This window comes from Oligoflexus tunisiensis, assembly GCF_001748245.1.
In the GTDB taxonomy this organism is placed as follows: domain Bacteria; phylum Bdellovibrionota_B; class Oligoflexia; order Oligoflexales; family Oligoflexaceae; genus Oligoflexus; species Oligoflexus tunisiensis.
This window is the reverse complement of record NZ_BDFO01000001.1, coordinates 1,487,730-1,545,400: the sequence shown is the minus strand read 5'-3', so window position 1 is coordinate 1,545,400 and position 57,671 is coordinate 1,487,730. Positions and strand designations below refer to the sequence as shown.

General features: G+C 55.4%; 47 protein-coding genes (2 of these 47 cut by a window edge). 26 read left to right on the top strand and 21 right to left on the bottom strand.

The window, feature by feature from the left end; translation table 11 throughout:
• The 5 genes from OLTU_RS06735 to OLTU_RS06715 all read left to right on the top strand — a co-directional run.
• Positions 1–575, top strand: the final stretch of a protein-coding gene (locus OLTU_RS06735) for an MATE family efflux transporter (protein WP_141731987.1). The gene continues 775 nt to the left of window position 1, outside the view; 575 of the gene's 1,350 nt are visible here — the last part of the coding sequence; its start codon lies off the left edge, out of view; its stop codon occupies positions 573–575.
• Positions 576–616: 41 nt separating this feature from the next.
• Positions 617–4,786 (top strand): transglutaminase family protein, encoded by a 4,170-nt coding sequence (locus OLTU_RS06730; RefSeq protein ID WP_141731986.1) that lies wholly within the window; start codon positions 617–619, stop codon positions 4,784–4,786.
• Between the two features lie 92 nt (positions 4,787–4,878).
• The gene (locus OLTU_RS06725) at positions 4,879–5,973 is read left to right on the top strand and encodes a DNA topoisomerase IB (RefSeq protein ID WP_176736394.1); all 1,095 of its coding nucleotides are present in this window, start codon (positions 4,879–4,881) and stop codon (positions 5,971–5,973) included.
• A 19-nt stretch (positions 5,974–5,992) separates the two neighbouring features.
• A complete protein-coding gene (locus OLTU_RS06720) occupies positions 5,993–6,550 on the top strand; it encodes a sugar O-acetyltransferase (protein WP_141731984.1) in 558 nt (185 codons plus the stop codon).
• Between the two features lie 175 nt (positions 6,551–6,725).
• The gene (locus OLTU_RS06715) at positions 6,726–7,127 is read left to right on the top strand and encodes a hypothetical protein (protein WP_141731983.1); all 402 of its coding nucleotides are present in this window, start codon (positions 6,726–6,728) and stop codon (positions 7,125–7,127) included.
• Positions 7,128–7,216: 89 nt separating this feature from the next.
• On the opposite strand, the gene OLTU_RS06710 is transcribed toward OLTU_RS06715, so the two are convergent.
• Both OLTU_RS06710 and OLTU_RS06705 read right to left on the bottom strand, forming a co-directional pair.
• Positions 7,217–7,780 (bottom strand): hypothetical protein, encoded by a 564-nt coding sequence (locus tag OLTU_RS06710; protein WP_141731982.1) that lies wholly within the window; start codon positions 7,778–7,780, stop codon positions 7,217–7,219.
• A gap of 162 nt (positions 7,781–7,942) precedes the next feature.
• Positions 7,943–9,040 (bottom strand): hypothetical protein, encoded by a 1,098-nt coding sequence (locus OLTU_RS06705; protein WP_141731981.1) that lies wholly within the window; start codon positions 9,038–9,040, stop codon positions 7,943–7,945.
• A gap of 476 nt (positions 9,041–9,516) precedes the next feature.
• On the opposite strand from OLTU_RS06705, the gene OLTU_RS06700 reads away from it, so the two are divergent.
• Both OLTU_RS06700 and OLTU_RS06695 read left to right on the top strand, forming a co-directional pair.
• On the top strand, positions 9,517–10,224 hold the full coding sequence (locus OLTU_RS06700) for an ATP-binding cassette domain-containing protein (protein WP_176736393.1): 708 nt from the start codon (positions 9,517–9,519) through the stop codon (positions 10,222–10,224).
• Positions 10,221–12,818, top strand: a complete 2,598-nt coding sequence (locus OLTU_RS06695) for a Gldg family protein (RefSeq protein WP_141731979.1) — start codon at positions 10,221–10,223, stop codon at positions 12,816–12,818. The genes OLTU_RS06700 and OLTU_RS06695 overlap by 4 nt, the downstream gene beginning before the upstream one ends.
• Positions 12,819–12,825: 7 nt before the next feature.
• On the opposite strand, the gene OLTU_RS06690 is transcribed toward OLTU_RS06695, so the two are convergent.
• Together OLTU_RS06690 and OLTU_RS06685 are read right to left on the bottom strand one after the other, a co-directional pair.
• Positions 12,826–13,413, bottom strand: coding sequence for a YqgE/AlgH family protein (locus tag OLTU_RS06690; protein WP_176736392.1), 588 nt, complete (start codon positions 13,411–13,413; stop codon positions 12,826–12,828).
• A gap of 95 nt (positions 13,414–13,508) precedes the next feature.
• Positions 13,509–14,408, bottom strand: a complete 900-nt coding sequence (locus tag OLTU_RS06685) for a hypothetical protein (protein WP_141731977.1) — start codon at positions 14,406–14,408, stop codon at positions 13,509–13,511.
• A 292-nt stretch (positions 14,409–14,700) separates the two neighbouring features.
• Between OLTU_RS06685 and OLTU_RS06680 the strand changes: the two genes are divergently transcribed.
• The 5 genes from OLTU_RS06680 to OLTU_RS06665 all read left to right on the top strand — a co-directional run bounded on the left by OLTU_RS06680 (position 14,701) and on the right by OLTU_RS06665 (position 20,247).
• Positions 14,701–16,809 carry a V-type H(+)-translocating pyrophosphatase gene (locus OLTU_RS06680; RefSeq protein WP_218109886.1) on the top strand — a complete coding sequence of 703 codons (2,109 nt, stop codon included), beginning with the start codon at positions 14,701–14,703 and terminating at the stop codon, positions 16,807–16,809.
• A gap of 160 nt (positions 16,810–16,969) precedes the next feature.
• The gene (locus tag OLTU_RS06675) at positions 16,970–17,794 is read left to right on the top strand and encodes a GNAT family N-acetyltransferase (RefSeq protein ID WP_141731976.1); all 825 of its coding nucleotides are present in this window, start codon (positions 16,970–16,972) and stop codon (positions 17,792–17,794) included.
• A gap of 116 nt (positions 17,795–17,910) precedes the next feature.
• Positions 17,911–18,738 (top strand): peptidylprolyl isomerase, encoded by an 828-nt coding sequence (locus tag OLTU_RS33345; RefSeq protein WP_141731975.1) that lies wholly within the window; start codon positions 17,911–17,913, stop codon positions 18,736–18,738.
• A 92-nt stretch (positions 18,739–18,830) separates the two neighbouring features.
• Positions 18,831–19,025: a hypothetical protein gene (locus OLTU_RS31795; protein WP_176736391.1), complete on the top strand. Its 195-nt coding sequence runs from the start codon at positions 18,831–18,833 to the stop codon at positions 19,023–19,025.
• A 49-nt stretch (positions 19,026–19,074) separates the two neighbouring features.
• Positions 19,075–20,247, top strand: coding sequence for a tetratricopeptide repeat protein (locus OLTU_RS06665; protein ID WP_176736390.1), 1,173 nt, complete (start codon positions 19,075–19,077; stop codon positions 20,245–20,247).
• On the opposite strand, the gene OLTU_RS06660 is transcribed toward OLTU_RS06665, so the two are convergent.
• Genes OLTU_RS06660 through OLTU_RS06640 form a run of 5 tightly spaced genes read right to left on the bottom strand, consistent with a single transcriptional unit; the run spans position 20,239 to position 24,719 of the window.
• The gene (locus tag OLTU_RS06660) at positions 20,239–20,961 is read right to left on the bottom strand and encodes a hypothetical protein (protein WP_141731973.1); all 723 of its coding nucleotides are present in this window, start codon (positions 20,959–20,961) and stop codon (positions 20,239–20,241) included. The two genes, OLTU_RS06665 and OLTU_RS06660, sit on opposite strands and share 9 nt — an antisense overlap.
• Before the next feature lie 12 nt (positions 20,962–20,973).
• Positions 20,974–22,257 (bottom strand): lipoprotein N-acyltransferase Lnb domain-containing protein, encoded by a 1,284-nt coding sequence (locus OLTU_RS06655; protein ID WP_141731972.1) that lies wholly within the window; start codon positions 22,255–22,257, stop codon positions 20,974–20,976.
• Positions 22,254–22,778, bottom strand: a complete 525-nt coding sequence (locus OLTU_RS06650) for an acyl-CoA thioesterase (protein ID WP_218109885.1) — start codon at positions 22,776–22,778, stop codon at positions 22,254–22,256. Before OLTU_RS06650 ends, OLTU_RS06655 begins: the two co-directional genes overlap by 4 nt.
• On the bottom strand, positions 22,763–23,863 hold the full coding sequence (locus OLTU_RS06645; RefSeq protein WP_141731971.1) for a GGDEF domain-containing protein: 1,101 nt from the start codon (positions 23,861–23,863) through the stop codon (positions 22,763–22,765). The genes OLTU_RS06650 and OLTU_RS06645 overlap by 16 nt, the downstream gene beginning before the upstream one ends.
• 13 nt (positions 23,864–23,876) lie before the next feature.
• Positions 23,877–24,719, bottom strand: a complete 843-nt coding sequence (locus OLTU_RS06640; RefSeq protein WP_176736389.1) for a prepilin peptidase — start codon at positions 24,717–24,719, stop codon at positions 23,877–23,879.
• Between the two features lie 451 nt (positions 24,720–25,170).
• Here OLTU_RS06640 and OLTU_RS06635 point away from each other — a divergent pair, with 451 nt between their 5' ends.
• Together OLTU_RS06635 and OLTU_RS06630 are read left to right on the top strand one after the other, a co-directional pair.
• Complete coding sequence (locus OLTU_RS06635) at positions 25,171–27,609, top strand: endonuclease MutS2 (protein WP_141731969.1); 2,439 nt, start codon at positions 25,171–25,173, stop codon at positions 27,607–27,609.
• A 93-nt stretch (positions 27,610–27,702) separates the two neighbouring features.
• Complete coding sequence (locus tag OLTU_RS06630) at positions 27,703–30,135, top strand: alpha-ketoacid dehydrogenase subunit alpha/beta (protein WP_141731968.1); 2,433 nt, start codon at positions 27,703–27,705, stop codon at positions 30,133–30,135.
• 60 nt (positions 30,136–30,195) lie between these two features.
• Here OLTU_RS06630 and OLTU_RS06625 read toward each other — a convergent pair whose 3' ends face one another.
• Positions 30,196–30,483 (bottom strand): DUF6496 domain-containing protein, encoded by a 288-nt coding sequence (locus tag OLTU_RS06625; RefSeq protein ID WP_141731967.1) that lies wholly within the window; start codon positions 30,481–30,483, stop codon positions 30,196–30,198.
• A gap of 231 nt (positions 30,484–30,714) precedes the next feature.
• Here OLTU_RS06625 and OLTU_RS06620 point away from each other — a divergent pair, with 231 nt between their 5' ends.
• A complete protein-coding gene (locus OLTU_RS06620) occupies positions 30,715–31,830 on the top strand; it encodes a DUF3419 family protein (RefSeq protein WP_141731966.1) in 1,116 nt (371 codons plus the stop codon).
• Between the two features lie 20 nt (positions 31,831–31,850).
• Here the strand turns inward: OLTU_RS06620 and OLTU_RS06615 are convergent, their stop codons facing one another.
• Together OLTU_RS06615 and OLTU_RS06610 are read right to left on the bottom strand one after the other, a co-directional pair.
• Entirely contained in the window at positions 31,851–34,619 is a 2,769-nt protein-coding gene (locus OLTU_RS06615) for a hydroxymethylglutaryl-coenzyme A reductase family protein (protein WP_141731965.1), read from the bottom strand.
• Positions 34,620–34,639: 20 nt separating this feature from the next.
• On the bottom strand, positions 34,640–35,659 hold the full coding sequence (locus OLTU_RS06610; protein ID WP_141731964.1) for a GNAT family N-acetyltransferase: 1,020 nt from the start codon (positions 35,657–35,659) through the stop codon (positions 34,640–34,642).
• A 131-nt stretch (positions 35,660–35,790) separates the two neighbouring features.
• Between OLTU_RS06610 and OLTU_RS06605 the strand changes: the two genes are divergently transcribed.
• Entirely contained in the window at positions 35,791–36,465 is a 675-nt protein-coding gene (locus tag OLTU_RS06605; RefSeq protein WP_141731963.1) for a PulJ/GspJ family protein, read from the top strand.
• A 17-nt stretch (positions 36,466–36,482) separates the two neighbouring features.
• Positions 36,483–37,400, top strand: a complete 918-nt coding sequence (locus OLTU_RS06600) for a hypothetical protein (protein WP_141731962.1) — start codon at positions 36,483–36,485, stop codon at positions 37,398–37,400.
• Here OLTU_RS06600 and OLTU_RS06595 read toward each other — a convergent pair.
• Together OLTU_RS06595 and OLTU_RS06590 are read right to left on the bottom strand one after the other, a co-directional pair.
• On the bottom strand, positions 37,397–38,077 hold the full coding sequence (locus OLTU_RS06595) for a hypothetical protein (protein ID WP_141731961.1): 681 nt from the start codon (positions 38,075–38,077) through the stop codon (positions 37,397–37,399). The two genes, OLTU_RS06600 and OLTU_RS06595, sit on opposite strands and share 4 nt — an antisense overlap.
• A gap of 101 nt (positions 38,078–38,178) precedes the next feature.
• On the bottom strand, positions 38,179–39,894 hold the full coding sequence (locus tag OLTU_RS06590) for an EAL domain-containing protein (protein ID WP_218109884.1): 1,716 nt from the start codon (positions 39,892–39,894) through the stop codon (positions 38,179–38,181).
• A 291-nt stretch (positions 39,895–40,185) separates the two neighbouring features.
• Between OLTU_RS06590 and OLTU_RS06585 the strand changes: the two genes are divergently transcribed.
• The 6 genes from OLTU_RS06585 to OLTU_RS06560 all read left to right on the top strand — a co-directional run bounded on the left by OLTU_RS06585 (position 40,186) and on the right by OLTU_RS06560 (position 45,483).
• A complete protein-coding gene (locus OLTU_RS06585; protein ID WP_141731959.1) occupies positions 40,186–41,217 on the top strand; it encodes a phosphate acyltransferase in 1,032 nt (343 codons plus the stop codon).
• A gap of 93 nt (positions 41,218–41,310) precedes the next feature.
• Positions 41,311–41,925 (top strand): hypothetical protein, encoded by a 615-nt coding sequence (locus tag OLTU_RS06580; protein WP_141731958.1) that lies wholly within the window; start codon positions 41,311–41,313, stop codon positions 41,923–41,925.
• A 73-nt stretch (positions 41,926–41,998) separates the two neighbouring features.
• Positions 41,999–43,195: a hypothetical protein gene (locus tag OLTU_RS06575; RefSeq protein ID WP_141731957.1), complete on the top strand. Its 1,197-nt coding sequence runs from the start codon at positions 41,999–42,001 to the stop codon at positions 43,193–43,195.
• 659 nt (positions 43,196–43,854) lie between these two features.
• Positions 43,855–44,631, top strand: coding sequence for a hypothetical protein (locus OLTU_RS06570; RefSeq protein WP_141731956.1), 777 nt, complete (start codon positions 43,855–43,857; stop codon positions 44,629–44,631).
• Positions 44,628–44,999, top strand: a complete 372-nt coding sequence (locus OLTU_RS06565) for a hypothetical protein (RefSeq protein ID WP_141731955.1) — start codon at positions 44,628–44,630, stop codon at positions 44,997–44,999. The genes OLTU_RS06570 and OLTU_RS06565 overlap by 4 nt, the downstream gene beginning before the upstream one ends.
• Positions 44,965–45,483 carry a low molecular weight protein-tyrosine-phosphatase gene (locus OLTU_RS06560; protein WP_218109883.1) on the top strand — a complete coding sequence of 173 codons (519 nt, stop codon included), beginning with the start codon at positions 44,965–44,967 and terminating at the stop codon, positions 45,481–45,483. Before OLTU_RS06565 ends, OLTU_RS06560 begins: the two co-directional genes overlap by 35 nt.
• On the opposite strand, the gene OLTU_RS06555 is transcribed toward OLTU_RS06560, so the two are convergent.
• Both OLTU_RS06555 and OLTU_RS06550 read right to left on the bottom strand, forming a co-directional pair.
• The gene (locus OLTU_RS06555; RefSeq protein WP_141731953.1) at positions 45,476–45,856 is read right to left on the bottom strand and encodes a hypothetical protein; all 381 of its coding nucleotides are present in this window, start codon (positions 45,854–45,856) and stop codon (positions 45,476–45,478) included. The genes OLTU_RS06560 and OLTU_RS06555 overlap by 8 nt on opposite strands.
• A gap of 87 nt (positions 45,857–45,943) precedes the next feature.
• Positions 45,944–47,014 (bottom strand): matrixin family metalloprotease, encoded by a 1,071-nt coding sequence (locus OLTU_RS06550; RefSeq protein WP_141731952.1) that lies wholly within the window; start codon positions 47,012–47,014, stop codon positions 45,944–45,946.
• A gap of 153 nt (positions 47,015–47,167) precedes the next feature.
• On the opposite strand from OLTU_RS06550, the gene OLTU_RS06545 reads away from it, so the two are divergent.
• Both OLTU_RS06545 and OLTU_RS06540 read left to right on the top strand, forming a co-directional pair.
• Positions 47,168–48,310 (top strand): mechanosensitive ion channel family protein, encoded by a 1,143-nt coding sequence (locus OLTU_RS06545; RefSeq protein WP_141731951.1) that lies wholly within the window; start codon positions 47,168–47,170, stop codon positions 48,308–48,310.
• A gap of 611 nt (positions 48,311–48,921) precedes the next feature.
• Positions 48,922–51,153 carry an RCC1 domain-containing protein gene (locus OLTU_RS06540; RefSeq protein ID WP_218109882.1) on the top strand — a complete coding sequence of 744 codons (2,232 nt, stop codon included), beginning with the start codon at positions 48,922–48,924 and terminating at the stop codon, positions 51,151–51,153.
• On the opposite strand, the gene OLTU_RS06535 is transcribed toward OLTU_RS06540, so the two are convergent.
• The 3 genes from OLTU_RS06535 to OLTU_RS06525 form a co-directional block, all read right to left on the bottom strand.
• Positions 51,154–52,386 (bottom strand): hypothetical protein, encoded by a 1,233-nt coding sequence (locus tag OLTU_RS06535; protein WP_141731949.1) that lies wholly within the window; start codon positions 52,384–52,386, stop codon positions 51,154–51,156. It lies immediately after the preceding gene.
• Positions 52,387–52,409: 23 nt separating this feature from the next.
• Positions 52,410–53,705, bottom strand: coding sequence for a sensor histidine kinase (locus tag OLTU_RS06530; protein WP_141731948.1), 1,296 nt, complete (start codon positions 53,703–53,705; stop codon positions 52,410–52,412).
• A 97-nt stretch (positions 53,706–53,802) separates the two neighbouring features.
• Positions 53,803–55,296 (bottom strand): flavin-containing monooxygenase, encoded by a 1,494-nt coding sequence (locus OLTU_RS06525; protein ID WP_141731947.1) that lies wholly within the window; start codon positions 55,294–55,296, stop codon positions 53,803–53,805.
• Here OLTU_RS06525 and OLTU_RS06520 point away from each other — a divergent pair.
• The gene (locus OLTU_RS06520; RefSeq protein WP_218109881.1) at positions 55,295–56,374 is read left to right on the top strand and encodes a hypothetical protein; all 1,080 of its coding nucleotides are present in this window, start codon (positions 55,295–55,297) and stop codon (positions 56,372–56,374) included. The two genes, OLTU_RS06525 and OLTU_RS06520, sit on opposite strands and share 2 nt — an antisense overlap.
• On the opposite strand, the gene OLTU_RS06515 is transcribed toward OLTU_RS06520, so the two are convergent.
• Together OLTU_RS06515 and OLTU_RS06510 are read right to left on the bottom strand one after the other, a co-directional pair.
• Positions 56,371–57,021 carry an RraA family protein gene (locus OLTU_RS06515; RefSeq protein WP_141731945.1) on the bottom strand — a complete coding sequence of 217 codons (651 nt, stop codon included), beginning with the start codon at positions 57,019–57,021 and terminating at the stop codon, positions 56,371–56,373. The two genes, OLTU_RS06520 and OLTU_RS06515, sit on opposite strands and share 4 nt — an antisense overlap.
• Positions 57,022–57,102: 81 nt before the next feature.
• Positions 57,103–57,671, bottom strand: the 3' portion of a protein-coding gene (locus OLTU_RS06510; RefSeq protein WP_141731944.1) for a hypothetical protein. It continues 226 nt past the right edge of the window; the window shows 569 of its 795 coding nt (coding positions 227–795); its start codon lies beyond the right edge, outside the window — the gene reads right to left on this strand; it ends in the stop codon at positions 57,103–57,105.

Sequence of the window (57,671 nt, the reverse complement as noted above, 5' to 3'; positions counted from 1 at the left end):
AGGTCTGCGCCTTCTCCTTAACGACGCTTCTTATCGCAAGGCTCGGGGCTCAGATGCTCGCCACGCATCAAATCGTTTTGAACATTGCCTCCTTTGCTTTTATGTTTCCACTTGGTCTCTCCGCAGCGACAGCCACACGCGTTGGCTATCATATGGGGCGCAAGGATGGACCTCAGGCCTTGCGCACGAGCTGGCTCGGCATCGTCATCGGCACCCTGATGATGGCCAGCTCCGCGCTGATTTTATATGCCATACCGAATCAGTTGCTCCGTCTTTTTACCCAGGACCCGGCTGTGATTCAGCTGGGCGTTTCCATCATCTTCCTCTGCTCGCTCTTTCAAATCTTTGATGGTGTCCAGGTCGTGTCCGCCGGCGCCTTGCGCGGTTTGGGTGATACGAAGACCGCGCTTTACGCCAACCTTTTGGCTCACTGGGGCCTCGGTCTGCCAACCGGATTCGCTCTTTGTTTCTGGCTCGATAAAGGTCTTTGGGGCCTTTGGGTCGGGTTGGCTTTGGGTCTCTTTTTCACCGCAGTTTTTAATACTTATGCTATTCTCAGAAAACGCCTGACATAACGGGACTTCAGGCGGGAACTGATAGCAAGGAGAACTGCAGCGTGGGCCTTCGATTCCCTTTTCTTGTTGTGCTACTGACGTTTTCCACTCTCGGTCTGGCTCAGGTTTCCGGCAGAGCGCCATGGACCGAAACTCCGGAACGCTTGCAGGATTGGGCCGAGGACGCTCAAGACCGCGATAAAGATACCAGCCATATTCTTCTGCATGAAGTGAACATTGAACTCGATGAAGCCGGTCGCTTTCATCGGCGAACTCATCGTATCATCACCATCCGCAATGATCATGATGTCCAGCGCTGGAGCAATCTCAGCGTGCCCTGGCGCAAGGATTATGAATCGCGTCCTGAAATTCAGGCGCGCGTGATCAGCCCTGACGGCAAAGTGCAGACACTGGATCAGGCCACGGTGGTCGAGGCTCCGGCCGGTGAATCCGAGACGGGAGAATATTCGCTCGGGGTTATTTTGAAAGTGCTGCCGCCTGGGCTGGTCCCTGGCAGCATTCTGGAAGTTGTGGTCGTCGAGCACGAACACAAGGCCCGCTTCCAGGCGGGACGCTATGATCAGGTGCCTCTGCGTTCGGTCCAGCCGATGGAGCGTCTGCAGATGACCATCGCCTGGCATCCCTCACAGAATCTGCGCTATCGCTGGGACGAGGCGATGGATTTGGAAAAATCCGAAGGCAAAACCGCTGCCGGCTGGCCCCAGATAACCTTGAAGGGGGAACGCATCGCAGCCGAGCCCATGCCTGAGCCACTGGCCCTGCCTGATGAGGCGACCAGCAGCCATCTTGAATTATCCAGCGCAGAAAGCTGGGCCCAGGCCGCGTCCGAGTATCAGACCATTGTGGAACAGCAGGCCCGCCAGAGCAAAAAAATTCCGGCCCTGGTGAAAAAACTAAAAAAGGGTCGGAAGACACCAGCTGATGTGCTGGCGGCGATCACCTTTCACGTCCAGAATGAAATTCGTTACAGCAGCCTCGCCTTTGGCGAGACTTCGATCGTACCGCAAACGCCGGATGAAACCCTGGAACGCGGCTATGGAGATGGGAAGGACAAGGCAACGCTGGCTCAGGCCATGCTGAAGGAAGCAGGATTCAACTCCCGACTGGTTCTTCTGAACGCGGCACCGCATCCACGGCAAAGCGATGATATGCCCGGCCTGGATCGGTTCAATCATGTGATCCTCGCGGTCCAGCAGAATAAGAATTGGACCTGGGTGGACCTCACGGCCGACTTTTTTCGACCCGGTCTTTTACCGCCGGCCGTGGCGGGACAGAAGGCGCTGCTGATCGGACCCGAGGGAAAGGAACTGCGAACGACTCCCGTCAACACAATGGAAGACAATCAACTTCGCATGACCAAATCATTCAAACTCTCCCGACTGGGTCCCGCCCGCATGGTGCGCACCGAGAACGCCCAAGGCATTTTTGATACCTTCTACCGCCGTTCCCTGGCCACAGGATCCGCCAGTGAGCTGATGAATGAAATCGAGCAGACGGTGGATCCAAATGCGGAGCTGGAAAGCGCAAAGGCGTCCGATCATAAGGATTTTACGAAACCGATGCGTTTGGAAGGACACTTTGCCAATGTCGGCACAGTCGATGTGTGGCCCGCCGGCGCCCAGGTCTTTGCCTTCCCCCATCAGCTGTTTTCGGGCATGCCTTCAGCACTCGATCCCCTCAATGAACGGGATGTGCGCGGGAAGATTGCCGAACTGAAAAAATATCTGGAGAATCGCCAGCACCCTGTCACGCTCTCCTTTCCCTTCCAGCGTGACTATGTATTTCAATTTCAACTGCCACCGCACCTGGACATCAGCGTCCGGCCTGAACCCACCCGCCTGGAACTGGGACCGGCCTCCTTCACATTGAAAACCCGATCCTGCGGGGCATCCTGCTTTGAACTGCATTATGCCTTTGCCACAGGTCCCGCCCTGGTATGGACAGCGGCCGAGGCGCGTGACTATGCGGATGGGCTGGGGCGCGTGCTGGATGACAAACTTTATACGGTGGCGATCAAACCCAAGGCCTTTATCCTGAGCGAGCAAGGCCAGCTGCGCGAAGCCGTGCAACTCGCTCGCAAGGTGGCTTCTGGCAAGGATGCCCAGCCGGTGGATCGTCTGACTCTGGCCCAGCTGATGAATCGCGTGGGTCTGCTCGAGGAAGCCCAGCAGCTGGCGCGGGATGCTGTGAAAGCCCAGCCCCAGGAAAAACGCATCATCCTGCATGCGGCGGAACTCTTCATCCGCGGCGAAAATCAAAAGGACTGCAGCAAGGGATCGGACTGCGCCGAAGCCCGAAGGCTCTATGAGCAGGCTCTGAAGCTCGATCCTGCGGATCGTTTTGCCCTGCGAACTCTGCCCTTGCTTCTGGTCTATAACAGCAAAGGCATCCGTTATGGTCGTGGCGCGGATATAGCGAAAGCGGATGCAGCCTTTGCCAAAGCCATGAAGGGTTCACTGGCCGAGGATCAGGAATTTTTTAACACGTATCTGCAGCATCTAACCTTTACCGGGCAGTGGATTGCCATGGACCAGGCGCTGCGCCGTCCACCGGAGACCATGCTGCCGGCTGTCGTGGATGCCTGGCGCGTGATCGCCCTGATTGGCAATCAGCATCCTGAAGAGGCTGAAAAGGAATTGGATAAGCTTCTGAGCCGCGAGGAAGGTCCGGCGAGCATGCAGGGCCTGATCAAGGAATTGATGCAGGATCGTCGCTATAAGGAGGCTTCGCAACTCTTTTCCCTGCTCGGGGATCGTCTGCCACAAACCAAGGGCGCTGCTGATGCCCTGGCTCTGATGAAGCCCTGCCCCGAGGAGCCCAAACCGGATGCGGACCTGAATACGTCCGTGCGATATTACATCTGCACGATGCTGTCGCCGGATAGCTCGCTGAAAGAAGGCCTGGAGTTTGTGCCTTCCTTCGTCCGGCAGCATGCGGACTATCAAAAATACTTTGAAGAGGTGGAATGGGAAAAACGGCTCGATAGTGCACACGCCGATCCCACGCTTCCGCCCTACTTCCTGATCGATTCCGCCAGCACAGCCTATGATGTGAATCCAGCGCAAAAACTGCAGGAAGGTCAGGTCCTGATCCTGCGAAATACCAAGGTCTTTGCCGCTTCACCCTTCGCCTCGGAGCAGCCGGAGGAAGGCTTTGAGCCCAGGCTTTTGGGTGTGAAAGAGCAGGGCGTATGGCGTTTTATTGGGCTCGATGCACCCAGCGTCCTGAGCGTGCTTTGGTTCCGTGCCCATGAAAGTGGAAACGACAAGACGGCTCAGGACTATGCGCAGCTTTTAGGTGATCTACTGGATCGGTCCATGAGCGTGAATACGGATGAATCGAAAATGAGTCCGGAAACTCGCCACTATCGCAGTATCGTCAGTAATTTCCGGCCGCTCCTGAAAGGCAAGGCCCACGAGCAGCAACTGGTGGCGGCGATTTATTCGCCGGATGTCCTGAATGAAAAGACCGTGGAGATTCTGAAACGCGAGCTGACCAAACCCGGACTGAAACCGGAGCAGGCGGAAATACTCGAGGTGCTGATCGCCGGCCGTCTCGTGAGCATGAAAAAACCCGAGGAGGCTTTCCAACGCCTGATGGCGCGCAGTGAAAAAGGCCCCATGACTTATGCCATGATGCAAACCTTTCTGGCCCTGGCCCGCACGGGCGATATCAAAGCGGAGCAGTTCAAACCGCTGCTGACCAAACTGGAGCAATCTGAGTTCGACGAGCGGCTGAGCCTGCTGGCTGAAATCAAAAGTCTGCTCGGTGATCAGAAAGGTGCGGAAAAGGTTTACCATCAATGGCTGGAGAAGCCCTCACCCAATGGCCTGACCGAAAACAACTTCGCCTGGTTTTACTTCACCACCGGCCGGTCCAATGACGAAGCTCTCAAGCTCGCGCAGCATGCAACCGAAGCGGCCAAGGAATCAGTAGCCAACCTGAATACACTCGCCTCCATTCAGGCTGAACTCGGCATGACCCATGAAGCCGTCACAACCCAGATGCAGTATCGAAGCCTGCTCGGAGATCGTGATCTGGGCGCTGCGGATGATCTGGTGACGGCCATCAATGCTGAAAAGCTGGGTCTGCAGGAAGCTGCCTTGAAGCGTCTGAAGAAGATCAGGATGGAACCTGAGACAGCGGATTTGAAATCGCTGCTTCATGCGAAGATTCAGCAGCTCGAAAAAGGGGAATCGAAAACCCGTTAGAACAGGCCGGGCGTCTCCTGCTGACACCCATCGCACCCTTGCTGGCAAAAGACTTGCAATCGTGGATCGGGTGTATGAAGCAGGAGACTTCCATGCCGACAAAAGCTGCAAGGTGTCTGAAAAAACTGAGTCCTGAAGATGAAGCAAATCTGGCTGGCCTTCGCTATCTCCCGCCTTCGGTTGCCGGTTATACCCGAAGAAAGATGGGTAAAAACTTTTGCTATGTGGACATGAAAGGTCGCCTGGTCAAGTGCCCGAAGCTCAAGAAACGCTTTCAGGCCCTGATGATTCCACCCGCGTGGAAGGACGTCTGGATTTCACCCGATGCCCGCAGCCATATTCAGGCCACCGGCTTCGATGAAAAGGGCCGCAAGCAGTATCGCTACCACCCCGGGTGGCGGGCTCAGCGTGATGGCAGCAAGTTTCACCGAATTCTGCAGTTTGCCGATATGCTGCCGGGCTTGCGCCGCAAAATTCAGGAGAATCTGCGCGCGCCCGCGCTCTCCAAACCCCAAATTGTCGCCACGATCGTACAGCTGCTGGAAACCACACTGATCCGTATTGGCAATGAATCCTACGCACAACAGAATAAATCCTATGGTCTGACCACGATACGCACGCAGCATGTGGAGATTTCGAACAGTCGCGTGACGTTCACCTTTAAAGGAAAAAGCGGTGTGCCCCATAACGTCGAGCTGCGGGATGCACGCATGGCCCGTATCATCGCGCGCTGCCATGATCTGCCAGGACAGATCCTCTTTCAATACCTCGACGAAAAAGGGCAGCCTCATCCCATTGGCTCCGCGGATGTGAATGCCTTTCTCCGCGAAACAACCGGTGGCGCCTTCACCGCCAAGGATTTTCGAACCTGGACGGCATCGGTCATGGCCGCCAGGGTTCTCCGTGATTACGATCCGCCCACCTCGCTGACGAGCAGCCGGCGCAATATTAAAGCGGCCATCAGTGAAGTGGCGCGAGCCCTGCGCAATACCGTGAGCATCTGCCGGAAATGTTATGTGCATCCGCAGGTGATCACCGCTTACATGGATGGCCAGCTCGACCGCAGCTGCGCCGATCGCTACGAGAGACTGGCCAGCAGCTTTGTGAAAAAAGGTTTCCGTGATGACGAGGCGTTTTTCCTGGCTCTCCTGCAAAGCTGTTCCAAACGCAAAGCCCAGGCGGCCTAGGTCACAGGAAAGGGAAGGCATGCGAACCGAACGCGAAAAAATGCTGGCCGGTGAGTTCTATCAACCTCTGGATCCTGAGCTCGTGGCCCTGCGCGAAGAGGCCCGGGATTTGACTCAGGCTTACAATGCCACCCGTGAAGTGGAGCAGGGTGATCGTCTGTCCCTGCTCAAACGTCTGCTCGGATCCATGGGCGCGGACGTCTGCATTCAGCCGCCTTTTTTCTGCGACTATGGTTTCAACATCCACCTGGGTGATCGGGTCTTCTTCAACTTCAACTGTGTGGTCCTCGATGTCTGCGAAGTCCGGATCGGTGACGTTTGCCTCTTCGGCCCGGCAGTTCAGATTTATGCAGCCACCCATCCTATGAACGCTGAGCTGCGCCGTCAGCAGGAGTTTGCCCGCCCTGTTACAATCGGCTCGGATGTGTGGGTCGGGGGCGGTTCCATCATTTGCCCGGGTGTGACCATCGGGTCCCGGACGGTGATCGGTGCCGGCAGTGTCGTCACACGCGACGTTCCGGGCGGAGTTTTCGCCGCTGGCAACCCCTGTCGGGTCATCCGCGAGCTCCAGGATTGACCCATTTCGGTGAAAATTTTGCACACGCCCTCTTTTCTGTCCAAACCTTGGACAGCTCGGTGAAACTTTTATCAACATCATGATTTCATTTGGTTTTAAATTAAAATTTAAGTTTTTCCCCTTTTCGACCGACATAAGAAACCATGGTTGGCAAATCGAATTTTAGGAGAATCCCATGAAATTTTTTGCACTGGTTTTAACAGCCTCGGTCGTAACGGCTTGTGGCGGCGGACTTTTCAGCTCCCGCCCTGTTTCCAAGAGCAATCTGGTCGGTGCTGAGCAAACTGCGGTTGATACAGCTTCGAGCCAATCCTCCGCAGACCAGGTGGATGGCAATGCCAGCGGTACAACCAGTACCTCAGCCAGCGTCGATGGAACCGAAAGCGCAACCCCGGCGGGTGATGCCCTGGCCAAAGCCCTGGACAAATGTCCTGGCGCGGATCCTGCAATTCTGGATGCCCTGATCAAATCAGGTCAGCCCTTTGAAGTGGAATGTGAAGTGGAAATCGAAGTCGGCGCTGAAGCCGAGGACGAGGCTGAAGGGGCCGAGGCCGCTGGCGCTGAGGCGGATGACTAAGAATTAACTTAACCAGTGCAGCGGAATCGTCCCGACCTCAATGGCCTGACGACTTCCGCCTTGGGAGGGCAGGAACCCTCCTGCCTGAACTAGACATGACTTTCCTGCCTGTGCCGGATCGTCGAAATGATCTGGCTTTTTTTCGCCGCCAGCACCGCACCCGCAATAAAGAGCACATTCACAAACGCGCTGACGTAGAAACCGGAAAGGCCATGGATCAGAAACGCGGAGATGATGCTACCCAGGGAAACACCAAACAATATATGACCAAACCAATGAGCCAGGGACAGGGGCAGCCAGTTCCGATTGTAGGACTCGCTCGGATGGCGTGATCCCAGGGCCGTGACGTAGAAGTTGATCATGACAAATCCCTGCACGAACCCCATGAAACCACCAATGCCGCTCGATATGGTCACGGAATCAAAATTGAGAAAACTCAAAGCCTTATAATAAAACCACGAAAGCAGCATGCCGGACACGAAGTACATTATCATTCCCATGGTAAAGAACTTCTTCGGATCCGTTGTCACATCCGTGCCCAGCAGCCGAATCATATCCCCATGGCGAAATCCATCCCAAACCAGCGTATACATCACAGCCGCCATCACCAGGGTGGCAATCACGGCTCCCGTAACAGTCACGAAGAAATCCATAAATACTCCTTGGTTTTTGTGCCTGCCAACGCCCTCAGTTCACCACAGCCCATAATAAAAGTACAGCTCGAGCGGATTCCCCAAATGAAACGAGGAGCCTGCTCCAATCCTGATATCAGGATTGAGAGAGACTCCCCCGGGGTTTAGGACTCTATAAATGAATTAATTTGGAGCAGGATTGTAATTCAGCGTGACCTGGGAACCATCCTTGACCAGATCCGTCTTGAGAATGGTGACAACATTTTGTGCAGCATCATAAGCCCAATCCGCTTGAGCCAGCTTCTTTCCATCGAGCGTCACGATCACAGCCTTGGGATTGCTGGGCTTCTGGCTCAAGCCAAAAGTCACACTGCGTTTGACGATATCGTTGGATAGACGCGTGATGAGGTTTGACCAATCCACGCTGCAGATATCCAGAGCCGAACCTTTGGTGCTTGTACTCAGCGTAATATATTCCATACCGACATTGGACAGTTCACAGTCATTGTTCTCCACCGAAGTCGGCAGACCCACGATCGCGTTGAAGGTGGCATTCAAGGTCTTCATGGGATCAAAATCCGCGGCAAGGTTCCCATTCCCCTCGCCGTTGTCATCGGAAATCACAACCACCTCCAGCTTTGCATCCTTGCGGAATGGCAAAGGCGTGGCGAGCGGTGCACCTTGAGCATCCCGATAGCTGCCGTCAAAGGTCCCGGCAAATAAAGCCGTGAGACGGCTGATGGCATCCTCCGAGCCCACTCCCTCGTCGATAAAGGCAATTTTACCCGGATCGACGCCCACCGGCAGAGTCAGCAGCTGATCCATCATCAGATGGATGCGCGAATCCAGGCGCCCCGAATTCAGAAGGCTGATCATGCGCCCAAGGTTGGCCTGGGTCGCGGCGATCTCATCATTCATACTCGCACTGGTATCAATGGCAAAGACAACGTCCACCTTGAGCGAAACCGTGTGTTTGTCCGTCAAAGCCCCCAGAGCATCGTTGTTGGACGTTCCATCTGCGGAAGCCCCACTGTCGACGTCGGTGGCAGGAGCCGTCGAGCCGATGGAATCGGCCGAATCAATCTGAGGCAGGGTAACGGTACCCGAGGCGCCTTCATCGACTGCCCCGTCATCGATAATAGTCCCTTCCTCCGCGACTTCCGCCACGACCTCCTGCGGAGCGTCCGGTTCAGGCACCCCGCTCTTGAACGCAGACTTATCACTACAGGCCCAAACGCTCAGACTGAGTGTGAAAGGCACCAAAGCTTGCATGAATTTCATAACCGACTCCCTGTGTGTCAGGTTCAAGGCCCATGATCAGGGGCTCGCTGTTGTTCCTGTGCTTATTCCATACTGTGCTTCTAGCAAGCCACATTCCAAAACCTGCGCCACGACTGAGAAATCGTTTAACAGACGACTTTTATTGTTTATTGATGTCAGCGTAAATGCAGGCGAATCTTACCGTATCCCCGATGCGGTAACATTTCCGGGCTGCCCGTGAGATTGGCTTTTCCGAAATCAGTTGCAATTTCAAGCAATTAAAGAAATAGTTGTGTTTTTCGAGTCAGGTTTGGCCCCCTGCTCGGGTTTGACAAGTCAGATTTTTCATCTGTTATATCAATGGATTGTATCAAATCACGCAAGCCCTTCGCAGGAGATTGAAATTCCCAGTGTCCAGGACTGCAATTCCTGCCCTCCCGACATTGGGGGCCCTCTTCTAAACTGTAAGAAGGCCTCACCACATCTTCGGAGCTGGCGTGATCGAGATTCAGAATCTTCGCAAGGATTTCGCTCATGATGAAATCATCAAGGAGCTCAATCTGGCCATCCATCCCGGCGAGACGCTGGGCCTATGGGGTCGTCCGAAAACCGGTCTGACCACACTTATGCATTTGATGGCTGGCATTCTCACGCCCACCACCGGACGCGTGCTCATTGATGATCGTCATGCCGTCGTGGATCGCCCCTATGTAACAAAGGTCCTTTCCTATGTTCCGGAAAAACTCGCCCTGCCGGCCGGCATGCGCGTGCGCGACATCCTGCATTTCGCAGCCAGCTTGCGCGGTCTGACCAATCCCCGTTCCGTGGCTCAAAACCTGAATGAAAAATTTCAGCTGCAGGACTGCTGGGACCTGCGTTTCGGTTATCTGCCGCCGAGTCTGCAGAAGCTGGTCTGCGTGGCTCAGGCTCTGATTCATGAACCGAAAATCCTCCTGCTCGATGAACCCTTGCAGCCGCGCGACAGCTGGCAAAAACAGCGACTCCTGCAGTGGCTGAAGGATCCGACACCTTACTCCATTCGGATCATCAGCAGCCATGTTCTGGAAGACCTCGCTCCCCTCTGCGGACGTATTTTGGTTCTGCATGAAGGGCGCCTCGTGCACAGTTACACCTCCGAACAATTGCAGACACCGCAGCAGATGCAGGCGGCGTTGCATATCGCAGCCGAAGGTGGAGGGATATGAAAACCTTTTTGACCCTCATTCTGCGGGAATGCCAGGCGATCTTCCGCATCCGTTTTGTGCCTCTCTGGGCGGCGCTGTGGCTGTTTTGTTTTGCTCTCTGGACCTTTTTTGGATCCCGTTTTTTTGAAACAGGCGAAGCCAGCCTGCGCGGACCTCTGCAGGTCCTGCCCTGGCTTTTCACCGCTTTGATGCCGCTGCTGGCCAGCCAGCTCTGGCATGCCGAGGCGCGTCCTGGCTATGAACAGTGGCTGCAATCCTCAGGTCTCGGCGGTCTCAAGCGTATCACCGCGCAATGCATCGCCGGCAGCCTTGTCAGTCTGGTGCTGATTCTCGGAACCGTGCCCATGGCCCTGACGGTTATGCTGATGGGTCCGCTCGATAAAGGCATGTGGCTGTCCTCGCTGCTCGGACTCTGGTGCTTCAGCGTATGGCAGCTCGCCCTCAGTGGACTCTTCATGCGCCTTTTCAAGCGCATCGGCACCGCATTGCTGGCCAGCATGATCGTCCTTTCCCTCGTGCAGGCGATGGGTTCTCCCGATCTTGTCGATCAAATCACCCGCATGTTTCCCTGGATTCACGGCCACGTTCTGAATGGCATCAGTCCCCTCTCGCATCTCGATACGATGAAGCGCGGCGTGGTGGACAATCGCAACCTCAGTTTTTTCTTCGGCGGCACGCTCTGGCTGCTCGCCGCTCAGATTCTTTTGCAAAGAAAGCAGCGCACCCTCTCCCTGCGTGGACAGTATGTTCCCCCCAGGGCCTTTTGGGTGCTGATGGATCTTTGGTTGATCGCGGGGCTGGTCTTTGTTGCACTCACGCAAAAACCATTCATGCGTTTTGATCTGAGTGACGAAAAGCTTTATTCCCTGTCCGATGGAAGCCGCTCCCTTTTGAATGCCATGAATGAATCCGTGTCCATCAAGCTCTATTTCTCCCGTTCGCATCCTTTGATGGACCCTCTGCAGCGCATCCACGGGCATCGCATCCAGGAGCTGCTCGAAGCGTACGTGGCCTATCTGCCGAAGAAAATGAAGCTCGAAGTTTTGGATCCGCGTCCTGATACGTCCCTCGAGGCGGAAGCCCGCTGGGAAGGCTTGAAGGGTCTGCGCACGGCAAAGGGCGACATTTATCTCGGCGCGGTCTTCACGCAGGGTCAGAAAACGCTGCGCATTCCCTACTTTGATCCGCGCAAGGAAACGCAGATCGAATACGAACTGTCCGAAGTCTTCGTCAAACTCAACCAGACCGTCAAGCCCATCCTCGGCGTGATCACATCCCTTCCCATGGTATCGGAACGCGATGATGAGGGGCCCCGCCTGCGTCCGGATTGGGCTGTGGTGGAAGCCCTGCGCGGTTTCTATCAGATCACCCGTCTGCCCGTTGACGTCAAGGAAATTCCGGAAAACATTTCCTCGCTGATGGTCATTCATCCCAAATCCATTTCCGAACTGACCGAATATGCCATCGATCAGTTTGTGCTGCGGGGTGGCCATCTCGTGCTCGCGGTGGATCCCTTCTGCGAAACCGAACTGTCCTATAACAATCCCGGCGGATCCAATCCCCTGAAAATGAGCAGCACGCTGCCGATCCTTTTCCCGGCCTGGGGCGTGGACTTTGATCCCACCCGCATGGTCGGTGACGCGGCGCGTTCGGGACGCCAGGTGACGCTGCAGAAAGTGGCGAATAATCCCTTTCATGTGAATCTGATCGACAAGGACCTCAACCGTCAGCATCAGATCACTCGCACCATTCACCAGCTGCTCTTTCCCGAACCAGGCTGGCTGGATATCAAGCCCCAGCCGAATCGCAAGTGGGAAATCCTGGTGCAAAGTTCCGACAAGAGCGGGCTTCTTTCCACCGAGGCCGCCGCTTACATGTCACCGCAGCAGCTGACCCAGCAGCTGAAACCCGACGGCACCATGCGCACCATCGCCGGCATCCTGTCAGGTCACTGGACCACGGCCTTCCCTGAAAAGCCGTTCGACAGCCCCATTGTGCAGCATCGGGAAAAAACCGAGCAGCCGACCAGCATCGTGCTCTTTGCGGATACTGATTTTCTTGCGGATCCCCATGCCGTGGAAAAACTGCAGGTCATGAGTCAAATGCTGATCCGCCCGCGAAATGACAATCTGAGTCTTCTGACTCACGCGGTGGAATTTTTGGGTGGCAATCGCGATCTCATCAGCATCCGCAGTGGCGGCAGTGTGCATCGGTCTCTGACGCGTCTGGAGGAATACGAGGAGCAGGTGCGACAGCCCTGGCTGGAAACCGAGGACAAACTCTCGGCCCGTATTGCTGATATCGAAAGACAGATCGGTGACCTGCAGGTGCAGGAGGAAAGCACGGCGAGCATCCTCTCCAAGGAGCAGGAAAGGCAGCTCAGGCGTCTGCGCGAAACCGAAGCCGGACTTTGGACCGAACGGCGCCTGGTCCGCGAAAAAGCCCGCTTTCAGCCCGATAACATCCGCCGTTTGATCGTGACGGCGCATCTCGGCTTTCTGCCCATTTTGATTGTCGCTTTGGGTTTTCGACGCAAGCTGCGCGAGGTTCGTGAAGTCCGTCGCGCCCAGCGTCACCTGAAGGAACAGACCTGAGCCCGATTCAGTTCATGTAGGATTGAATCGTCGGCGCAATATCCAAAGGATGCACACCCAGATCCGCGATCGCACGCGACCAGATCTCCTGCGAGGGCGTATTGAACAGAAGCTGGTCATCCAATGGCTTCTGATACCAGTGGCCTGATTTCAACTCCATATCCAGCTGCTTGGCGCCCCAACCGCAATAGCCAATGACGAAGCGATAAGGCAAAAGGGTTTCACCCTTTTTCAAGCCGTTCGCCTGCACATGCTCGATATGCTGAACGAGCCCTTCCACAGCCTCCTCCGATGAGGAAACCCGCAGGTCACCCGAAACGGTGGTGGCCGCACTGTCGCCGCCTTGATTATGAATCACAAGGCCTTGATTGCTGCCGATCGGTCCGCCCATCCAGACCGGCACATGGTTTGGAATTTGATAACGGTTTTGAAAGACGACATCGCGCAGGGACATGGGCATGGGGCGGTTGATGATGAAGCCCAGGGCCCCATCCGGATTATGCTGAATCAGAAGCACCACGGATTTTACAAAATGAGGATCCATCAGCCCAGGCAATGCGATCAAGAGCGAGGGCAGATTCAACTGCTGAGCCATCAAGGGCGCTCCTAAGGAAGAAAATGAAAGCATGAACCTCCAGGCTAAACGCTTTGAGGTTCGAGGTCAAAAGGAAAACCCATGAGGCAAAAAGCCTAAAAATAAAGGCGGACTGTGAGCATGCGGCCGCGTTCACGACTGTCCAGACGCTGGCCTTCCTTCTCCTCAGTCCAGGTATGATCGTATACGCCATAGATGAAGCGCACGTTGTAGATTTCCAGAAAGGCGCCGTAATCCAGGTGCGAGGCCTTGGCTTTCGCGTCCTCGCTGACCTGCGGCTTGAACGCAAGGTACTCACCTTCGGCCCCCAGGAAACTCAGGAAATAAAGCGCCATTTCTCCACCGTAATAGCTGCCACTCGTGCTGGCGAAGGGGGAATCCGTCAAGCCTGAGCTGCGATTGAACTTGCCTATTTTACCGACCAGAAACGAATCCTGCTCGTTGGCACCGAACAGCCGCAGGTTGACACCACTGTACTGGATTTTATCCGTGGCGGTGGTGAGGGCGGGAAGCGCGGCGGGTTCCAGCGTCTGCTGCTCCACCATGAAGCGATTGATGAAACCGGCTTCAAGACCCAGATCAATATCGAGCGTGCGCAGACCGGTGGTCGCGGAAACGAGGTTGGTAAACCAGAACTGCAAATGCCCCTGCTCTTTTTTGTGATCGGTTTCCCGACGCGCCCAGGTGCTGTCGCTGAAATCCGCGGCATCCCCGTAGGTGATCTGACTTGATCCGTGACTTTGGCCATACTGCAGACTGAGTTCCGGTGCGAACTTATCCTTCCTGGGGTCAGAGAACATGGCGAGCCAAACGTCCATCATCTTCATGCGCTCTTTGATGCGCAGCCATTCCGTCAAGGTCCAGCGGGTGGATCTCCGTTCCTCCTGGACATCCTCGATATATGTGACGACGCGTTTGCCCTGCGCCTGGAGTGAAGGGGTCCAGGCTGTCATCAGCAAAAGGGACAAGAGGTAAGATTTGCGAAGGTCCACCATTCCATTCCTCCAGGACGTACGTATCCGCACCAGCTGAATGATCGGCAGACTTTGGCAAGACTTCAAAAAATTCCATCTTAGCGCTGTTATTACGCGAAATTAACAAGGCAAAAACCTTCCAGAAGGCGCGCCTCGTGGCCGAGTTGTGACAAGACCCACAGAAAGCGCATGGTCCTTGGCAATTTCATCTTGCCTCTTGCGTCCAGGCTGGGCATAAAAGTCTCTCCTTGTCCCTCATAAATGTAAGAGTCCGCGCTAAGCCTTTTCTTTGTTGCAGCACAGGAGGTCGGTTTTGGTAGTTACTTTGATTTACGGGTCCGCGGTCCTGGCTATGTTAACCGCCGCATTTTACGCCCAGCGCGTACGTTCCGTTCCCATCGAAGGCGACAATGCGCAGCAGGTTGCCAAATTCAATGAAATCTCGGGTGCTATCGCCGAAGGGGCCATGGCGTTTCTTTCGCGCGAGTACCGCTATGTTGCGGGCTTTGTCGCTGCCTTCGCCGTTCTGATGGTTCTCCTTCTGAACAATGCCGAGACGGAAATCCATGAGGGCGTGTTCAGTGCCGTGGCCTTTCTGCTCGGCGCCTTGACCTCCAGCGTGTCGGCGTTTCTTGGAATGAAGATCGCGACCCTGGGCAACGTGCGCACGACGATCCGTGCCCGTAAAGGTCTGTCGGAAGCGTTTAAAGTCGCATTTGAATCCGGCTCTGTGATGGGCTTTGGTTTGGTTGGTCTCGCCCTTTTGGGTTTGATGTCGATCTGTCTGATCTTCGGGCAATTCATCGAAGAGCAGGAACTGTTGATGGAAATGGTCGCCGGCTTTGGCCTCGGTGGATCATGCGTCGCTCTTTTCGGCCGCGTCGGTGGCGGGATTTACACGAAAGCTGCGGATGTCGGCGCTGACCTCGTCGGCAAAGTCGAGCAGGGCATTCCTGAAGATGATCCACGCAACCCTGCCGTAATCGCTGACAACGTCGGTGATAACGTCGGTGACATCGCCGGTATGGGCGCTGACCTTTTCGGTTCCTGTGCCGAAGCCACCTGCGCGGCGCTCCTGATCGGTGCCACGTCCGCAGCGATCGTTGGCTCCGACAGCGCCCTCTACTATCCGATTATTATTTCCGCCGTGGGTATTCCTGTCTGTTTGTTCACCGCTCTGTTCGCCCGTTTGAAGTCGGACGCGACCTCGGCGGAACCGGCTTTGAAAAAGCAGCTGTGGATTTCCACCGTCCTGATGTCGATCGTCATGATCTTCGTGACCAAGGCCGCCATGGTGGATGTTTTCGAGATCCATGGCAAGATCATCACCAACACCGGTGTTCTGGTTTCGCTGCTGTCCGGTCTTTGGGCAGGACTTTTGATCGGAATCGTGACCGAGTTCTATACCTCGCACGCTTACAAGCCTGTGCGTGAAGTCGCGGATGCCTCGCAATCCGGTCCGGCCACCAACATTATCTACGGTCTGGCTCTCGGCTATAAGTCTTCGGTGATTCCGGTCATCGCGATCGCCGTCACGGTTTATGTCTCCTGGACCCTCGCCGGCATGTACGGTATCGCCATCGCCGCTCTGGGCATGATCTCGACCATCGCCACCGGTCTGACCATCGACGCCTATGGTCCGGTTTCCGATAACGCCGGTGGTATCGCGGAAATGTCGGAACTCGGTCCTGAAGTCCGCCGCCGCACCGACCTTCTCGATGCCGCTGGCAATACCACCGCTGCGATCGGCAAAGGCTTTGCGATCGGTTCCGCGGTTCTGACCGCACTGGCTCTCTTCTCCGCCTTCCTCGTGCGTTCCAACATGCATACGCTGGACATGCTGTCGCCGCTGGTGTTCGCCGGTCTTTTGATCGGCGGCGTGCTGCCCTTCCTTTTCACCGCTCAGACGATGAAGGGTGTGGGTATTGCCGCCTATTCCATGATCGATGAAGTCCGTCGTCAGTTCCGGGAAAAACCAGGAATCCTGACCGGCAAGGATCGTCCTGACTATAAAACCTGCGTGGCCATTTCCACGGAAGCGGCCATCAAGCAAATGATTGCTCCCGGTGTTCTGGTTCTCGCCACCCCGCTGGTTGTTGGTTACATCTTTGGCACCGAAGCCCTGGCGGGTGTTCTGGCCGGTTCACTGGTGTCGGGTCTGGTGATGGCTTTGTCGGCCTCCAACTCGGGCGGCGGCTGGGACAATGCGAAGAAATTCATCGAAACGGGCAAGCTCGGTGGCAAAGGCTCCGACGCCCACAAGGCGGCCGTGGTCGGTGATACCGTGGGTGACCCGTTCAAGGATACCTCCGGTCCTTCGATCAACATTCTGATGAAATTGATGGCAATTCTCAGCCTGGTCTTCGCTCCCTTCTTTGTGCAGCACGGTGGAGTGATCCTGAAGATGTTCGGCTTGAAATGAGATGACGGGCCGTAGCGGTGATCCTGAACGGCCGCAGGGATGATCCCGGCCCCCAACCGTCCGCCCAATTCTGATAAATCAGGACGAAAGCCCCCGCCCTCTTTTGGGTGGGGGCTTTCACTTGATAAGATAACGGCATGATGAACCAAAGACGAGTATCATGCACTGGCAGAACATACCACCGACGACCCTTCTTCGGGATTACGGCTCCTGGATCATGCCGCGCCTTCTCTGCAATAATCGCGTGATCGGCCTTTTAGGTCTGGCTGAAGACCCTTACCAGCCCGTTGCCGATGCCAATGCCTGGGTCCTTCGCCATACCGATGGCCACATCCTGCAGATCATGGTGCAGGCTCCCCGCGAGGTCGCCCTCGTCTATCATCCCGACTTTCAACTCGATGCCGCACAGGTGGCCGCTATCCACCGGCGCTTTCCAGGCTCCTGGGTGCTCACCTGTCATGAGGATCAGTGTGACAGCTGGGAAAGGTCCGCCCGCTCGCTCGGCGTTCGCGATGTGCCCCTGCTCACCACCTGGCTTTATCAGCTGGCTCCCCATCAGCTGCGGCAGAAGCCCTTGCCATCGGACGTGCGCTTTGAAGCCCTGCTGCGATTTAATAAACAGATCGGTCGGTATATTCAGGGTTTCATGCTGGATGCCCTGCAGCAGAAGGTGGATGAAGAGGAGGCTCGACATCGTTTTGGAAGGCAGGAATTCTTCGGCCTATTGCAGGGCGAGCAGCTCCTCTCCATCGCCGCCATCACCCGCCGCCTCTTTCATGGGCGCTGTCTCTCCTACGTGTACACACCGACCCGATTTCGTGGTCATGATTATGCCGGACTCACCGTCGAATATCTCTGTCGCCACATTTTTCAGAATCCGTCCATGCAGCAGATCTTTCTTTATGCCGATCAAACCAATCCCTGCTCCAATCGCCTCTATCAAAAGCTGGGCTTTGAAATGGTCTGCATTTCCAAAACCTTTTAGAGCCTTCTTCAAGGTCGCTTGGGATAAGGTCGCGTCCGCCTCAATGGAAGACCAGCTAGGAGGGAGCACGATTTTATGGTACCATCCCCAGCTGGTATGATTGATTAGGAGCGTGTATGTCCCGTCGCCTCATTTCACTATGTGCATGGCTCACCTTATTTTTTACCCCGATGGCGCAGGCTCAGGAAACCAAACAGGACCTGAAAGCCAAAATCAAGACCTCGCAAGGTGACATCGAAATCAAACTCTTTGCCGACAAGGTTCCGCAGACCGTCTCGAACTTTTACAACCTTGCGAAGCAGGGCTTTTACAACGGCATTATCTTTCACCGGGTGATCCCAGGCTTCATGATCCAGACCGGCGACCCCAAAGGCGACGGCACCGGTGGCCCCGGCTATACCTTCCCTGATGAATTCCATAAAGATCTGAAACACGATAAAGCCGGAATCCTGTCCATGGCCAATTCCGGTCCGGATACCAACGGCAGCCAGTTCTTCATCACCGTGGCACCCACGCCGCATCTCGACAACAAGCACTCCATCTTCGGTGAAGTGACCGCGGGCATGGATGTGGTGAATGCCATTGTCGGCGTCAAAACCAATGGCTCCAAACCGCAGAAGGATATCAAGATCCTGGGCGTGGAGATCATCGGTAATTTCAAGCCGGTTGAAGTCAAAAAGATCAAGCAGATGACTGGTGACGATCTGAAAAAAATGACCAGCGATTATGCCACCAAACTGCTCAAGAAAATTGCCGAGGTCGAGGACTATGGCCGCTTCCAATCACTGAATCTGGTCGATTCCCGTTCGCGCGGAACGCAGGCGCAAATTTACTACAAGGCTGATTTCAGCAAGCAGAAAAACCTGCAGATCGTGCTCATCGGTAACGTGAAGAATAACAAATTTGCGATGGAACAGTTCCAGTTCGCGGAAGTCGCTCCGTAATTCCAAGACCCTGTAATTCCAGCTCTCTTTCTTCTTTTTTAAAGTATGTCCCCTAGGACTCCGATCGTGCTCTGCATTGAGAGGAGTTCACTATGCGCATTGGAACCGTCCTGAGCCTACCCAATGAATACAGCCGCTTCGCTCGCGTCCAGGACGCCGACGGCAGCAGCTACACCGCTGACCCCAGCGTCCTTCCGGAAGGCGTCAAGGAAGGCAGTGAATTGGCCTATAAGGTCGAGATTTGGGGAAATGACAGTGGTCTGGTCTACGACGCCTCGAAGAAATAGGCGAATCATGACACCAGAAGGTTCGACACTTGCAGAAGGGGAGTGGATTGTGGCTGCCAAGGAAAAATCCGTCAAAGTCGCCATTACATCCCGCACGAAGGATGAAGGCGACATGCTGAGTCACGTGGCACGTGCCTGTGGCTTTGAACAGATCCAGATCTTTAGCAGCCCCCGTGTGACCCTGGAAGTCGCCAAGCGCAATATGTTTGATCTGTTCATCACGCATCATGATTTTCCGGATCTGACCGGCCTCACGATGATCCAAACCCTGCGGTCCACCGGAAATTATGGGATTGAACCGCATCTCTTTCTGGTTGATGCGCTGACGCCTGACATCATGCTGGTTCTGAACGAAAACAATATCCATCATGTCCTGACCAAACCCTTTTCCACCGACCGCACCCATCAGAAACTGGCCCATCTGTGGCAGAGTGAAGTTCATATGACTCCATCCGAGCAGGAATACCGCGAGGCCCATGCCGCGATGAATTCCGGCCTTATGGAAATGGCACAGGAACTCGCCATCAAAAACCTGCGGACCCATGGTCCCACGGAAAAACTTCTGCTGCTCCTCGGGGACGTGGAAACCAGACTCCAGCATCCCGTGGAAGCCCGTCGCTACTATGATGCGGCGCAGAAGGTCAACCCCAAATCATCCGCGGCGGCCCAGCGGCTGGCCCAGACCTATATGCTGGAAAAGGATTTCACCAAGGCTGCAGAACTTATGAATGAGCTGACCCGGCTGAATCCTTTGAACATCGAACTCCTGGCCAATGCCGGTCTGTCCAACTTTGAGATTGGGAATCTGGAAGAGGCCAAGGATGCGATGACCCGTCTGCAAGGACTCGACAAGGAACGCAAGGACGCCAGCGAAGTCCTGGCCAAGGTTGCCATTCAGGAAGGCGATTACGATACCGCCATGCAGCAACTTCAGGGTACGCATGATCAAAAGGAACTCGTCCAGCTCCTCAACAATGAGGGCGTGCGACTGTCCCACGTCAACGATATCAACGCAGCCATCGCCATGTATCAGAAATGCATCCAGATCATCGGCGGCGAGCATCCCTATGTCTATGCTCTGTACTTTAATATGGGGCTTGCCTACCACAAGCTGCATGACAAACCGAACGCCATCACCGCGTTTCGCAAGGCTCTGGAGCTCAAACCTGACTTTGAAAAAGCTGCGAATGCCCTGAGCAAACTGGAAGCGAAATCAGCCTGATCCATCACCCAAAAACTGGCTGCGCAAAAGGCGCCAGAGCTGGGTGAAACCTACATACTCATGCAGAAGCCAGAAGAAAACGGCCACCATGGCAAAGGCCAGCACCATGGCCAGCTGCGCCCACCAGCGCGGGCGGGGCCGCAGTTGATTCATGATATGGCTGAGAGCCGTGGTCTGCGGCTCGGGGGTTTCGAGAAAACCATAACGGGGCAGCTCGGCCAGATCCTTGTAATCCAGACTGCCTTCCTTGCGAACCAGCTCATCCAGAATCTCCAGCTCCGCATGCACATCCACTTCCTCGCGATAGACGATAAAGGCCGTGGCCGGCAGGGAAAAACCATAGCGATAGCGCAGAAGCAGCAGCTGCGTCGCATGATGGCCGAATTCCAGCAGCTTGATTTCCCAGCGATAGGCCTTGGCCACGGTTTTGGGATCCTTGTGCTGGAAACGGTACCAGGTCTCCAGAAAATCACGGGCGATGGGCCGCATCGCCTCTTCGTTGAATTCATAGGCGAGCTGAAACAGACGGGCCCGGATCTGGGGCTCGTCCATCTGCGAGTGCAATTCATCCTTCATCTGCCGACACACTTCCCGAGCCATCACAGCCGCGCGGCTGCGATCGCCCGTCAGGCGAAAGATGAAGTCGACCAGATCCTCCTGCTGCTGCTCCACAAAGCGGGCACTGGGATCGATGATCAGGGGCTCATCCGTCATGGGCACATCCCGTTATGAGCTTTGGGTCAATTGAACTTTCACTTCCGTTCCCACCCGCCAGAGCAAAAAGAGGATCACCATATAAGGCGGCAGCACCCAGACAATCACCCGGTCCACATCCTGCTGGATCAAACCGAGCAGGCGCAGGACCGGCATCAAAAGGGTGCCGATCATATGCGCCAGCACATAGCGCCTCAGGAAAAGCGTGCCTTTGACCGGCAGCTGCCAGCCCCGGCCCTGCACCAGGATCGCACAGGCCCAGACCAGCAGAATCGCATCAAACGGCCAGAATAAGAGCATATTCGCATTGTGATGCAGATCCAGATGATCCGACACCACCCAGGTCACCGGCATCAGAAAACCGACCAGAGCCCCAAAGGCCAGAAGAGGCAGACTCACGAGGGCAAAGATGCGATAGATGAGCGGCAGGAAACGAATCAGCTTGTGACGCATGAAAAACGCAATACCGAGCAGGGAGAGAGGCACACCAAAACCCAGAAAGACCAGGATATAGCTCAGGCCCGGATAGGACTCCGGCCTTGTGAAATCCGCCAGAACCTTGGGTTCACTCAGCATCGGCTGGCCTTCATTCTCCGTCCCCAAGTAAACATCGCGCATATGCAGGGGATGGAACATCCGCTCCCAAATGGTCATCAGTCGATCGATATTGCTGTTCATCGCAATATCCAAAAAGAGGTCCATGCCCGGGGTATAGGAGTAACCTTCATTCACCATATCGCGAAAGGTTTGCGGGGCATATTTCAGCTCGGTTTCGGCCTTGATCGTGTTGCCCATCGCCTCATCCAGATAATCGCGGATGCGCGTCGAGCAGTTATCAAAGAAATAGTGATAGGAGTAGGTCCGGTTTTCCGGTTTGCTGTTCCAGATCAAGCGTTCCAGGAGCTTCTGCTTTTGTTCGCGGGTCAGATGGATCTTATCCTCCCACACCTTCCGCCTTTCCACCTCATAGGAATGCATGGCCGCTCGATAGGAATAAATGCCGAGCTGATAATTCAGAATCCCCTTGTAAAACTGCAGACCGAAGATGATGGGATTCTGAAAGGTAAAGATGCCCCAGTTGAAGACCAGATCCCGGCCGGACACCTTATCATGCACCCTGAGGGCAGTATGACCAAAGTTGTTATAGATCAGGTTGCCGACATCGACCGTATGCAGATAAATATCAACCTGATCCAGATCCGCCGGCATCTGGGAAAAATTGTTGGCCACGGCCCGGCCCTGCAGCGACGTCCAGAGCCCAAGGCAGAGAAGCAGTATCCGCGCGAGTCGATTCATTCCTGCTCCCCGCTCCGCTTTTGCCGTTCTTCATTCTGCTTTTTCAATTCCAGACGCGAGAACCGTCGGGCCTTGGCTTCCTCGTGGCGGCGCTTCTGTTCGTCGGTTTCGGGCAGGACGGGCGGCATCAGGGTCGGACGGCCGTTGCTGTCCAGAGCCACCATCGTCACATAAGCGGTGGCGGTATGAAAGGATTCCCCGGTCCGCGGATTTTCGGCGGTGACTTTCACCCCCACCTCGCAGCTGGTTTTCCATACGAAATTCACCGACGATTTGAGCGTCACGATCCAGCCGAGTTTGATGGGGGCCAGAAAACTCAAAGCATCCACGGAAGCTGTCACGACCTGCCGATGGCAGTGCCTTTCCGCACAGATTGCGGCGGCGATATCCACCCATGACATCACCACCCCGCCGAAGACAGTGCCGATGGCATTGGTATGTTGCGGCAGGACCATTTCGGTCATAATCGCTTCGCTTTCACGCGGCGAACGACCGGATTCCAGCTTCAATTTGTTTCCCATGAATCTTTTTCCTTCATCTCCCGCGGCGGCACCCCCAGGACCGGGTTGCCGACCAGAACCACCTGGTTCTTGCCATGCCGCTTACTCTCGTACATACATTCATCGGCCAGGGCCAGCAATCGATCTTTTTCCTGGGCATGTTCGGGAAATGCAGCGACGCCGATCGATGCCGTCACATGCGCCGTGGCCCCGCCCCCTACGGAAAAGCCGGTGTACTGGATGCGTTCGCGAATACGCTGGGCGGTTTTCAGGCCATTGCGGGCGTCGGATTCAATTAGCAGAATGACGAACTCGTCGCCACCGTAGCGGAAGACAAGGTCCACATCGCGCAGGGTGCTCTTCAGAATCTGGGCCACCTCACGCAGCACCTGACTTCCGGCCAGATGTCCGTATTTGTCATTAATGGGCTTGAAATCATCGAGGTCGATGAAGAGCAGGCAAAAGGCCGAATCATAGCGTTGCGCGCGTTTGATCTCACGCTCGATGGACTGCTCCAGATACCGGTGATTATAGAGGCCGGTGAGGTCATCCAGATGCAGAAGGGTCTGGGTTTCGGAAAACCGCGTGAGCCAGCGGCAGGTCGTCTGCAGCTGCTTGATCATGAAATCCAGGGCGAGGTCGGAGCTGTATTTTCTCTCCTGATTCGGCTCGCCGTCCAGCCGGGGTTCGCTCCAGATCAGGGCATACCATTCATTGGCGGAATCACCGAGCATGGCAAAGCAAAGGCTGAGCCCACCGGTTTCGAGGTGGTTGATGCCCGAGGCATAATCCGCTTCCTGCAGAGCGATCTGTTTGAATTGTTCCACGATCGCATCGAGCTGCGCCTTGGTCCACTCATGACTGGTCTTGAGGCGCAGGGGAACGCGTTCGCCCCACAAACCGTCGCCGTTTCCATGCAGTTTAAGCAAACTCAAATCCGAGATGCCGAAGTTATTCTGCAGGAGTTTCATGGTGCGCTTCACCATGCTTTCCAGGTGGGTCTCCCGCCAAAGGGCTTCACATCCCGCGACCATCTGCGTGAAAACCTCTTCCGAACTGCCGGGACTGACGGTAAAGCGTCGGATCGATTTGGGTTTGATCGCCACTCGAGATCTCCGATTAGAAGGTAATGAGATACTCCGATAAATACTGACCGAACAGCAGATAACTTGCGGCCGCAATCGAGAGAAAAGGGCCGAAGGGTAAACGTGTTTTCAGATCCATCTTCCTTCTGACGATTATAACACCAAGACCGACGAATGAGCCGAGGATCGAACCCCAAAAAATTGTGGTGAGGATCGATTGATAACCAAGCCAGCCCCCAATCGCAGCCAGAAGCTTGACATCCCCCATGCCCAAACCATAATCACGACGAATTAAAAAATAAAGCCAGGCCACGGTATAAAGGATGCCACCACCCAGGATCACACCGATCAGCGCGCTCTTCCAATCCAGATCCGGATGGAGGTAGACGACCAAAGGCGTGGCGGCCAGCATGGAGAGACTGAGAACATCGGGAATGATCTGATGTTCAAAGTCAATCACCGAGCAGATGAGAAGAAGTGAAGTGAAGGCCAAGGCATGAAAGCAGCGCATCATTTCCTCGGAATCAACCACCAGTCCCGTTTCCCAGCTGATCACAAAAGGAAAGAGCCAGTACACGATGGGAAAGAGCAGGGCTGTAAAAAGTTCCACCAGGAAATACTGCACTGGAATCCGGGCTCCGCAGCAGCGCGCCTTGCCACGCAGGACGAGCCACGAGATGATGGGGATATTATGCCAGAAAGGAATAGGTTGCCCACAGCTCGGGCAGACGGACCGGGCCTCGGCAAAAAAAATCTTGCGCGGGATGCGATAGATGCACACGTTGTAGAAGCTGCCCATCATGGCACCGAGTATCAAAAAGAGCCAGGTCAGCGGGCTTTGGAGATGCGCGGACACTTCGAAGAACAATCGCAGCATAGGCCTTCCTTGGGAGTGGGAGACGACGGTGCCTGTCAACTTGCTGGCCGCGTCCATTATAGTCTCTCCGCCGCAAATTATAAAATTATTAAAGCGGAGCCTTGGTTCCAACCTTTCCCTGGACGCGGAGCCCAGGGACATCAGGACCATCAGAAGCTTTTATGAGCTTGATCTCACGCGGGTTGCCAGGGACGATGTTAGCCATGCCGGTGACATCGTGTGAAGGAGGCCATGAAATTTCCCTGGGGACGAAAATGGCCGCCAGAAAAGAAAGGCCCCGTCGGGAAACAAAATCCAGGAACAACCCATGCATAGCAGGCTTGTTCCCCCTGAGGAGCCAATATGATGGGCCTTCTCCTTCATATTCGCTCTCAAAAACCCTGGAAAATTATTATAAGGGAAGGGACCGGCCTCGTGGCCCGTCTATTTCCCTCTGAGGAGTTTACTGTCGATGATCCAAGAGTTGACCCTTGAGAAACTGCAATGGCCCCAGCTTCTTGAGCATCTGGCTCAGGAAGCCCAGACGCTGGAAGGGCGTGACGCCTGTCTGCGGCTGAAGCCTAGCTTTGCAGCTGATGATATAGAAAAACGCTGGCAGGACGTGCTGCCCCTGCGTGACCTTCTCCGTTCCGGCTATCGGCCGCCCATTGGCGAGTTGCCTGAGATGCGGCCCATCTTCCGCGGCGCGCTGCTCGGCCAGATTCTGGACGGCGAAATGCTCTGGAGCGTCTACGTCCTTCTGCAGACGGTCCGCAACGTGCATCAGTTCGCGGCCGATCGGATGGACCGTTGCCGCACGCTGCAACGCTTTCACCGGACCATCCATCCCCTACCCAAACTGGCGCGAACCATCGAAAAAACCATCTCACCGGATGGGGAATTGCTCGACGATGCCTCACCCGAACTGCAAAGAATTCGCGCCCAAAAACTTTCGATGCGAAAAAAGATTGAGCAGATGATTCGGCAGCTGCTCACCGACCAGCAACTGGAAACTTACATCCAGGATAAATTCTTCACGGTGCGCTCCGACCGCTATGTGGTGCCCGTTCGCCTCGATGGACGCGGCCGCGTGAAGGGTTACATTCACGATAGCTCGGACAGCGGTCAGACTCTGTACATCGAGCTGTCCGAAATTCGACCGCTGAACGACGGCCTTTTGGAACTGGAATCCGCGGAGAAGATCGAAATACTCCGCATTTTCAAGGAACTCAGCGCGCAGGTGGCGGCCGAGCTCGATATCCTGACCGTCAATTATGAAGCGTTGATTGAACTCGACGTCCTCTCCGCCGAAGGTGGCCTTGCCGTGCGCCTCGATGCGGGTCAGGCCATACTAAGAAAGGATCCAGGTCTGCGCCTGTCCTTTGCCCGTCATCCGCTTCTGGTCCTGCAGGAAGGGACCAAGGCAGTGGCCAACACGGTCACGCTCGAAGACAATCAGATCTCGCTCATCGTCTCAGGTCCGAACGCCGGTGGTAAAACGGTGGTGCTGAAAACCGTCGGCCTTTTGCACCTCATGGCGAAGTCCCGGCTGCTTGTCCCCTGCGATGAACATTCCGAACTTTATCTCTTCAGCAATATCTTCGTGGAAATCGGCGACGCGCAAAACCTGAGCGCCAACCTTTCCACCTTTTCGGGCCACCTGATGGGTCTCAAACCCATCCTGCAAAACTCAAGGCCCGACGACCTCGTGCTCCTCGATGAGCTGGCTGTCGGTACGGAACCGCAAACCGGTTGCGCCATCGGCCAGGCCGTGCTGGAGGAACTGGTCAATCGCCGAACGATCAATATCGTGACCACGCACTTTGATAACCTCAAGAGCCTCGCGGTCAATGATCATCGTTTCCGCAACGGTTCGATGGAATTTTCCACGAAGAATCTGCAGCCGACCTACAAACTCATGCTCGACCTGCCCGGCCAGTCCTATGGTATCGAGGTCGCGGAACACATCGGTCTGCCGAAGCATGTCATCGAACGTGCCAAGGATTTGCGCGGTCGGTCAAGCAGCGCGATGGACCAGATTCTGGAATCCTGGCAGACTCTGCGTGAAGAGGCGGAACGCGAAAAGAAAAAATACGAGCAGCTCAAGATCGAAATGGAAAGTCAGAAATTCCGTTGGGAGCAGGAGCGAGCCGCACTCGCCAACGCCAAGGCGGATATCTCAGCCAAGATCAAAGCCCGTTATGAGGATCAGATCGATGATCTCAAACGCAGCTACAATGAAATTCTGGACGAGATCAAGCAAACGGTTCAGGAACAGAAAAAACTGCACGCGAGCCCCGATGCCATCCGTGAAGCCCTGAAGGACAGACAGAAACGCGCCGAAGGCCTGGGTCGTGAACTCAGTACGGGTCTCGACCGGCTGGCCAGTGAATTCCGTTCATCCGTTGAGCTTCCGGGTATACCGGCCGACATCAATCAGCTGAGCAGCGGCAGTCGGGTTTACATCGTCTCGATGGGCAAGGAAGCGGTCGTCAGCAAGGTGCAACCCACACTCGAAGTGACTGCGGGACTTTTGAAACTGCGTCCATCGATCCAGGACCTGCGCGTGCTCGTGGAGCCGACCGAAGCGAAAAAAACCACGCGGCCGCGCGGACCGGCCGCAACGCCCGATAAGTCCCAGATAGGACTGGTGATTCCGACGCCCACCAACAGTCTGGATTTGCGCGGAATGGACACGGATACCGCTCTGGATCGGACCTGGAGTTTTATCGACAAGGCTGTTTTGCGTGGTGAAAACTGGGTGATTCTGATCCACGGCCATGGGACCGATACGCTCAAGCGCGGTTTGCGCAAAGCCCTGACCAAGGATGCGCCATACGCTTTGGACTTCCGCCCTGGAGAGCCTGAGGAAGGCGGCGATGGAGTCACGGTGGTTCAATTGCGCCACTAAGAACTGCAAAGTCGCAGTGGTGAAATTTGCGGAAATTATGGTACGAATTGGTCGGGGACCTCACAAGAACTCGCAATTCGGAGCATAACAGCTATGGCGAAGAGTAGTAGCAATAAGAAGACGTTGCAGTGGGAGCTCGACCTGAGTCCAGCGGAAATCCTGGCCGATTATCGCGTGGCTCTCTTGAGCCGCGAAGTCAGCCTGCTCGGCAGGAAGGAAGTGCTCTCCGGCAAAGCGAAGTTTGGCATCTTTGGTGATGGCAAGGAACTCGCACAGATCGCCATGGCTCGTGTCTTCGAAAAGGGCGACTGGCGTTCCGGCTATTACCGTGATCAGACCTTCATGTTTGCGCTCGGCGCCTTGACCGTCAAGGAATTCTTCGCTCAGCTTTATGCAGATACGGATATAGAGCGTGAACCGCACTCCGGCGGCCGGCAGATGAATAGTCACTTTGCCAGCCGCTTTGTGAATCCGGATGGCAGCTGGAAGAGTCAACTGGCTCAGTACAACACCAGCGCCGATGCCTCGCCCACCGCGGCGCAGATGTCGCGGCTTCTTGGTCTGGCCTACGCCTCCAAACTTTACCGCCAGTTTCCGGAACTGGATAAGGAACAAAATTTCACCCGAACGGGCAACGAGATTGCCTTTGGCACCATCGGCAACGCCAGCACTTCGGAAGGCGTATTCTGGGAAACCCTGAATGCCGCCGGTGTGCTGGAGGTTCCGCTGGTGATTTCCGTATGGGATGATGGCTACGGTATTTCCGTGCCCAATAAATTTCAAACCACCAAGGAATCCATTTCCAAAGTTTGCGCCGGCTTTGCCCGTGAAGACGGCACCAACGGTTATAATATTACGGTCGTCCGCGGCTGGGATTATCCTGAGCTGCTGAACGCCTATCGGGACCTCACCAAGGCCGCGCGGGAGCAGCATATCCCGGGCCTCCTGCATGTCATTGAAATGTCCCAGCCGCAGGGTCACTCGACCAGCGGCAGTCACGAGCGTTACAAATCCAAGGACCGCCTGGCTTACGAGCAATCGATCGATTGCCTCACCCGCATGCGGGACTGGATGATTCAGCATGGCATCAGCAACGCCAAGGATCTCGAGCAAATGGAAGAGGAGATCCGTCGCGAGGTTCTGCATCAACGCAATGCCGCCTGGGAGGAATATCTGGCGCCCATGCGTGCGGAGCGTGAGCAGCTTCTGAATCTTTTCGAAGCGATCAGCAATGAAGGCGCCTCACCGGCTTTCACCCGTATTAGCGAAGCCTTCCAGCGCTATCCGGCGATCACCCGCAAATCGATCCTTTCGAGCGCACGGCGGGCGGCCTATATTCTGCGGGAACGCGATACCGAAGCGGCCCAGGCCCTGCGGTCTTTCATCGCCCGGTTCACCCAGGAAAACAGGCAACGTTATAACAGCAAGGTCATCGTCGAAGGAGCCCGCTCGGCCCTGCAGCTTCCCGGCATCAACCCCAGCTTTGAAGGTTCCGTGGAAAAGGTTGATGGCCGTCTGATCATTCAACGCTGCTTCGATCATCACCTTTCGCGTGATCCGCGTATCTTTATCGTCGGTGAGGATGTCGGCAAGCTCGGGGGTGTGAACCTTGAATTTGAAGGCCTGAGCGATAAACACGGGGATTTCCGCGTCACCGACACGGGCATTCGGGAGGCCACCATCTTTGGTCAGGGCCTCGGTGCAGCGCTGCGCGGCCTGCGTCCCATCGTCGATATCCAATATCTCGACTATCTCCTATACTGTTTCCAGTTGATGTCCGATGACCTCGCCTCTCTGCATTACCGCACCGCGGGCGGTCAGGTCGCGCCGGTGATCATCCGCACCAAGGGTCATCGTCTCGAAGGCATCTGGCACACCGGATCGCCGATGGGCATGATCATTCACGGGATTCGCGGCATTCACGTCTGTGTACCACGCAACATGGTGCAGGCGGCCGGGATGTATAACACACTCCTGCAGTCGGATGACGCCGCGCTGGTGGTGGAGGTCCTCAACGGCTATCGCGTGAAAGAGGATGTGCCGACCAACCTCGAGGATTTCCAGGTTCCGCTGGGCGTTCCCGAAGTCCTGAAAAAAGGCCGTGATGTGACCGTCGTCAGTTATGGTGCCTGCATCAGCATCATCCGCGAGGCCCTGCCCCTTTTGGATCAGGTCGGTATTGATATCGAGCTCATCGATGTCCAGACCCTTCTGCCTTTCGATCGCTTCGGCATGATCAAGGAATCCCTGGAAGGAACCAATGCTCTGCTGGTCGTCGACGAGGACGTGCCCGGCGGCGCCAGTGCCTTCATGCTCCAGCAGATTCTTGAGGTGCAGAAAGGTTACGAATATCTCGATGCCCAGCCGCGGACCCTGACGGCGCGGGAACATCGGAGTCCTTACGGTTCCGACGGCGATTACTTCACCAAGCCGAGCGTCGAGGACGTCGTGGAAATTCTGTATGAGATGATGCGCGAACGCGATCCGCAGCGTTTTCCTGACCTGGGTCTGCCTCTGCGCGGATAAACAATGAGCCCCACCGCAGTGGGGCCAGGTTTCCCATCCAATATGTGGGCTGACAGGATCCTAGGAGCGGGTCCGCTTCTTCGCTGTCGTCTTGCGTTTCGCGGTTTTTCCTTTGCTCGCTTTCTTCGTCGTCGTCTTCTTCTTCGTCGTTTTCCTGGCAGCTTTTTTCGCTGTCTTCTTTTTAGGAACCTTGGCCCCTTCCTTCCTGGCTTCAGACAGGCCGATCGCAACCGCCTGCTTGCGGCTCTTCACCTTTTTCCCGGAACGGCCGCTTTTCAGCTTGCCCTTCTTCTTTTTCTTCATAGCCTTCTCCACGGATTTTTGGGCCTTCTTTCCATAACGTGCCATGGTTATCCTCCTTGAGGTGAATTGGCGTTTCCTGGAGAAAGCAAAATCCGTACCTTTTCCTGCTCTATGACGGAAAAGGAAGCAAAGGCAGCGTCAGGGTTAAAGGTTTCCCCTGTTTTCGCTTTTTTTGACAAAAGGAGCGGACCCATTTGGGATCCCATCGGCAGCGTTCGCGACGTCAACATCCCCGTGATATAGTAAGCGGATGCATATGCGACGGGGAGGCTCCGGATGTCAAAGGACGTGTTCTTTAACACGCTGAACTATTCCATGGCAAATGAAGACTCAACGTTCGAATGGAGCATTTGCCAGGCCCTGCGACCACGCCGTATTCTGGCCATTTGCGGCAGTGGTGCCCGAGTTCTGCCTTTGGCCGGCACAGCCCCCGAAAAGATCACCGCACTGGATCTGGCCGAACAGCAGCTCGCCTTGGGTGAACTTCGCAGCGCGCTCATGCGGCGGGAGCCTCTGGAAAGTTATAAAAAATTCCTTGGCTACCCTCCCTTTGCCACCAGCCTGCATCGTGCGGAACGGGCCGCACTCTTCGCCGATCTGAAGCTCAGTGCTCCCGCGCGGGCTTATTTTCAGGACCATTTTCGAAAGAATGGCTGGCAGGGTCTGCTCTATGATGGGCGCTGGGAAAAAACCTTTACCGGCATTTCCAAAAAAGTTCGCCTGCTCGTGGGTTCACGCTACGACGAGATTTTTGAGTTCAAAAATTTCGCCGAGCAAAAAGCCTATTTCGATCTTAAGCTGCAGGATCGCACCTGGAAATTCGCTCCTGGCGCAACCCTGATGCTCGTGGGCAACGCGACCTTCTTCAACGCCGTGCTTTATGGTGGGCGTTTTCCGCGCAAGAACCTGCCCGGATCGCATTTTCGCTTCTACGTGGATCGCTTCAGCCGGCTGCTTTATAACGGCCTGACGCGCGAGAACTTTTTTCTGCAGATCATGTTTTTGGGAGGGCTGCGTTATCCCGAGGGCTGTCCCATCGAAGTCACGCCTGAGATTTACAAGGCATCCCAGGCCGCGCTCCAGGCCGGAACAGAGATCGAGTTTGTCGCCAAGGACCTGCTCACCTTTTCCGAGGAAACCAGGGAAAAGTACGACTTCGTCTCCTTGAGCAACGTGCCCTCTTATTTTTCAGGCGACATGGAGCGCACCTTCATGAGCCGGCTCAAGGCCTGTCTGAATCCAGGCGCCGTCGTGGTCGTTCGCTGCTATCTCAGGATACCCGAAGGAACGGATCTGTCGGGTTACGTCGACATCACCAGCTCATACCAGGAGCCGGCCCTGGCGGAGAAGATGCAGGTTTATAATATTATGGTCTATCGCTTTGTCGGTTAGCACGTTGAGTCGAGCCAGCCTTAGGCCGCGACCGGCTTCTTTTGATGTCCGCGGTTCGCGATGAAGTAATGGCAGTTCTCCACCAGACCCGGCATGAAATCATAGCTCCGGAACGTATGGGCCATGAGATAAAGGAAGAGCCGGCTGAGAACAAAATGATAGACGGAATGATCAAAGGTCCGGCGCCACTGCTCGGCCTCAAAGGTGCGACCCGTGACTTTTTCCAGCTCCTGACGGTGCTGTTCAATAAAGCTTTCGATCAGCTGTGGATCCGTCGTCGGCGTTGTCGTATAGACCAGGAACTCGGCCAGATCCCGCGTGGGATGATGCAAGGTTGCCAGCTCCCAGTCATAGAAGCAGACGGTGAACCCATCCGGCCCTTCACGAAGCGCCATGTTCCGCGGATTGCAGTCGTTATGAACAAGCGTCCGCGGCTGCTTCTCAAGACTCCCCCACCATTCTCCGATCGAATTGATGAGACCCGAGAAGCATTCGACAACCTCGGGCCGCATGATTTCAGGAAATTCCTGAACCGCATGATTCAACTGAGCCTTGAACAGATCCACCTGCTCCAGCATCGATTGGGTGTTATGAATGTGCCCCAGCCAGGAGTGATCCTTGCTTTGAGCCAGGCGCTCGAACCAATACCCATGCGAATGAGCCATCCCCTCGACCACAGCGGAAATCTTCTCCTGATTCCAGAATTCAGGCTGCGTGCTGGTCATGTGGGTATGAGCATTCCGCAGGTTTTCCATGATGATCACAAAGATTTCCCGACTCTCATCACGAACCGTCGCATGGATGCGCGGTACATACCGGGTGAAGCGGGGATCCTTTTCGTTGTAGATCGCCAGTTCCTTGATATGGCAGTTGCGGGCCTCGTTTTTATACTTATGCGATTCGTAAAGTGAGCCCAGCTCCTTGCCGCACATGCCGGCCATCTTGTTGGCCAGAAGGATCACCTCGGCATCGATGGGCTTGGACTTCACGACGACGTCCAGGTCCTGCCTGCCCTGCTTCAATTGGAAGGGGAAAATGCCAATGAGCTTGGTATGGCCGCGTGCTGTGAGCTCACCGACGATGGAATCGGAGATTTCAAGATCCGGCAGGCGCACGACGTCCTTGATCTTAAGATCAGGGGTACCACTCCAGGCCCGCATGGCTGTTTCAAAAAACTCCTGATTCAAATCCGACTCTTTCAGATAGGTCACCGGACGGTTGCGGCCCAAACGCTCATGCGCTTTGACAAAGGCCCCGTTGACCAGCGCGGAGGCCGTGGACAGGTCCAGCGCCAGGCAATAGCCGGCAATGATTTCGGCCAGCCGGGACGCCTTATTCGGGCCCGAGCAGCCCATCAGTTTCAGATAATCCGACTGCTGCGGCAGCCCTGATCCACCACCCACCGTGCCGACGATCAGCGCCGGCAAATGCATGGTGGCGTACACGCCGCCTTCCGTTTTTTCGATATGCAGGGTGGCCAGCGAGGATTCATGGACACAGGCGATATCCTGACCCGTCGCTACAAAAATCGCCGCGATGGTGTTCGCGACGTTGACGTTGGCTCCAATGGCCCCGGCCTGAGCCATGGCGGCAAGGCCCGAGGTGAAGTATCGCACAAGGTCGTCTGACGAGACCTTCATGATTGACCGGAGCTTCTCCTCTTCGATAAAGGCCTCGGCAATCACCCGGATGCCGCGTCCATCGAGGAAGGATTTGAAATTCACTTTCTTGTCGCTGCTCATGCCTGCTTCGATGAAGAAATTCTCCACAGCGATATGCGGGAAATGTTGAATCTGATTCAACGCCCACTGACAGGCATGCCAGGTGGCAGCCGTGGTCATATTCTGGCCTGCGGCATCACCCGTTGCATAGATAAAGCTCGCATGCACAAAGCGTCCGGTTAAGGTCACATCGATATCAATGATGCGGGCATGTTTGGAGACTTTGGTGACGACCTGCTGCAGCTCATCCATATGCTCCTTGAGCCAGTCCCCAAAAAATATCGCGGCATCCAGGGAATTCATGGCAAACATCGGCACCCGATTCATGCGCTGACTGATCGTTCGCGTGGCCACACCACCGGATTCTGAAAGCAGCTGGGCCCCACGACTGGCGGAGGCGACCAGGGCTCCTTCGGATGTGGCGAAAGGCGCATAAATATAGCCTTGCGCGGTGCCTCCATTGAACAGAAGCGGACCCGCGAGGCCCACCGGAATTTCCACCCCACCGACGTGATTTTCAATATTGCCCGACAGACGCTGGGCCACCAGCTGGGAATTCCGCAAGGTGGGAAGGCTTTGGCCCACGATGTTTTCGATGAATTCGAGGCGTTTGAGCCGGGCATCCTCGGTATAAACGCCCTTTTCCGGAACGCGCAGCGTGGCCGCCAAGGTCACATCCGCTGGTTTTTTCTTTTCACCGGGAACGACGGGATTCACGATCGCATAGATGATGCGCCAGACCATGGCTCGGCTTTTTTCATCATCCAGAAGAGCGCGAATCCGGGTCTTCTTATCCGCGTAGGTCAGTTCCTGAACCTCGATCACCACCAGACGGATATCATGGATCTCTCCGGTTACATCCACCAGCTTCGCCACCTGGCTGGCTTTGAGGGCATCCAGCTGACTCTTATCCGCCGCGACCTGGGACGCGGCACGCAGGCCACTCTTGGAAAGATCCTCGATCACAAACTCATAACTCTGTCCTTCCAGGGTGAAGGTCAGGGTCAGCCTGGCTTTTTCACCAGGCGCCACTCGGGTTTGCTTGCGTCGATCCACGATACTAGCCAATGGAGTGCCTCCTGGTGATGCTATCCGCCACTCATGGTGCGGGATAGAAGGATGTATTGATGCTCCCAAATCGTCTCACCATGCCGGGCGTAGGACTCGCTGGCAAGACCCTTAAAGACAAGCGCAGAAATGTAGCAATCGGCCAGTCCCGCGGCGATTTCCTTGGCAATCCCATGAAAGAGGGCATTGCTGATGCCCTGCTTGCGCCAGGCAGGATCGGTCGTGACGGTTTTATAGACGAGCTGATTGTCCTCGATAAAGCCGAGAGCATAGGCAATGATCTTCTGCTTGTCATTGGTGGCGAGCAACAGACAGGAAGGCTTGTCGCTCTTGCCCGCCAGGTAAAGGCTCGCAAAGGCTTCAAAGCTGATCGGAGAAAACAAATAGTTCCCGGCAAAGCCGGCCAGGCTCAGTTCATGAATCTCGCGGAATTGAGCCGGCGTCATCTGGTCCGGATAGGCCCGGGTGATGGTGATACCGTTGCCAGTGACCTTGGCCAGATCCGCGGCGGTCTCACTCATGAATTTCTGCAAACCGCGCGTGCATATGCTGGTATAATGCGCATCACTCTCAAATTGATGCGCTTCTAGAAACTTTTGCAGCTGCGGCTGCCGCACGGGTTCCCAGGGATAGGCCCGATGGTCGTCATCCACGCGCAGGCGATAGTTGAACCAGGTCAGACCATTGATGGGACCGACCAGCTTTCGAGCCGCGTGCTTATCCCCGAAGGCCCGCAGCAGGGCTTCAAAGGCAGGACGTGGGCCAGCAAAGAATTCAGGCGTGTCGCTGGCCATAAAACCAATGGAATAAATGCCGCTTTTCCTATCCACCGGACAGAATAGGCAGCGATAGCGCGGAAGACCTTCGTCCATGACCAGTCCCAGGGTAGCGCCGATCGTCAGCAGATAACGAACCAAATCCCGTTCATGCTCCTCACTCTGGCGCGTGGGATCAAAGGCTCCGAGTCGGAACCACTGTTCATAGGGCGTGCCCGTTTCATGAAACAGAATGTACGAGGATTTATGCAAGCTCTTACCCATCCAGCCTACGACTGTGTCTTTCTCATTCTACCATGACCTGAAGCGGCAGGATTTGCCCACCAGCTCCTCTCATATTTCGGCACCAGCTGCCGAAATCCTAGGCGTTCACTTCATTCTTCAGGATCGTAACGATGTTTAAAATCGCTCATCCTTTCCCAAGGACCCTTCGAACGGAACAGGGCTTTTCCCTGGTCTCGGTCATGATCATCATGGGCATTGTGCTGGTGGCCGTGCTCCTGATCACCCAGTCGCGCGTAAATCAACAGAGTGCCCAAAAAACGATACGACTCAAACAATCCTACCAGGATGTGAACCAGGCTCTGATCAATGATCTCGTCAGCCAGATTCATGACACCATCACGGCAGGCGCGCCCTGCATCAACCTGAGCGGGATCAACAACGCGGCCCCCGCGTATGTTTATGCCAGAACCATTCCCACCGGACCTGGCTGGCCTGCGCTGCACCGCGAGGCGCAAAAGCGCTGCTCCAGACCGCGTCTGCCGCGCAACGGGAACAACCCCAGCGATAACAAGGCCTACTTCTGCGTCCGCCTCGGCAAGGATCAAGGGGCCCCAACGGATTCCATTCTTCACGCCGATCTTGCTTTTGCTGAAGTCGCCCTGGAACTCATCGACCTGCAAACTCAAAAGCCCATTTCCTGCGCAACCTATGTGGCCAGGAAATCCGATCCCAAGGATGGAGCGGCAGGCATGGCGGTCACCATGGGCCTTTACTGGCAGGCCAAGGTTGGTGCGCGTCTGTCCTACTCGCAAAAAGCCTTGAGCTACATCGCCAACCAGAACTAAGCACAGGAGAGTCGGCCATGGCTCGCAAACGTATTAACTCATCCCAACGACGGAAGCAAAGAATTCCCACCTCCTATGGAGTGCTCGGTGTTCTCACCCTCGCCATCATCCTCATGCTGGTCCGCGGGAACAACAAGCCCGAGAGCATGAGTCTGTCGGCGGAAGTTCCCGTATCGAACGCCAGGGATGCTTCAGCTTCCATGGTGTCCAGCCAGCCGTCGTCCGTTGACGTGCGTCAGTACCAGGAGGAACTCAATCGCCAGCGCGCGCAGTCCGCCCAGGCCCGCGAGCTGGGTCTCAAGACCCTGCCCCTGAAGCCTCGGGGTGATACGATCAGCATTCCCCTGTCCTTCGTCCCCCAAAAGATCTGGTGTCAGGGTGGTGACCTCGACACCATCAAATACGCCACCAAAAATGATCGAGCCAAGGACCTCCTCATTACCCTGGAAGGCATCGATCGGGGCGGAAAAAATCCTTTTGTGCGAACCAGCCTGCAGCAGCTCACCCAGGGTGCGAATTACACCTTCACGCTACCCAGGCCCAGCGAAGCCACCGCCTATGGCCTTTATATCTGCAGCGACAGCCAAAAGGAAAACAGCTGTCAGCGGAAAAACCTGCAAACCCACGCGAGCCTCAGTGAACAACTCGCCGAAAATCCTGATGCAGCCCGTGCCGCGGATCGCATCTTTTTCTTTCAGAACCTCGTGATCGACGGCAGCCGTGTCGAAGCCTGGCGCACGGACGACTTCAGTCATGAATTCCAGAGATCCATCAGCAACCATCTGCTCAAAAAAGGCCTGAGTGCCTCGGAAGTGCAAACAGCCTGGAAGACGAGCAGCACCTTGAAGTCGGCTCCGATTGCGATTCGCAAGGACCGGATCGTTCTGAGCCTGCCCTACAATGATCCGCGCTGTCTTCAGAAGCGGGTCCACTAACGGTGCAGCGAGAACCGCTTGCGCTGGCGCGAGACCTCCAGCTTCCCATCCTTCTCATCGATGGCAAAGAGCAGCCAATCCACCGAGGCTCCGGCGGTTCTGCGGTGCGGCTGCAGGTACTGGGCGCAGGTCAGATTCCGGCCGGTCTTCTGGTCCTGCAACTGAATCGAGACCTCAGCAAAAATAAACGGAGTCTGCAGGAAGCTGCCCTGCGGTGCCTTGAGATCGCGTTCCACCTGAAGACAGAAATGAAAGCGTCCACCCGTGCCCAGCACGGATAGGGAGCAGCGGCTCAAAGCGGATCCCGCAAAACTGTTTGCGGCCATGGGACCTTGAAAAAGGTCATTCCAGGCCTTGGCCGACAGCCCCTCAGGCGGGGACGCCCGCGCCTGCCCCAGGCTGCCCGTATAAGGACGCAGATAATGATGCGATTGAAAAAATTCAGAGGGATTGGCACAGGGCACCCGGGTGCGAACCAGCTTGGTGCGGATCAGATTGCTCAGGGCCTCCTGCAAGGCCTCTGGAAGCGATATTTCAAGGCCTGGAGTGTCGGCGGCCAACCGCCTTTGCGAGGGATAGCTCACAATCAAAACGACGACCGCAGCCAGGACAACGCCCAAAAGCACGCTGACCCGGGTAAAACCTTTCTCGGTTTGGCTCGTTTGATTCTGTTCCATGAAAGCAACTATCGGCAGGAAGCATGGGCAGACGTGGTATCCGTGATTTGTTCAATCTTGGGAGGGTTCTGCGGCGATGTTTACCGCGCGTAAGGTCCGGCTTAGGCCACATTCTCCCGCGGCACGACCTTCGGCGCTTCCTGCTCCTGCTCCTTCTCCTTGATGCCCAACTGCTCCTTGATAATCTTGGCAGCCATCGGACGGTGCAGAAGGAAGCCCTGGATCAGCTCGATGCCCATGTCCTTGAGCACAGACGCCTCTTCCCAGGTTTCCACGCCTTCAGCCAGGATCGTGGTATTCAGAATCTTCGCCGCTGTGACCAGACCGCGTACATAGGCCTGCTTCACGGGATCCTTGTCGATCTCCTGAATCATGCCGCGATCGAATTTGATCACATCCGGGCGAATTTTAATGATGCGTTCCAGTGAGGAATAACCTTTGCCAAAGTCATCCGCCGCAATACCCATATGATGCCGTTCCAAATGATCACGGGACTTCAGCATCAAATCGAGGTTATTGATGGCTTCCGATTCCGAGACTTCGAACATGCAGTTCGGAACACTCTCGAAATGGAGTTTCAAGCGATCAATATAATAAAGGCTCCGCGGCAGGATATTGACCATCAGCGTGCCGGGCAGCTGCGCCGCCTGCTTCGCAGCCTGTTTCATACAGGCCTGGTCCAGCTCCAACGCCACATTCGTATACTTGGCCAGAGAGAAGAGCACATCCGGTCGCAGGTATTTCGAATCAATGCCGCTATCGAAGCTGTTATGGCTGGCGACGGCATCCTGATTCACGCGAATCAGCGATTCAAACCCGAAGATATGCTGTTTCAGGGGCGCGATGCTTTTCAGCTCGGCCGCTTTTTTCACCGTTTCATGGTCGATGCTCTGCAGATGGAACACTGCCTGGTAATGCGCGGTCAGCAGATCATCCGACTGAATCAGGGTCTGCATCAGCTCACGCTGCCGTTCGCGGCCACGCTTCAGCTGAGCCTGAGCCATTTGCTTGCTGGCTTCGAGTCCCGTATCGAGAATCTCATGGACATCAATACAGGGGTTGTTCAGCACCCCGAAGAAACCCACGCCCAGCAGCGGAATGCTTTGCACGCAATCGGGTATGCGCCGTTGATTGCGGGGTGCAAACAGTTCCTGCCACATGGCGTTGTTGATGGCATTGGTCAGGCGATCGGCCACCTTTTCCAGAGCACCGGGATAAGGCAGACCACCCGTTTCACGGGACCGATTCATAAAAATGAGATAGGAATTGCTGGTCGCCGATCGACGGCACAGCACATCGCTTTCCCGAATGCAGCCCTGCACACCCCAAAGGGTGAACAGAACATCATGAAGAACGCGCTTCATTTTATTGTAAACATCGATACCGTAATCGACTGAGATCTTGTTGAATCCGGAGGCATCCAGAGTCAGGATACCGAGCCCGCCGAAATTCTTCAGCATGCTGATGGGAATTTGCGGGTTATAAAATGGGATGACCGTGCTCCGCGCCTTCAGCCCTTCGGTTGGGCCACCCGAGAAAAAACTGGCGGTGGACAGGATTTCATCATACTGATCTTTGGTAAGAATGGTCACATGATCGGTGAAGTTATCCCCTTCACGGATCTGGCTTTCCTCTTCAAAGCGTTTGTCTCGAATCACGAGCACGGAGACCCGTCGACCCAGGGCATTGAAGATATCGAGATTGGCTTCACGGGGAATCCCGGGAGCCTCGTCGTCAGCAATGACTGCGGTGACGTCAGGGTGGTAGCATTCGCGCAGGAAGTTGGGATCGCTCAGCTGAATTGATTTTGCTTTCACTCCGCGCTGGGCAAGATCTGCGTTGAGCTTCTTTGCGAGGTCAGTATGTTTCGTCGCAATCAGAATCATCTAACGACTTCCATAGCAGTTCATAGGGGACGCCGAGCTAAGCCAATCAATTCCTCTATCGGACCATGTTTTGAAAAGTTGAGGCATAAACCCTCTTTCCCCAGGAATATAAAAAGACCTGTCATTTTCGTTGAGAAAGCCGGGAGGAAGGCTGGACTTCGGTTTTTGCTGACTGCATATTAGCTGCTTGGTAAGAATTGGGCCGTTCGATAGGGAGGGGATATGAAGGTTGAAGCTTCGACATTTGTTAGAAAATTGCGGCAGGATGCGAGGAATCTCGGCAGGGTTCTGGCTTTACCGGAAAGTACGGACCCGCGCGTACTGGAAGCCGCATGGCAGCTTCTCAGTTATGGTGCCGCCCGTTGCATTCAACTCTTTGGTGAACCGGAACAAATTTTAGAAATCGCCAAAAAGAATGGCATAGCTCTGCACAGCTATCGACAGGCTCTGCGCTGGTCCCAGCCTTCTGATGCGACTCTCATTCAAAATACCCGGGAGCATTTTGCAGCCCGTGCTGCGGCCCGCGGCAAACCACTTCCTGCTCATGAATTGGACGCCTTGGCTCAGGGCCCTCTGGAACAGGCAGCCTTCCTGCTCGCCACCGATCAGGTGGATGCTGTGGTGGCCGGTTGCGTGGCCACCACTGCAGATGTGATCCGTGCCGCCTTGCGCGGTGTTGGTCTTTCGCCAGGCAACCGCACCGTGAGTGGATCCTTTGCCATGGTGCGGGAACGCCCCGACGAACCGAAGCAGCATTTCATGTTTGCCGATTGCGGTGTGGTGATTGATCCCACACCGGATCAGCTGGTGGACATCGCGAGTGCAACCGTGACGACCCACCGGGCGCTGTTTCCCCAGGAAACGCCGGTGGTCGCCTTTCTGTCCTTTTCAACCAAAGGCTCCGCTCAGCACCCGCATGCGGAAAAAATGATTCAGGCGGCCAAGGCGTTTCAGGCCCGGTTCCCTGATGTGGACAGCGACGGTGAATTGCAATTCGATGCGGCCATCGTCCCTTCGGTGGGCGAACGCAAAGCTCCCGGCAGCCGCGCCGCCGGCCGTGCGAACTGTTTCATTTTCCCGGATTTGGACGCCGGGAATATCGCCTACAAGATCGCCCAAAGGCTCGGCGGATTTGATGCCTATGGCCCTGTTCTGCAGGGAATAGCCAAACCTTTCAACGATCTGTCCCGCGGGGCCAGCGCCTATGAAATCGCGGCATCCGGCCTGATCGCAATGCTCCGCGCCAAGGGCTGAATTTCCCAAATCATTCCAGGGCGGCTTGAGACGGAGCGCGGGTATTCCGATAAAGAGGATTGGTTTCGGAGCCGCCTTACGGAAGGACGCCCCATGTTGGTCCGAAGACTTGCCATCCTGCTTTGCTGCACCGGTCTCGCCGCCTGCGAGCCATCGGCTTTGCGTGGCCAGGCACAAAAGTCCAACACGGTATCCAACGACGCCAAGGATGAAAATGATGCTGATGATGAGAAGGTGGATCCGCCCAACAATATCAGCGGCGCCTATCTGCACTGCGTGACTGAGAAGGAGCCCACGGAAAGCACACCCGAGGCTCTGGTCGGTTGTCGATTCGATGATGCTGCGGGCAACCGCGTGCCGGCCGCGTCGCTGGCTGCCAGCGTAACCTACACCTATAAAGCTCTGAATGACCCTGAAATTCAGGTTTATGCGAAACCGCTCGTGAATGACGCCCGCTACGACGCGGTCTATCTTTTCTTCGGCCCGAATCGCACGACGCTGTTAAACGCAGTGCAGAATACACAGGTCCTTGTCCAGTTGAAAACCACAGTGGCCACTGGAAGCGATCTCTTGCTGGGTGATCAGATTCGCGACATCAGCCGCGATAAGAATACGATTCCGGAAGCTCCGAACAACGACTACAATCAGATACGTGATGACATTCTGATCGAAGCCCAGCAGGGTCAGGTGACCCCGCCTTTGCCTTGAGGTCAGGCCTCTTGAAAGGCCTCGCTGGTTCATGCTGATAACGGAACTGATTCTATAAAGGCCTCGCTGGTTCATGCTGACAACGGAACAGATTCTACTTCTATTTTTTTCGACGATCCTTCTCATTGGCCTGAGCCTTTACCTCTGGCTCAGAACGCCGCCTCCACTGGAGCGTCTGCCGCCTCGTGCGCAGGTTCCGCCGGTCAAACTTCCCTCGGTCACGCTCAAATGGATGGACGATGTTCCCTTTCATGAGAGCGCACAATTCATCAATCAACCCGAGGAATGGCGCCGGCGCATGCTGAAGGTCGGACAGACTTTGAATGCAGCCGGTGTCAAACAGATTTATTTTTTGCATGGCACCTTCACCGGTTCGGATCCCTTCAACGTGCTGCCGCCGTTCAAAAGCCTGATGCCGCAGCTCGCCCAGCAATGGGAACAGATGATCGAAAGCAAAATGAAACGGGCCGTCGACATCCTTGCGCGCGACATCGGCAACTTTTCCAACGATTACGTGCAGCTCGTTGAGGACGCCACGGGGAAACGGATACCCTGCCATACCCTGCACTGGTCCTCGGCCAATCACCATTGGGGGCGCCTGCAGGGAGCGCTTCGCCTGATCGAGGATCTCCATCAGCGGTTTCCAAATGGTCCCGAAGGGCGCATCCTGCTGATTGGCCACAGTCATGCGCGTCAGGTTTTCGCCCTATTTACCCAACTGCTCACGGATAGCACTTTGGGCCAGGACCTCTGGAAAGTGATCGAGGACGAGCAGCTCGGGACCACGGACCTGCCTCTCATCGCCCGCCAGCTCTCGCACGGGCACTATGATTTCGTCACGCTGGGAGGGCCTCTGCGCTATCCCCTGGCGATGACCGATCGCATGCGGTTTCTGCACCTCGTCAACCATCGGGGCAAAGGCGAACTGGCGGAAAATATGCTCAATCTTTGGACGACCGCCGGCGGTGACTACGTCCAGCAGTGGGGTTGCCACGGCTCCGATACCCTCGCGACGACCCATAAGGAACGCGTGATCAATCGCAAACTCGACGCGCTCCTCGGAAAGGGCATCGACACGCGGGTTTGGGTCCATACTGTCGCTACCAGATTAAGAGTAGGTGATGTTGGACAAACGCTTCTTATTGATTATGGAGATCAGGGAGGCTTTCGAATCAACTGTCTACCCACCGTTTTCGGTCACGGCATCTATACACGTGGTCGTGTCATGCTTTTTAATATGGAATTAATCTGTCGTTATTTTTACGAATAAGAACCGGGTATACACTGTCAGAGAGAAGGTCGGAGGGCAGCGTGAGGTTCTGCCCTTCAGAAGAATTGGGGGGACCTTATAAAGGCCGTTAAGGATGGCAACCGTTGACAGAAGCTCTCGCCTCAAGGCGCCCAGCCGCCGATAGCAGCTGAACAAATCAACGGGGGGAGAACGATAGTCCCATGACGCGAGTTTCGCGGCTGGCATCATGGCGGCGGTCCAGGTGGCTTAAGACTCACCACTTGACCACACAGGTTCGGCCCGATATAAGGAGTACGATATGCTACTACCTTACAGTTACCCCAGTTTTCGCTGTTCTTTTGGGGTAACTCTTCCTCACCTACTACAAAAATCCAAACTCAACCCCATCCCCACATTTCTGCAAGGGCTGTTTATTTGGAGGTCTTTCGTAGCGTTGACTACCTGTTAGCGTTCTCCCAAACCAGCCGATTTTCGTCAATGAACTATGAATCCCTCGCGAACATTTTCGAGCGGGGTGAGCACATTCGGGGATGACAACCGCTCAGCTTAAGCACATTTCATTTGCAATGGTTCGGTGAATATGTTGTTCTTCTTAAAACATGATCGACAGTTTTCGCCTCTTTCGCACGTTCTCACGGCAGAGGATCCTGTCTTTTTTCGCTAGGAAGCGGTAGGGCATGGTAAACGAGCAAGCACTGCTGGCAGATCTGGTGGATGCAATCAACGCTTGGCTTTCGGGCAACAAGAGCCGAAGCCTTTCGAGCTTGTCGCGCCGCACAAACGTTGCTTATTCAACGATTCGACGGATCGCGCAGAACGAAAGCGTGCCGCATCCCTATACGGCGCTGGCCATTGCTGAGATCGTCATGACTGTCCCGCAACGTGTCGAGTTCCTCAAAAAGCATTTCCCAACCATCGGCAATTTGATGGAGGAATACTACAGCGGAGGCATGCGCCGCGACCCCAACGAGGAGTCCTTGCGCCGCTTCCTGCGTATGGAACCGCACAACCGCATCTTCAATATCGCAGCGACCCGTGCTGGCACGAATCGGAAAGCTGTCCTGCAGTTGGCCGGACAGATGGGCATTGATGCCGTGGAGGAGATGCTCGATGCCGGTCTGCTGATAGAGACAGTCGATGGTCGACTCAAGTACACCCACGACAGCTGGGCGCTCGGCAATGTCGATGATGCGCTCGACCAGATCCGTCATTCCATCGATCATTTTCACAAAAGCCTGGTGGGCACCGATGGTGCCAGTCTTATGCACGCAACCGGTGCGATCTCAAAAGAAATGGTCCCGCGCTTGAAAGAACTCGTTTTAAAGTTTATTAAAGACCTAAACGCCCTCAAAGACCTGCCAGAAGCGGAAGGGGGCATCCATTTCTTTTGTGATATGATGTACTCACTTTATGATAGACAAGAGTGGGATACGAAACAGGAGCTACTTGAATGAACAGGCTTATACTCGCGATTTTACTACTGTTTTCATCGCTCGGCGCTACGCAAAGCTGGGCTTCAGGATCGAACACAGTATTCCTTCCCGTGAAATCGCGTCAGTATTATATGGCGACCGCCTACCCTGAAAACATTGGCAACCCTCAGCTCCAGTCCTATGTCGAGCGAGTGGAAACACGTGTCTATATCGCACGCGTGAGTGAAAGCGTGTGGTCCACGACCGCTTATTATGCGGTCAGGGGTTACGATGTACGCCTTGATTTTGAAGGGCTTGAGTCCATCACGTTCCGCTATTATGCGAGCCTGGATGCCATGATCGGCTTCACATCCTATGACAATCCCGTCATACTCAGCTGCTCCAACTGAGGCCAGCATGCGGGTCCTCTTTGTCTGCCTTGGCAATATCTGCCGTTCTCCAGCTGCCGAAACGGTGCTGCGGGAGCGGCTTGAACGCGAAGGTCTGGCCGAGGCCGTGACAGTGGATTCGGCTGGAACGATCGACTATCATCTGGGTTCCGAACCGGATCCCAGAATGCGCAAGGCTTTGCGGGCACGCGGCTATACCCAATGGAGCCGCTGTCGTCTCGTTCAGCCTCAGGATTTTTTTGATTTTGATTTGATACTGGCCATGGATCAGCAGAATCTTCTGGATCTGAGGCGCCTCTGCCCGCGTCCCGAGCTGCTGGATAAGCTGAAGCTCGCCGCGAGCTACTGCACCCGCCATAACGTAACGATTATTCCGGACCCCTACTATGGGCAGGCGGCGGATTTTGAGCATGTGCTCGATCTGGCTGAAGACCTCAGCCAAAACCTGATTCAGGCCTTCAAGACCCAAACGCCGCTTACTTGAATGTTCCACCCTGAGCATCGCACATGCCGGCAGCCGCTCCCGAGCCGAAACCCACACCGTAATAGTGCTGGGTGCCAGGCGCCGGTTTTTGTGCCGTGGTCGGCAGCGAGCAGGTTCCGATCGTGCTGGCGGGACAGGCCGCCACCGCCCAGCTATAGCCCTCGTTGCTGCGCAGTTCACATTCGCTTCGGATCGCCGAGAGCGTGGTACCGCTCAGATCCTGATACTGCGTGCAAAGGGTCAGCTCCCCATCTTTTTTCACACTGCAGGAGAAGGTCGAAGCGTCGGCCGGGCTGGAACTTTTATCACTGTTATTGCAACTCGTCGTAAGCACCAGCAGAAAAATTGCGGAAAGGCGAATCATAAGCTTCATCGGGGGCCCCCTCAGGAAAAGATGAAAGTCCGGCCATAGAGGGAGTCTAGCATGCCGGGGCCCGGCAATTTCTGCTCAGCGCTTCGGTTACCGACGACGCCCGACCGAGAAGTTAAAGGTTCGGCTTTGCCCTTCGTCATCCTGAACCGTCAGCTCCAGAAGGTGATCGTCCTTATCGTCAAAGGTCATGAGCACCGAAGTCCCTTCCGTTCTCTGGCCTTCAAAATTCCAGAAGTAATGAAAGCCATTCAAATTGATCCCGGGATTGGCGACAAAGTTATTCCGCGTGATCACGGTGTATTGAATCACGCCACCTTTGGCAATGGCGCCCAGGTCGACGATGGAAGGCAGGGCCTTCTCGGCGAATTGCGCGCTACGCGAACCCGCAGTGTTCAAAAGAACCTGCAGGGAGTTTTCGATTTCCTGTGGTGCATTCACGACCGGACCTGTCTGATTGAAGGAATCAGCCTCGAGCGCCACGCTGGTTTTCATCAGAGCCCTGTTGTTATCGATATGCCGGGCGCCCAGCGAATGCGCGATTTCATGCGCGATCACATGCACAAGCTTGGTGCGGCTCGCGGCTGCATCGCCCGGTTCCCTGAGGTCTCGCGAATAGATGAAGAGGATATCGTCTCCCGCGCGATTGCCGAGATCCAAGGGTGCAATTCCCACGACCCGCGGGCGGCCGGTGAAGTTGCTGCCGCCTATGTGCACGCGATTATAAACGGCGGCGACGGGCTGGGTTGTCGTCAATCGAATGTCGACATCCGGGAACAGAGGGATCAGACTCTGCACAAGGGACAGTTTCAAACTCTCGCGATTTTCATTCGAACCGATATCAGCCGGCATGAAGGGGGGAATCACAACCTGATTCAAACCCGCATTGGCGACGATAAAGGATTCCCTGGAGGAAACCGTGGCGCCTTCAAAATCCAGCCAGAATACGCTGTTAAAACGACCCGAGCCGATGAAGCTTTTTTCATTCATCTCGAAGGGCTGAAGGTCAGCATCCGCCAGTCCCTGCTGATCCCTGTCAGGCCAGGAAATGCGGACGGGGCCTTGATTGGTATCTTTTTCCTCTTTGGGTGTGCCACAAGCAGGCAGAATAAAAAGCAAAGTAAAAAACCAGAAACGGTTGATTGGTCTTGCGTTGCGCATAAGATAACATCCTTCACGTTCAAGCTTTGGCGTCCTTATAACGTAAAGCGCAACCAAGTCAATAGGACTCTAAACTACATTGTAAGTGCCAGGCAGCAAGTGAGCTGGCACTTGCCTTGCATCGCGGACAAGCCTTTTGAATAGGGGAGAATCATGGAAAAAGAGAACACATGGATCGCAAGGCTGAATGATCTGGATTATCTCGGTCTCACACTCGCGCAGTGGCTGGCCCTGATCATCCTGTCGTTTGTCCTCTGGTTCATCCTGCGCTTTGTCGTGCGCCAGGCGATCAAGCGCTTTCAATACGTAGCCCGGCATACGAGCTCACACTGGGATGATCTGATCGCATCGATGCTGCAGCGGACAAGCAGCCTTCTCATTTACGTGGTTGCCTTCTACGCTGCGGCCTTTCTGGTCGGAGCCTCATCGGAGACCCGCATCCTTTTTTATAAGGGTGTGGTGATTGGCCTTTTCATACAGGCCGCCATCTGGGGCAATCAACTGGTCGAATATTTCCTGCGCCGCTATCTGATGAAGCGCAATCACATCACAACGGATGACGGCCTCGATATCTCGGCCTACAGCGCCATCAATGTCACTGCCAAGTGCGTGCTCTGGGCAATCCTCTTTCTGCTTCTGCTCGATAATCTCGGGATTAACATCACGGCGCTGGTCACCGGCCTTGGAATCGGTGGGATTGCCATTGCTCTGGCCGTGCAAAATATCCTCGGCGATATATTCGCGTCCCTCTCCATCGTTCTGGATCGTCCCTTCGAAGTCGGAGATTTCATCGTGATCGGCGACAAGGCGGGAACTGTTGAAAACATCGGTCTCAAGACGAGCCGTATCAAAAGTCTTTCCGGTGAGCAGCTGGTTTTCCCAAACAAGACCTTGATCGAGACCGAGATCAGAAACTACAAACGGATGCAGACCCGGCGCGTGGTTTTCAACTTCGGCGTGGTCTACCATACGCCCCAGGAAAAACTGAAGCAGATTCCAACCATGGTGAAGGAGATCATTCAGTCCATCAAGGAGACCAGTTTCGACCGCGCTCACTTCACTAAGTTCGGAGAGTCCTCGCTCGACTTTGAAGTCGTCCATATCATGCAGACCCCGGATTACAATACCTACATGGACACGCAGCAGGCCATCAACCTGGCTCTCTTTGAGCGCTTCACTGCGGAAGGAATCGAGTTTGCCTTCCCCAGTCGGACTATTATCCTTCAAGGTTCGAGCCCAGAAGGCAACGGCCCCGAGGTCCGCATGCCGGCAAGTGCCCAACTGCAGCCACGTTAAGGATTATTACCCAAATCCTGCCGCGAACTTACATTGTAAGCAGACAAAGGCCCGGAATTTCACTCTGACTTACAATGTAAGTAAACCGACCTTGAGGGAACGCTGCACATTACATATTCAGACTGCGATCAAAGCGGTCCCGAACCGCGATCAACCCGATCGTGCATTGAACTTCATCCTGCGCAGGCAGGCAGAAGCGGACAGAGCGGACAGGACAACAGTCTGCCGCTCCTCATTGTCAGGGGGCCTGGGCCCCCTGATGTTCCCATATGGCTCCATACGCCGCTGAATTGAGCGGAAGACTCTGTATTTGAAGATTTGGGTTCTTACCTGCAGGTAAGAACCCTTTTTCATTCTCCGGGAAATCGTCTCAAATCGCGCGCCCATCGCTCCAGCCGCGTATGCAATCCCCTCTTCAACATCCCAATAAAGCAGGCGCTTCAAGGTTTCCCTCAATATTTCCAAACGCCGGCCGATAGCAGGCCGCTTCCAGAGTTGTCGTTTTAGAGGGGGGACAAATCGTGAGAGGCTCAATAAAAGGGATAATTCTCATCCTATCCGCTTTGGTTTTATCCACAGCCTGTCAAAAAAGATCCAAACACAGTGGATCCGTGAACCTCGCCGATGCTCCCGCCGACGCGCCTATCGCTTCGGAGGATGCCAGGCCGGTTCTCAGCATCAAGCTGCCGGATCTCGTGCGCACCAACAAGGAAACTTTGGTCAAAGCCCAGACCACCGCGGCCAACGCCTGGGAATGGTCACAACTCACCGGTCCCGGCACGGTGATCTTTCAATCACCACTGTCCGCGGAAACTCTGATGCGGGCGGACAAGGACGGCGTCTACACGGTGCGACTGACCATCCGTAATGAGGAAGGCCAGTCCATCAGTAACGACATGACCCTGCAATGGGATACCCGTCCGCCTTCCGTTTTCGTGAGCGAGGAGATTCGCACCTTCCAAACCATCCTCGTGGATGGCAAGGCCGGCTCCGATGCTGACCGCGTGGAATGGCTGCAGGTCAATGGTCCCGGCACCCTCGTCTTCACCGAAAAAGACAGCAAGTCGACCAAAATCACCGCGAGTCAGGACGGAACCTATACCGTCCGCTTCAAAGCCTGGGATGATCTGGGCAACGAAGCCGCAGCCGACATGAAATTCATCTGGGACACGGTCGCGCCTGCAGTGACCGTGGGCCAGGATCGGGTGACCAATCAGGAAATTATCCTCGATGCCGTCACGGTCGATGCCGCCAGCTTCAGCTGGACGATGGTTTCCGGCCCTGGCGTCGTGACCTTCAGCTCAGCGGCTGCGGAAGACACCACAGTCAAGGCTTCGATGGACGGCACCTATGTGCTGCGCCTCACGACCACAAAAGCCACGGGCGCGATCGCGTCCGATGAATTGACTTTGGTCTGGGATACCGTAGCGCCCATCATTTCCCTGGGTGACGACCGCACGAGCCGCTATCGCGTTACGCTCGATGCAACCACCGAAGGTGGCGCCATCTATCGCTGGTCGAAAAAATCCGGGCCGGGCACTGCGACCTTTTCCCTGATCAACGCGGAAGACACCTCGATTACGACCAACCTGGCCGGAGAGTATGAATTCGAATTGATGGTGACCGACCTTGCCGGCAACTCCGCGGCCGATGTGGTCCGCATCACCTTCGAAAACGATCTGCGCGTGCTGGCCAAACAAATCAGCAGCGGCGGCTCCAGCACCTGTGCTGTGCTGGATGATGATGCCCTCAGCTGCTGGGGTTATAACTTTGAAGGGGAACTCGGCTACGGCGATAACAAGGATCGCTACATGCCGCCCTCTTTTGGTCTGAACATCGGCTACGGAAAAACCGCGATCGCGGTCTCCGCCGGCTTCTCTCACATTTGCGCCGTCCTTCAGGATCGCAGCGTCAAATGCTGGGGCCAGAACGTATCCGGCCAGCTGGGTTATGGCGATCAGCTCTTCCGTGGTCTGGCACCGCAAAATTCCATCAACCTGGGTCTGGGTCGCACCGCGCAAGCCATTGCCACAGGCTTCGCTCATTCCTGTGCCATCCTCGACAACGGCTCGGTGAAATGCTGGGGCGCCAATGGCTCCGGTCAGCTCGGTTATGGGGATCGCAGTATTCGACTGGCCCCTTCGCCGACCGCCGTGAACCTGGGTGAAGGCCGAACGGCCCGCGCGCTATCCCTGGGGGCTTATCACAGCTGCGCTCTGCTCGACAATTTCACCATGAAATGCTGGGGCAGCAACTCGGATGGCCAGCTCGGATACAATGATAAAATTCAGAGAATCGCCCCGGATGCCGTCGCCATCAACTTTGGGGACAATATCACGGTGCGTTCGATGAGCGTCGGAACCTATCACAGCTGCGCTGTGCTGAGCGATAGCTCGCTGCGCTGCTGGGGCCGCAACTCGGATGGTCAGCTGGGTTATGGCGATACCACCGCACGCCTGGCTCCTTCCGCAGCGGGCATTGATGTCGGCACCGGCTTGACTCCACGTCAGGTGACAGCAGGACTTTCGCATACCTGCGCGGTTTTTGATGAAGGCTTCCAGTGCTGGGGTGCCAACGAGGAGGGACAGCTCGCCTCCGGTGATAATGTGGCCCGCACGGCGCCCAATCAAACGCCGATCAGCATTGCACCGGGGCGCGTGGTGGTGGATCTCGCAGCCGGCCGTCAGCATACCTGCGCCCTGCTGGATGATCGCACTCTGAAATGCTGGGGCAGCAATACCTATGGGCAGCTCGGCAACGGCAGCACGGGGAATCAGCTGACCGTTCCCGAAAAAGTGATCGAATACGGCAGCAAGACGAGCACGCTGGTCACCCGGCGTTGATCATACTCGCACGAGGGGCACATCCATTTCCAGTCGATGGGTGGATGGGCCCTTTTTTGTTGCAATCAACCGAACATTTGCATCCACATCGTGCAAAAACTCCTGAGCCAGCGAGAGACCGCCTTCGTGATCGCTCATGTTCAGGTCAATCCGAATTTCAAGACGCTCCCTCTGCAGCTGCAGATCAACGCCCTGGAGCTGAACTCTGGGATTTTCAATCAGTTCCCACAGGGACATGGACAAAAAAATCAGGAGATAAAAAGCCTGGCCACCCTGCACACGAAAATAGGGGCCAGGAGCTCCGATCAGCCGGATCGCAGGAAAATCCGTAAAGCGTTTCAGAATCTCGGGAAATTCCTGCAGCGCCAGCCCTTCGCCTGCTGCAGCCAAAACCCCAACCGACAAGGGTTCATAACGTCGGGCCACATGCACGATCCTTTGCAGAGGCTGCAGAACCTCGTCGGCAGCCTGCAGGACATCCTTGCGTCGAGGCAACTCATGCCAGGCTTTTTCCAGCTCCTTCAGTTGCGGCTCCATTTCGCCGACCAGAACCTGAGCCAGACGCCCTAGAAAAGTCCAATCCCTGCGCCCTTCCATGCGGTCCACCAGGTCCCGCGCCTCACCATGACAAAGCACCATGAGTTTTTCGTAGCTGCCCAGGACCAAAAGCGGCAGGAGATGACAGAGCAGGACCGAGATGAAAAGCCTTTGTTGAAAAGGTTCGGCGCGCCCCTCTCCTGGCAGCATATGGACATCATTGAGGACAAAAGGCATCCCAACAACGGCCAGGGTTGAGATTATGGAAACCAGGGCCACCACGGTACCGCGGCGCAGACCGCATAACACGTAACCGCCAAAGATCACCACGGGACCCCAATGGATCATCGGAGTGTTGGGACTTCGGCTCCATATGATTTCGAGCAGGGCCCCCAGCCCCATGACCAGGCTCAGCAGCACGCAGGCCAGGGTTTCAATCTGTCGCAAACGTCGGGAGATGAAAAGACCCACGAGCAGCAGCACGCACACCGTGCCTCCCATGGCCATAAACATGAGCGAAGGATGCCCCATCCACGCCGCAAGAACTTGTGCGAAGCAGACCAGGGCCAGAATCAGCATCATCACGGTAAACGCCCGACGTCGAAACCGCTGTAAAGGATCGCCTGGGCCGCAGGGTCCGCCTATACGGTCGATCAGTTGGACGAGATATTCCGGAATGCCTGATTTGGATGGCAAAGGTTTGTCCTTTTCATATCTGTTCACGGAAGCGGCAGACCGATTCGAAAGGAACCGCCCTGCATGGCATCCTCATAACGTATGAATCCACCACGAATCTCGAGCACCGCCTTGGCGCTCAAGAGACTCAGGCCCAGATGCTGGGAACCGGCCTTGGTGGAATGAAAGGGTTTGAAAAGTCGGGTCCGCTGTTCACCCGTGATGCCGGGGCCGGTATCCCGAATGACGAAGACCAGCCACTGAGGATGGCGCTCCACACATATGCTGACCCTTTTCTCGACACTGCTTTCCACGGCTTCACCTGCATTCCGGACCACAGCCGTGAGGATCGTAAAGAGTTCGTGTCGCCGCCAGGTAAAACTCAAATTCATGGTTCGGTCGATAAAATCAAGGGCTATGCCCTGCAGACGAAACGTTTCCTGGAATCGACCCAGGATATCATGGCAGAGATCCCGGATGGATATCGACGTGACCTCTTCATGAGAATCCGGGGTGGCCAGGACCTTCAAGTGTTCCACCATAAACCGAATCTTTTGCAGAGCCCGCTGCGAAGCATCGGGAAAACCCGGTTGAAAATCCGAGGACACACCGCGTCTGGCGTGCACCTTCAACCGGTAGAGCTGGGCATGAATGATGGAGAGCGGATTGTTCACATGATGGTTCAGCTCACCCAGCATGCGGCTGAGATCAAAGGTCCGTGCGGAACGAAACAGTCGCTTGCGGTCCTCATGCAGGCGTGCGTAATCCTGTTCCAGGCTCCCTTGATAGAGCCAGGATAAAAGGATCATCATCAGCTGCGATACGATCAGACTGAAAGCCAAAATTCCGGAATAACTGGCCAGGTCCAGCTGATAGGGCAGCTGGTTCGCATAGGCTCCATTCCAGGACACCATGATCAAAAGGATGATCGTATGGAGAGCGACCAGCGGGAAGGCCCATCTCCATCCCAAAATAAAGGTGATCGCCACAACTTCCGTACCAATGCTCGTAAAGTAGACATTATGCAGCGATTGGCTTTGATAAAACACTTGGACCATATGAGCCTGCTGAATCAGGAAATGAGCGGCCGCGGCCAGACAATATTTCCCGGTCACTTTCGTATAAATCAGGACAGCAGTCAAACAGCAGAGTTGAAAGAGGAGAGGATTCAGATAGGGAGTTTCATGCTTCTCCACCGGCAGGGCGATGCCCAGAACGATATGAAGGACGACATCGAAAATCAGGATAAAGATAAAGGTACGGCCGCGGATACGATCACGAGGTCCAGCGAAGTTTGTGCGATCGAGGAACCAATCGGCGAGTGCCATCAAATGCTGCATGCATTGCCCTGCTGAAGTACGGGGGGTTTACCTCGGCTTAATGTGCCCCGTTCTTCGCAGCCATGCAAGGAAACTGATGAATATAAAGCACGACATCTCAACGTGAATGCAGCGGATTCAACTGCGGCTGAACTGTTTCACCAACAGTCTCTGACACCCGACAGTCATAAGCGGCTGCATCAAATTGGAGAGTTTTCAGACGAAACGTAAAGCTGAATCCCGGCCAGATCGTGGTGTTTTTGCCGCTCGGCGTCTGATACCAGCTGCGGCAGTGTTCACGACTCCATACGGTCGGCGCGAGGAGTTTTTGAATCTTATCATTGAAGGCCACCTGCACGTCCGGTCGAACCTCAACCGAGGACCACCGTGAGCGCAGCGCCTGACGCAGGGCATCCATGATGTATTGCACCTGCGATTCGATAATAAACACGATCGAGTTATGGCCCAGGCCGGAATTGGGTCCGACGATAATAAAGAGATTGGGAAAACCGGTTACCGTGGTGCCCAGATAAGCCTGCGCTCCATCCTTCCAGACTTCACTCAGGACCTGCCCACTCCGGCCGACGATTCGAAATGGGGCCGTGGCTTCCGCCACCTGAAATCCGGTGGCGCAGATGACCACATCCAACTCATGTTCCACACCATCGCGCGTTTTGATACCGCCGGGCTTGATCCTTTCAATACCATCGGTGATCAGCCGGGTCTGCGGCAGACTCATGGCCTGATAAAAATCATTGGACAGAAGCACACGCTTGCAACCCATGATATAGCGCGGCGTCAACTTCTTGCGCAGCACAGGATCCTTGACCTGCTCCTCCAGGTATTCCATGGCCATCTTTTGACCAAAACGCATCAGCTTGGGTTTGAGCAGCGCGAGAGCTCGCATTTCAAAGCGCCAGTACAGGGCTTTCCGCAAAAACCAATTGCCGGCCTGAGAGCGTTTGGGTAAAACCCCATCCGCCTTCGGCAGCACCCAGGCCGGAGTCCGCTGAAACACCTTTAATTCCTGGACCTCATGCACCAGTTCGGGAATCACCTGGATGGCGCTGGCTCCGGTGCCGATCACGCCAACGCGTTTGCCGCGCAATGGCACATCGTGACGCCAGGCGGCCGTATGAAAGAGCGGGCCCTGATAATCCTTGAGTCCTGGAATATCGGGATAAGCTGGTCGGCTCAGACCGCCGGTTCCCAGGATCAGGAAGCGACACATCAGCGCGGGCTGCCCTTCGATATGGACCGTCCAAAGACCACTTTTTTCGTCGAAGCTCGCACTTTGAACAAGCGAGTGAAAACGGATATGTGAGCGGATCTGATATTTATCCGCACAATGCTTCAGATACTCCAGGATCTCCGCCTGAGGCGAAAAAACCCGTGTCCAATTGGGATTGGGTTCAAACGAAAAGGAATAGACCGGCGACGGCACATCACAGGCAGCACCCGGATAATGATTGTCCCGCCAGGTTCCACCGACTTCATCGGCCTTTTCCAGCAGCACGAAATTTTCAATCCCCGACTTCTTCAGACGAATCGCCATCCCAAGTCCGGCGAACCCCGTACCCACAATGACGATCGTTTCATGCGATAAACTCATGGAACCTCCGCACGGTCTCTCGCAGCTGGAAATTATTATACTATTCTACGCCGCAGCCCAGGTGTCAACTCGCGTCTCAAGCCCATGTGCCTCCTGCTTTTTCCGTCGCTGCCCGGGCTGTCAACTCCGTTTTGGTGAGCGGCATCAGCGGGTTCAGGTTTTCATGTCATTTGATCCAGGCAATAACCCCAGCTGGACCATGGCGCCTCCTGTCTTTAAAGTCGTCCTGATCAACGTCAAGGAGAGGATGAATATGGTACAGGTCGATATTTTCTGGAGTTATGGAATTGGAGCAGGACTGGCGGTCGCTGCGCATCGGCAGATTGCGAAGCAAAAGGAAGTGGCGGTGCTGGCGTCACCGTATTTCAGCCAGATGCTTTTATTTCTAGGTCTCATCTTTGTGCCGTCCGGATTCTGGCTTCTGTGGGAGTTCAGCAGCTGGGAAACGATGCACGTCGGTGATCGCAATCTTCCGGTCTGGCTCGTAGGGCTCTTCGCCATCACCAATGTGTCTCAGGGCGTACTGGGTTTTGTGATCTGTTTCCACCTGATCCGCCGTAGTAAGCTTTATGCCGCCTGGCTCCATTTCATCGCCGCCTACTTTGGTTTTTTCTTCATCCTCATTCACGGCTGGGATGGACAGGGCTATCAGCGTTTTTTATCGCCGGATCGCGCGGCCTTTGAGAACTGGAGCTGGTCCACAGCCGCGACGTGGTTGACGTCCGATGTGGCGCTCACACTCTATGGAATGGGGATCATCCTTCTCCCCGTGCTCGGCGGCATGACCGTTTCGTGGCTTCGCAATGGAGCACGTGAGGCCGGAATTCGCAGCAGCCCGCTCTCGATACTCGGAGGATTCTTCGGTTCCGCGCTGGTGTTTGCCTTCGGTCTCGCGCTCGTCTCCAGCGTCCTGATCATTCAGCTGGGACCTGTGATCGGAGTGCCTTTGAGTTTTATCATGATCCTGGTGCTGTCGCATCCGCGACTGGGGATCGGACTGTGGTTTTATCGGACGATGACCGTCGCGACGGATGGTCAGCTCACCCGTGCCGCCGCAAAACCTGTTTATTCAAACTAAATCCAGGCGCCGGGAGCGTCTGGTCTTTCATAAAAGCCTTTCCTGCGAAGGCTATCCTCGATGCGGGCCCGGTGCGCTGTTTCCCAATCCTCCAGGGATTCGGCGGCGTCCTTGGCCGCTTTGGTGACCGCCCGCTGCAGGATATCATCACAACGTTCCTCCGGGATAACGACCACGCCCTCTTCATCGGCCACCACCATGTCCCCAGGCGCGACCTCAACCCCACCGCAACGAACGGTGACGTTCAAGCCTTCAATGGAATTCTTGCCACCGGGCAGGGGGCGGACGCCACGACCCAGCACCGGAAATTCATGCGACCGAATATCCCCGATATCACGCACAACACCGTCGACAATAAATCCGGCGATGCCATGTTTTTTGGCGACAGCACAGACGTTGCCACCCGCCACCGCATAATCCAAATCACCTGCCTCGACCACGATGATCGATCCTGGCGGCGCCCGATAAATGGCCGCATGCAGCATGAGATGATCGCCCGCAGTGCAGCGCACGGGATAGGCCGGGCCCGCGATGCGAGGCATGGGATGCCAGAGCGGACGGATACCGATATCCATCACCTGATCGGTGCTGAGAAAATCCGCCAGCGTTGTAGGAGACAGCTGAGAAAATGAGGAAGCTTCGGCCATGGGGAGTTCTCCTGATCCAGGGTTTCCAGGTTGCGAACACCCTAGCAAACATCCCTTCCGGCCGGCAAGTTGTTCTGTGAGTCAGGAATCGCTGAGCATGCTCGCATAGAATTCCCTTTGGGTTTTCATAAAGAGGAGATAGGGCCCATAGAAGCGGCGATGCCGATGAGCGAAGCCTTCCCGGATTTCAAATTCACTGAAAGCACTGGGAATTTCCAGCAAAAGCTCGCGAAAGGATTTTTGATGGGACAGCTGATAGCTGAATTCGGAGGGCAGGCCCTGCACGATCATCTGCGGCGTTTCCCCCCGTGCCAGGGCGCTTTGACAATAGGCCTGCAGGCGCAGGGATTCCTGACTGCGATGCTCCTGATTCAGGATGATTTGATCGAGCAGACGGATCTGATTTTCAAAGACGATGCCAGGTTTTAAATACTGGCGAATGGCCTGGTCCTGGGGCGTGCTGCTGGATTTTTCCTTGAGCAACCGTTCGCGTAAATACGCGCCATAGGCATCCAGAATCTGCTGAATCAAGAGAGCCTCCGGAACATCCAGAAGCTGCTCCTCGGCCGACAGGGCTCGCAGCAGACCTTTGAAACCAGCCACCTTCATCCGAAAATATGTAATGCGTCCGTCGCGTCGTGAGCTGAGCC

Coding starts and splice junctions, on each gene's coding strand:
- OLTU_RS06650 (WP_218109885.1), bottom strand. CDS start 22,778: ATGGGAAACAAATTGAAGCTGGAATCCGGTCGTTCGCCGCGTGAAAGC.
- OLTU_RS06560 (WP_218109883.1), top strand. CDS start 44,965: ATGACAATCCCGTCATACTCAGCTGCTCCAACTGAGGCCAGCATGCGG.
- OLTU_RS06690 (WP_176736392.1), bottom strand. CDS start 13,413: ATGGCTCAGCAGTTGAATCTGCCCTCGCTCTTGATCGCATTGCCTGGG.
- OLTU_RS06685 (WP_141731977.1), bottom strand. CDS start 14,408: ATGGTGGACCTTCGCAAATCTTACCTCTTGTCCCTTTTGCTGATGACA.
- OLTU_RS06515 (WP_141731945.1), bottom strand. CDS start 57,021: ATGGCCGAAGCTTCCTCATTTTCTCAGCTGTCTCCTACAACGCTGGCG.
- OLTU_RS06530 (WP_141731948.1), bottom strand. CDS start 53,705: ATGCAGCATTTGATGGCACTCGCCGATTGGTTCCTCGATCGCACAAAC.
- OLTU_RS06675 (WP_141731976.1), top strand. CDS start 16,970: ATGCACTGGCAGAACATACCACCGACGACCCTTCTTCGGGATTACGGC.
- OLTU_RS06720 (WP_141731984.1), top strand. CDS start 5,993: ATGCGAACCGAACGCGAAAAAATGCTGGCCGGTGAGTTCTATCAACCT.
- OLTU_RS06655 (WP_141731972.1), bottom strand. CDS start 22,257: ATGAATCGACTCGCGCGGATACTGCTTCTCTGCCTTGGGCTCTGGACG.
- OLTU_RS06705 (WP_141731981.1), bottom strand. CDS start 9,040: ATGAAATTCATGCAAGCTTTGGTGCCTTTCACACTCAGTCTGAGCGTT.
- OLTU_RS06580 (WP_141731958.1), top strand. CDS start 41,311: ATGTTGGTCCGAAGACTTGCCATCCTGCTTTGCTGCACCGGTCTCGCC.
- OLTU_RS06710 (WP_141731982.1), bottom strand. CDS start 7,780: ATGGATTTCTTCGTGACTGTTACGGGAGCCGTGATTGCCACCCTGGTG.
- OLTU_RS06570 (WP_141731956.1), top strand. CDS start 43,855: ATGGTAAACGAGCAAGCACTGCTGGCAGATCTGGTGGATGCAATCAAC.
- OLTU_RS06610 (WP_141731964.1), bottom strand. CDS start 35,659: ATGGGTAAGAGCTTGCATAAATCCTCGTACATTCTGTTTCATGAAACG.
- OLTU_RS06695 (WP_141731979.1), top strand. CDS start 10,221: ATGAAAACCTTTTTGACCCTCATTCTGCGGGAATGCCAGGCGATCTTC.
- OLTU_RS06630 (WP_141731968.1), top strand. CDS start 27,703: ATGGCGAAGAGTAGTAGCAATAAGAAGACGTTGCAGTGGGAGCTCGAC.
- OLTU_RS31795 (WP_176736391.1), top strand. CDS start 18,831: ATGCGCATTGGAACCGTCCTGAGCCTACCCAATGAATACAGCCGCTTC.
- OLTU_RS06550 (WP_141731952.1), bottom strand. CDS start 47,014: ATGCGCAACGCAAGACCAATCAACCGTTTCTGGTTTTTTACTTTGCTT.
- OLTU_RS33345 (WP_141731975.1), top strand. CDS start 17,911: ATGTCCCGTCGCCTCATTTCACTATGTGCATGGCTCACCTTATTTTTT.
- OLTU_RS06525 (WP_141731947.1), bottom strand. CDS start 55,296: ATGAGTTTATCGCATGAAACGATCGTCATTGTGGGTACGGGGTTCGCC.
- OLTU_RS06725 (WP_176736394.1), top strand. CDS start 4,879: ATGCCGACAAAAGCTGCAAGGTGTCTGAAAAAACTGAGTCCTGAAGAT.
- OLTU_RS06555 (WP_141731953.1), bottom strand. CDS start 45,856: ATGAAGCTTATGATTCGCCTTTCCGCAATTTTTCTGCTGGTGCTTACG.
- OLTU_RS06575 (WP_141731957.1), top strand. CDS start 41,999: ATGCTGACAACGGAACAGATTCTACTTCTATTTTTTTCGACGATCCTT.
- OLTU_RS06635 (WP_141731969.1), top strand. CDS start 25,171: ATGATCCAAGAGTTGACCCTTGAGAAACTGCAATGGCCCCAGCTTCTT.
- OLTU_RS06620 (WP_141731966.1), top strand. CDS start 30,715: ATGTCAAAGGACGTGTTCTTTAACACGCTGAACTATTCCATGGCAAAT.
- OLTU_RS06625 (WP_141731967.1), bottom strand. CDS start 30,483: ATGGCACGTTATGGAAAGAAGGCCCAAAAATCCGTGGAGAAGGCTATG.
- OLTU_RS06545 (WP_141731951.1), top strand. CDS start 47,168: ATGGAAAAAGAGAACACATGGATCGCAAGGCTGAATGATCTGGATTAT.
- OLTU_RS06595 (WP_141731961.1), bottom strand. CDS start 38,077: ATGGAACAGAATCAAACGAGCCAAACCGAGAAAGGTTTTACCCGGGTC.
- OLTU_RS06600 (WP_141731962.1), top strand. CDS start 36,483: ATGGCTCGCAAACGTATTAACTCATCCCAACGACGGAAGCAAAGAATT.
- OLTU_RS06605 (WP_141731963.1), top strand. CDS start 35,791: ATGTTTAAAATCGCTCATCCTTTCCCAAGGACCCTTCGAACGGAACAG.
- OLTU_RS06715 (WP_141731983.1), top strand. CDS start 6,726: ATGAAATTTTTTGCACTGGTTTTAACAGCCTCGGTCGTAACGGCTTGT.
- OLTU_RS06640 (WP_176736389.1), bottom strand. CDS start 24,719: ATGCTGCGATTGTTCTTCGAAGTGTCCGCGCATCTCCAAAGCCCGCTG.
- OLTU_RS06585 (WP_141731959.1), top strand. CDS start 40,186: ATGAAGGTTGAAGCTTCGACATTTGTTAGAAAATTGCGGCAGGATGCG.
- OLTU_RS06520 (WP_218109881.1), top strand. CDS start 55,295: ATGGAACCTCCGCACGGTCTCTCGCAGCTGGAAATTATTATACTATTC.
- OLTU_RS06565 (WP_141731955.1), top strand. CDS start 44,628: ATGAACAGGCTTATACTCGCGATTTTACTACTGTTTTCATCGCTCGGC.
- OLTU_RS06660 (WP_141731973.1), bottom strand. CDS start 20,961: ATGACGGATGAGCCCCTGATCATCGATCCCAGTGCCCGCTTTGTGGAG.